This window comes from Sulfitobacter sp. AS59 (genome assembly GCF_038899995.1).
Lineage (GTDB): Bacteria > Pseudomonadota > Alphaproteobacteria > Rhodobacterales > Rhodobacteraceae > Sulfitobacter.
Genome location: NZ_JBBMQK010000001.1, coordinates 341223 through 398893, shown reverse-complemented (window position 1 = coordinate 398893; position 57671 = coordinate 341223). Strand labels below are relative to the sequence as shown.

Below are 57671 nucleotides of genomic sequence, written 5' to 3'. Positions count from 1 at the left end.
CGCCGCAAAACCGGAGACACCCCCGATGGACATCTTTGAAGACGCACCAGAACGCGCTTATGCATGGGCCCAAGCGGGCCGTGGTGCTGCATTGGCCACAGTTGTCGAAACCTGGGGATCGGCCCCGCGCCGGGTGGGCGCGCAGCTGGCGATTTCCGGCGATGGCGAAATGCAGGGGTCTGTTTCAGGCGGCTGCGTCGAAGGGGCCGTGGTGATCGAGGCGCTAGAGGCGATCGAAGAAGGCACATCGCGCCTGTTGGAATACGGTGTCAGTGATGGCGATGCTTTTGCGGTCGGGCTGGCCTGTGGTGGTAAAATTCGCGTGCTGGTGGAACCGATTGGCGATAGGGGCATGCCCTTTGATATTCTGGCCGATCTGGTCAAGGCACGTGCCGCACGCAAACCTGTCGGCTATGCGGTGTCACTGTCGGGCGGCAATGCACGTCTGGTGGGCGAGGGGTACGAGAACCGTTTTCGGATGGACCGGTCGGGCGTCGAGGAAGATGGCGATACCTTTGTTGCGATCCACAATCCGCCTTTGCGTCTGATCATTGTGGGCGCGGTGCATATTGCGCAGGCTTTGGCCCCGATGGCGCAGATTGCTGGGTTTGACGTGGTGGTGATCGACCCGCGCGAGGCTTTCGGATCGCAAGCACGCTTTCCCGAGGCACGGGTGATCAACGACTGGCCCGATGCGGCGCTGGAAGAGGTCGGCGTCGATACCCGCAGTGCTGTCGTGTTGCTGACCCATGACCCGAAACTGGATGATCCGGCGTTGCATATCGCGTTGCGCTCGCCCGCGTTCTACATCGGCGCGCTTGGGTCTAAACGCACCCATGCATCGCGGGTGGATCGGCTGACGGCAGCGGGGTTTAGCGGCGATGATATCGCACGGATCGCGGGCCCTATTGGCCTTGATATCGGGGCGGCTGGCCCACCCGAGATTGCCGTGGCGATCCTCGCGCAGATGGTGCAAAGCCTGAGAAAACCGTGAAGTTCGGGGCCATCGCCACGCAGGATGCAGCAGGCGCGCTTTTGGCGCATTCCGTCGCTTTGCCCAACGGGCGGCTGCGCAAAGGCCTGCGGCTTGAGCAAAACCACATCGACGATCTGCTGGCTGCGGGGGTGGCGCAGGTCACCGTGGCGCAACTGGCAGCTAGGGACGTGGATGAAAACACCGCTGCGGCGCAATTGGCGCAGGCCTTGCTGGCCGATCATCCGCATCTTGAGATGACAAACGCCTTTACCGGCCGTGTTAATTTGCTGGCCAAGGGGCCGGGGGTGGCCGTGCTGGATGTCGCTGCACTTGAGGCTGTGAATTCGGTCCATCCGATGATCACATTGGCCACGGTGCCGCCGTTTCAGCAGATGGCGAATGGCGGCATGGTCGCGACGATCAAGATTATTTCATATGGCGTCGATCAGGATGATCTGGCGCGGGCCTGCACAGCGGGACGTGGGGCAATACGCCTTGCGCCGCCGGTTTTGCCAGACGCGACATTGATCATCACTGAGATCGCGAAAGGGGCAGGGGACAAGGGCCGCGAGGCCATCGCGAACCGCCTTGCCGCGCTGAACATCGCGCTCAAGGATGTGGTCATGGTGCCCCATCAGACGGCGGCCCTAAGTGCGGCGATCAAATCTGCGGACACGGGGCTGGTATTGATCCTGACCGGATCGGCCACCTCGGATATTGATGATGTGGCCCCCTCTGCCTTGCGTGCCGCTGGTGGCACGGTTGAACGTTTCGGCATGCCTGTTGATCCGGGCAACCTGCTGTTTCTGGGCGCGCTGGAAACGCAAAAGGTGATCGGATTGCCGGGGTGCGCACGGTCGCCCGCGCTGAATGGCGCGGATTGGGTCTTGGCGCGGATCGCGTGTGGTATTGCCGTGACCGACCGTGACATTGCCGCCATGGGCGTTGGTGGATTGCTCAAGGAAATTGCGACCCGGCCCCAACCGCGCCGCGGGTAATCACAGCTATTTGCACGAAAATTTCCCATAAAATCATGCATTGCAAAATATTTTTGTTCTCAACTGGCGGGTGGCATGCTTAACTTGCCGTAACGAGATCAAGAACACTTAAGGGAGGATATCTATGACACAGGTCAAAATGACCGTGAACGGCAAGCCCGCGTCTGGCGAGGTTGAGGGCCGTACACTGCTGGCGTCGTTTCTGCGTGAAAACCTGCACCTGACGGGCACACATATAGGTTGTGACACCAGCCAATGTGGTGCCTGCGTTGTGCATGTGGATGGCGAGGCCGTCAAAGCCTGCACCATGCTGGCGGTTGAAGCCGAAGGCGCGGACGTGAAAACCATCGAATCCATGGCCAATGCCGATGGATCGCTGAACGTGATCCAGCAGGCGTTTCAGGATCACCACGGTCTGCAATGCGGTTTTTGCACCCCCGGCATGGTCATGTCTGCTTCGGCGCTGCTGAAAGACAACCCCACACCGACCGAGGACGAAGTGCGCCACTATCTGGACGGCAACATCTGCCGCTGCACCGGTTACCACAATATCGTCAAAGCAATCATGGCCGCATCCGGCCAGGACGTCAGCGCGCTGGCGGCTGAGTAAAAGCGGCGCGTCTGACCCGTGCGGGGAGGCACGGGAATGACGCAATAATCCGCAATAAATAAGGCGTATCCCTGCGGTTCTGGGTGGCGCCACACCAACAGATAAAACCTGCAAACGCGATGGTGCCCATCACATGCGGCACCCCATAGGGAGGAGAATACTATGCCAAAGGATGGCGGAATTGGTGCCAGCAGCAAGCGGCGCGAAGATATTCGGTTTTTGACCGGCGAGGGTAATTATACCGACGATATTAACCTGCATGGTCAGGCCTATGTGTTCTTTCTGCGCTCGGACATCGCGCATGGTACGTTGAACTCAGTTGATACATCGGCCGCCGAGGGCATGCCCGGCGTGGTCAAGATTTTCACTGGTGCGGATTTTGAAGCCGTCGGATCGATCCCTTGCGGTTGGCAGGTGACGGACAAGCATGGCGAAGTCATGCAAGAACCGCGCCACCCCGTTCTGGCCCACGGCAAAGTGCGCCATGTAGGTGAACCGATTGCAGCCGTTGTGGCGGAATCATTGGCCGAAGCCCGCGATGCCGCCGAAGCCATCGTGCTGGACATCACCGATCTGCCCGCCGTCATCGACATGAAGGAAGCCGTGAAAGACGGCGCGCCCAAGGTGCATGACGATCTGACGTCGAACCTGTGCTACGACTGGGGCTTTGTCGAAGAAAACAAAGGTGCGGTCGATCAGGCGTTCAAAGACGCGGCCCATGTCACCACGCTGGAGCTGGTCAACAACCGTTTGGTGGCCAACCCGATGGAGCCTCGGGTTGCAGTTGGCGATTACGCCCGAGGCACGGGCGATCACACGCTCTATACCACTTCGCAAAACCCGCATGTTATCCGGCTGCTGATGGGCGCATTCGTTTTGGGCATTCCTGAACATAAACTGCGCGTTGTGGCCCCGGATGTGGGCGGCGGTTTCGGCACCAAGATTTTCCACTACCAAGAAGAAGCGTTCTGCACCTTTGCAGCCAAGGCCTGTAACCGTCCCGTCAAATGGACATCCAGCCGGTCAGAGGCGTTCATGTCGGACGCCCATGGCCGCGACCACGTCACCAAGATCGAGATGGCGCTGGATGCGGACAATAACTTCACCGCTTTACGTACAGATACTTACGCCAACATGGGCGCGTATCTGTCGACGTTTGCGCCGTCGGTTCCAACATGGCTGCACGGCACCTTGATGGCGGGGAATTATAAAACGCCGCTGATCTATGTGAACGTTAAGGCCGTGTTCACCAACACCGTTCCCGTCGATGCCTATCGCGGCGCGGGCCGCCCCGAGGCGACCTATCAGCTGGAACGTCTTGTTGATAAATGTGCGCATGAGCTGGGCGTTGATCCGATTGCCCTACGGCGTCAGAACTTTATCACCGAATTCCCCTATGCCACCCCTGTGGCGGTGGAATATGACACGGGCGATTACGTAGCGACCATGGACAAGCTGGAAGAGATTTCAGACTTGGCCGGTTTCGCCGCCCGCCGCACCGCGTCAGAGGCCAAAGGCAAGCTGCGTGGCTTCGGTGTGAACTGCTATATCGAGGCCTGCGGCATCGCGCCGTCGAACCTTGTCGGGCAGTTGGGCGCACGTGCGGGCCTGTACGAATCGGCCACCGTGCGGGTGAATGCCACCGGTGGTCTGGTTGTGATGACCGGATCACACAGCCACGGCCAAGGCCATGAGACCGCGTTCCCGCAAGTCATCGCGGAAATGATCGGCATCCCCGAGGATATGATCGAGATCGTGCATGGCGATACCGCCAATACGCCAATGGGTATGGGGACTTACGGGTCCCGTTCCCTTGCCGTGGGCGGGTCTGCCATGGTGCGTGCGACGGAAAAAATCATCGCCAAAGCGAAAAAGATCGCGTCACACCTGCTGGAAGCCTCCGAGGGCGATATCGAGCTGAAGGACGGCGCGTTCAGCGTTGCCGGCACGGATAAATCGGTGGCGTGGGGCGATGTGACACTTGCCGCCTATGTGCCGCATAACTATCCGCTGGAGGACATCGAACCGGGTCTGGAAGAGACGGCATTTTACGATCCGTCAAACTTTACCTACCCGTCGGGTGCCTATGCCTGCGAGGTCGAGCTGGACCCGGAAACCGGCCATGTGACAATCGAACGGTTCGCGGCTGCCGATGACTTTGGCAATATCGTGAACCCGATGATTGTGACAGGTCAGGTGCATGGCGGGTTGGCGCAAGGGATCGGTCAGGCGTTGATGGAGAACTGTAGCTATGACAGCGACGGCCAGTTGCTGAGCGCGTCCTATATGGATTACGCGATGCCACGTGCTAGCGATTTGCCATTCTATACGGTCGATCATTCCTGCCAGACGCCTTGTACGCACAACCCCTTGGGCGTCAAGGGCTGCGGCGAGGCGGGGGCGATCGGATCGCCACCGGCTGTGGTGAATGCGGTGCTTGATGCGATGCGATCAGGTGGCAAGGATGTAGGTCATATCGACATGCCCGTGACGCCCGCGCGGGTGTGGGCGGCGATGAACGGATAAGAGGATAGGACGGGAGTGGGGGCCAGCCCCCACACCCCCGGAGTTTATTTGGCAAAATGAAGACGAGGGTAGGGAAATCCTGCCAAGTTTTTGGAAGGACGGAAGATGTATAATTTTGATGTAGAAAAGCCGACCAGCATCGCGGATGCGGTGGCGGCCCTGGGGCGAGAAGAGGCGCAACCAATGAGCGGCGGGCAGACTTTGATCCCGACCCTCAAGGCGCGTTTGGCGATGCCGTCAGTCTTGGTGTCGCTGCGTGGTATCGCCGAGATGCAGGGCATTTGCACCGATGATCAGGGGCGTCTTTGTATCGGGGGTGGCACGTTGCACGCGGTTGTCGCGAAAGAGGCGGCTGCGCATTATCCCGCGCTTGCTGGCTTGGCCGCGTGTATTGGCGACCCCGCCGTGCGCAACCGGGGCACCATCGGTGGATCGGTTGCCAACAATGACCCCTCTGCCTGCTATCCGGCGGCAGTCTTGGCCAGTGGTGCGACGGTTGTGACGAACGCGCGTGAAATCGCGGCGGATGATTTCTTTGAAGGGATGTTCGCGACGGCGCTTGAAGAGGGCGAGATCATCACCGAGGTGAAATTCCCGATCCCTGAAAAGGCCCATTACGAGAAGTTCATCCAACCGGCCTCGCGGTTCCCACTGGTCGCGGTATATGTCGCCAAGTTCAGCGACGGCGTACGCGTCGCCGTCACGGGTGCCTCGGAAAACGGCGTCTTCCGCTGGGGTGAGGCCGAGGCGGCGCTGTCGTCGAATTTCTCTGCAAGCGCGGTCGACGGGCTGACCGTGGATGGCAGCGGCATGATCAGCGATCTGCATGGATCGGGCGATTACCGCGCGCATCTGGTGGGTGTGATGACCAAGCGGGCGGTTGCCGCGCTGAGCTAAACCACCAGGCACTCTATCTGGCAAAGCCGTCTTTGAGCGATCAAAGGCGGCTTTCCGCTGTCTGATGAGGGGGTTCTGGAACCTAACAAGCCGCCATGTGTTGAATACCGAGCGCTGCCCGAACGGCGTTTGGATTTAATTTCATAAGGACATGAAATGTTTAGAGTTCTAAAATCGACGACTTCTTTGACGATGTGTTTGGCATTGGCGTTACCCTCGGGCGGGTTCGCGCAATCTGCCACTGTTGGCTGTGCCCCAGAAGGGGGCGAGGCAGTATTCCCTTGCGTTTTGGCGGATGGCACTGAGGTGCAGAATGCGGAACAATTGACCGATCAGCTTGAAGGCGCTGTTACTGGCATCTTGGATGGGACCGGTGCTGTCGAGGCCGAGGCTGACGCCAGTGTTGAAGCAGAAGCGGAAACGGAAGCGACCGATGATGCGCAAGCCACGGCCGATGCTGTAGCTGCAGAGGCTGAAGCCGCGGCCCAAGCAGAAGCGCAAGCGGCGGCAGATGCTGCTGCGGCGCAGGAAGACGCCATTGCCGCGCAAATCGCGGCTGATGCAGAAGCCAAAGCTGTGGCTGATCAAGAGGCAGCGGATCAGGTAGCAGCGCGAGAGGCGGTGCAAGAATCCGTTCCCGCATCTGAGCCGGCACCTAGCGCCGAGGCAGAGACTGCCCCCGCAGCACAGGCCGAGGTGACAGCGGAGCCACAAGCGGAAGCCACCACTGAGGTCCAAGCGGAAGCTGAGGAACCTCAAACAGAAGAGCAGATTGCAGCCGAGTTGGCCGAGCAACAGGCTGCCGAGGAAGCCCGCCAAGAACAACGCGCTGCCGAAGCGTCTGCCGCTGCTGAGGCCGCTGCCGCTGCGGATAGTGGTGAAGTAGAAGCGCAAGTAGAGACCGAGGAGGTCACCGCCGAGCAAACCCGCAGTTCAGATGAAGAGTTTGACAGCCAAGTGACGGGCGAGGCGTCTGGTGATGCGTCTGCCAATGCCGCTGTCCAAGCGGCCCCGCAAGAAGACGACGGTATGAGCAAGTTCGAAAAAGCGCTTCTGTTGGGGCTTGGTGCTGTTGCCGTGGGGGCCGTTTTGAAAAACGGGTCGAAGGTTGTCAGCAACTCGGGTGATCGGTTGGTTGTCGAAGACCAATATGGCGATTTGCGCGTGTTGAAGGATGACGATGCGCTGGTCCGTCAGGCCGGTGACGAAGTGCGCCGCGAAACGTTTAACGACGGGTCGGCACGTACAACTGTGACCAAACCAGATGGCAGTCAGGTTGTGACAATTCTGGGCCGCGATGGCACGGTTTTGCGCCGGATCAACATCGACGCGCAGGGCAATGAATATGTGCTGTTCGACGATACACGCGAAGAACGCCGCGTTGTGGTGAACGAACTGCCGCAGATTGAACAGCGCAACACGCTGGCCAGCGAGCAGAACGAAGAGGCGCTGCGTCTTGCCTTGGAAACCCAGCTGCGTGGCGATCAGGCACAACGCTATTCGCTGCGTCAGGTGCGCGATATCCGGCAGGTCCGTGCACTGGCCCCTGAGATCGAGCTGGATGCGGTGCGTTTCGCGACCGGGTCCGCTGCGATCCGGCCAGAGCAGGCGAAATCACTGGCAAAAATCGGGACAGCCATCAGCAACGCCATTCGCAACGATCCGCGCACGGTGATTTTGGTCGAAGGGCACACCGATGCGGTTGGCGATGCGGGCTATAACCTTGCGCTGTCTGACCGTCGTGCTGAAACCGTGGCGCTGGCGCTGACCGAGTATTTTGACGTACCGCCCGCCAACCTGATTACGCAGGGCTATGGGGAAAGCACGCTGAAAATCCGCACGTTGGATGCTGAACCCGCGAACCGCCGTGCGGTGGTCCGCAATATCACCAGCTTGCTGCGTCAGTAACGTCGGCCCCTAACAACGAACCTTAAAACGAAAAACGCCCCCGCGAGGATATCGCGGGGGCGTTTGTATTTAGCTACCGTTAAAACAGCTTACTTGTTCGGCATCGGGCCGATCAGCATGACCATCTGGCGGCCTTCCATCTTAGGAAAGTTCTCGACGCGGCCGACTTCTTTGGTGTCTTCTGCAACACGTTCAAGCAGCTCGCGGCCCAGATTTTGGTGCGCCATTTCACGACCGCGGAACCGCAGCGTGATCTTTACCTTGTCGCCATTGTCCAGAAACTTGAACACGTTACGCATTTTGACTTCGTAGTCATTGGTATCGGTGTTCGGTCTGAACTTGACCTCTTTGATCTCGATGATCTTTTGCTTTTTGCGCGCTTCGGCTTCGCGCTTTTGCGTCTCGTATTTGAATTTACCGAAATCCATGATCTTGCACACGGGCGGGTTGGCATTGGGAGAAATCTCGACCAAGTCCAGTCCTGCTTCTTCGGCCATTTCCATGGCGCGGCCCGGTGTCACGACCCCGACGTTTTCACCGTCGGCACCAATAAGGCGAATTTCGTTAGAGCGGATATTTTCGTTAATGCGCGGGCCGGTATCTCTTTGTGGCGGCGCGTTATGGGGTCTGCGAGCGATGATGAACGTCCTTTGATTGTTCCGAATTCTCGAAGTCAGAAGGTAAACGTGCCACCGCCCTTCTTCAAGACGCAAAATGGGCTATACTTGAGCAAAATGGGCAAATCGGGTTGCAACTGCGTACTCTAACCCTCATTTGAGCCGATAAGCACGTATTTCGCGTGCGCAAGAACGAAGCTAGTTGGTCTAAAGGGACACATATATCATGAAAAATCTAGTCTGGATCGTTGTCGCAGCGGTGATCGCAATTGGGGGATACATGCTGTATTCCGGTCGCTCGGTTCAAGAGATCGCGACAGAGGCAGCCGATGCCGTCAATGCACCCGAAGCATTGGAAAGCGCCACAGCCGCCGTTGGCGATGCCGTGGATGCAACCGAAGGTGCCGTCGCTGACGCAGTTGAAGCAACAACCGAGGCCGCTGATGCAGCCGCAGAAGCAGCAGCTGAAGCCGCATCCGAGGCAGCCACCGCCGCAACTGAGGCCGCAACCGCCGCTACAGAAGCCGCAACTGAGGCCGCGTCTGACGCCGCAGCAGCCGTATCCGAGACAGCATCCGAGGCGACAGACGCAGCCGCCGAGGCCGCTGAAAACGCCGCAGCAGCCGTTGCGGATACAGCATCCGAAGCAGCCGAGGCCGCATCCGATGCGGTAACAGCAGTTGAAACCGCAGCCACAGACGCAACCGCGTCGGTTGACGCCGCAGCAGACACAGCAGCCGAAGCAACCGTCGAGACACCCGCAGCCGATGCCACCGTCGGCGCAGACGCGGCAACAGTCGCAGGGTTCGATCTGGATGAGGTTCAAGCGCTTGTTGATCAGTCTTCCTTGCCAGAGCTGCAAAAGACCATGTTCAAGCGTGGCCTGACCGCAGCACAAGACAACCCCGAAGCGCTGGAATCGATCCTTGGTCGTATCCGCAAAGCTTTGGATATGTGATCTGATCCGACCCGTCGGACAAAAGAAAACCGCGCCTTCGCAAGAGGGCGCGGTTTTTTCATGTCTGCAGGGTAGGGGCGTTTAGCCGACGAACGCCTTTTCGACCACGTAATGCTTAGGGTCCGAATTCGCCCCTTCTTCAAGACCGAAACCTTCGAGGACTTCCTTGATGTCCTTGTTAAAGGCAAGGCTACCGCAAACCATGCCGCGGTCGGTTTCTGCGTTGATCCCATCAATGCCCAGATCGGCAAAGACGGTGCCATCTTCCAGCAGGGTGGTGATGCGGCCCATCTTGGGGCTTTGTTCACGGGTGGTGGTTGGATAATAAACGATCTTGGCCAGATTATCCTTGCCGATCAGCTCGTGCATCATCTCGTCGTTTTGGATGTCTTCGATCAGGCTGCGGCTGTAATCCAGCTCGGCCACGTCGCGCACGGTGTGGGTGACGATGACTTGGTCAAAGTTCTCATAGGTTTCGGGTTCGCGCAGCAGCGAAGCAAAAGGCGCGAAACCGGTGCCGGTGGCAAACAGCCACAAACGTTTGCCGGGCAACAGCGCGTCATGCACAAGCGTGCCAACGGGTTTGGGGCGCAGGATGATCTGATCACCGGGCTGGATATGCTGCAATTTCGAGGTCAAAGGGCCGTCTTGCACCTTGATCGAATAGAACTCCAACTCTTCGTCCCATGACGGCGACGCAATGGAATAGGCGCGCAGCAACGGCTTTTGCTTGCCGGTCTTGGGGTCAGGGTCACCCATCAAACCGATCATCACAAATTCACCCGACCTAAACCGCAGCGACGCAGGGCGTGAGACGCGGAAGGAAAACAACCGGTCCGTCCAGTGTTTTACAGAAGTGACGGTTTGCGCGTCGGGCAAGGTGGGTACGGGTTTGGCGTCGGTTTGGGGCACGATTGTCTGCTCGGTCATTATTTCATCGACAGGCAATTGGCCCGCCGTCCTTTGTATAGGGGCAAGTGGGGGGGAGGGAAAAGGCCGGTCTTAGCCGCGCAGCCGCGACTGATAGTCATGGTCCTGCCAGTTGGCGCGGGCCAGCCATTGATCCTGCGGCTGGCGCGCGGCCAGATCATCGGGGATCTCGACCTCGTCAAAGCCGGAACGGCGGGCCATGGCGTATTGATCGGCCAGAACATGACCATGGGCCCGCAGCCGCCCAGTATAGCCACGAAGGCGCAGATTGCGCGCGATGGTAAAGCCGCGCCCGTCGGCCGAGCTGGGGAAATCGATGCGGATCATCTGGAGGGTTGAGCTGAGCTGGATATCCTCCGGCTGCGCGTCCGAGGGTACATCAAGGGATGCCGCATCATTCGCGCATCCGAGCGCCGTAAAACCGGCTGCCCAGTCATCTGCAACAAAACCCTGATCGGTTACCAATTGTGTCATGTGTCTGCTCCTATCCGCACCATTTTACCATCGACAAAATGGATGCCGCATTCTTCTTTTTCACTGTTCCGCCAACGCCCTGCGCGGGGGTCTTCGCCCGGTTTGACCGGCGATGTGCAGGGCGCGCAACCGATGCTCGGATACCCCTGGGCCACCAGCGGATGCCGGGGCAGGCGGTTTTCATCAATATAATCAGAGACATCCGCGGCCTGCCAATGGGCCAGCGGGTTCACCTTGATCCGCGCAGGCGCATCTGGTGGGGTTTCGACCTCGAAAAAAGGGAGGGATGCGCGGGTACCTGATTGGAATCGTTTGCGCCCCGTGACCCAACCATCAAACCCTTGCAGGGCTGTCTGTAGGGGCAGGGTTTTGCGCAGCGCGCAGCAGGCATCGGTGTCGCGCAGGTGCAAGGTGCCGTCGGGGTCTTTGTCCGAGATATCAGCGGCCCGAATGGTCTGGATGTTGCGCAGGCCAAGGCGTTCGGCCAGCTCGTGCTGATAGACCAGCGTTTCGGCAAACAGCATTTCCGTGTCAATAAAGATCACCGGCAGATCACGTTTGACCATCGCCGCGAGATGCAGCAAGGCCACCGATTCCGCGCCAAAGCTGGACACCAGCGCAAGGTTCGGCACGTGCTTGATCGCCGCGCGCAGTACGTCCGTCGCGCTGTGATGGCGCAGCTGATCGTTCAGCGCGTCCACTTGCGCGGTCAGCTGTGCGATGCGATCCGGCCCTTCGGGGAGGATTTTTTGTCCATTTGGAACGATTGTGTCACGCGGCATTGGCACGGGCTTCTGGATAGAGGGCGGCCTTGAACGGGGCCAACCCAAGGCGGCGGTAGGTTTGCAGGAAGGTTTCCGCAGGTTCGCTGCGCAGATCAAGATAGCCGCGCACCAGACGTTCAATGGCGGGGATGATTTCATCGGCCGAGAAACCGGGGCCGGCGCGTTCGCCGATGGCCGCGTCTTGGGTGCCGTCACCGCCAAGGGTGATTTGGTAGTTTTCTACGCCAGCGCGATCAAGGCCTAGGATGCCAATATGACCCACGTGGTGGTGACCACAGGCGTTGATGCAGCCCGAGATTTTGATCTTGAGCGGGCCAACTTCGTGTTCCAGCTTGAGCTCGTCAAAGCGGGTCGCGATTTCTTGGGCAATCGGGATCGAGCGGGCCGTGGCCAGCGCGCAGTAATCCATGCCGGGGCAGGCAATAATATCGCTGATCAACCCGATGTTCGCCGTGGCAAGGCCGACGTTTTTCAGTGCGGCATGCAGGGCTGGCAGATCGGCGCGGTGGACATGGGGCAGGATCACGTTTTGCTCGTGGCTGATGCGGAGTTCGTCATGACCGTATTGCGCGGCAAGATCAGCCATCACATGCATTTGGTGCGCAGTTGCGTCGCCGGGCGTCGCGCCATGGGCCTTGAGGCTGATCGACACGATCGTATAGCCTGGCGCGTGGTGATCGGCGAGGTTCGTATCGGCCCAGCTGCGGAAGACGGGATCGCTGTCGTAGGCTGCGGTATAGGCGTCCAGCGGCGCGGTTTTGAACGTCGGCTTGGCGAAGTCCGCCTCGATCCGGGACAGCATCTGTTGGTCCACGCCGGTGAACTGCGGGCGGATCAGCGCGTAGCGTGCGTCGACGCGGGCACGAATGTCGTCGATGCCGTTTTCATGGACGGTGATCTTGATGCGGGCCTTGTATTTATTATCGCGGCGGCCCAGCAGGTTATAGACCGACACGATGGCCTCGAGGGTTGGCAGCAGATCATCGCTGGCCACGAAATCATAGAGCACCTTGCCGATCATCGGTGTGCGACCAAGGCCACCGCCGACAATCACCTGAAAGCCAAGTTCGCCATCACGTTCGACGATTTGCAACCCGATGTCGTGGGCTTTGATCACGGCGCGGTCGTGGGGGGCACCGGAAACGGCGACCTTGAACTTGCGTGGCAGGAACTGGAATTCGGGGTGATCGGTGGACCATTGGCGGATCAGCTCGGCCACGGGGCGGGGGTCTGCGACCTCGTCCGCGGCGGCACCGGCGAAATGGTCGGCGGTCACGTTGCGGATCGTGTTACCGGAGGTCTGGATCGCGTGCATGTTCACTTCGGCCAGCGCATCCAGCATGTCTGGCACATCGCGCAGCTGCGGCCAGTTGTATTGGATGTTCTGGCGCGTGGTAAAATGGCCATAGCCCTTGTCCCATTTCTCCGCAATATCGGCCAGCTTGTGCATTTGCGTGCTGTTCAGCGTGCCATAGGGGATGGCGACGCGCAGCATGTAGGCGTGCAGTTGCAGATAGAGACCGTTCATCAGGCGCAGCGGCTTGAATTCATCCTCGGTCAGGGAGCCGTCAATGCGGCGTTCAACCTGCGCGCGGAATTGCGCGTTGCGCTCGGCCAGAAAGGCGTCATCGAATTCGGTATAGCTATACATTACAGGGTCTCCTGTTTGCCATGGGCATAGTTTGACGGGCCTTTGGCGCGAAACGCTTCGCGGAAATGGACGGGCTGTGGCACCGGATTAGGATCGACGTCGGCGAGATACACGCCGACGACCAGATCAACCTGCTGGCTGGCATCGATCAAGCGCAGATCGGCGTCGGCCTCGTCGGTTAGGACTTCGGCTTGGGCCAGATCGCGGGTCCAGCCGGTCGCGGTTTGATAGATCACGTCGCCTTCAAGCAGGGCGTTTGCGGTGACAACTTTGGGGGTGAAGGGTTTGGCCATTATGCCATCTCCTCTTGCAGGATTTCTGTTGAGGCCAGTGCCGCCGCGCGCGGGGCCAGGCCATAGAATGTCATCGCAGGGCCGTTCATTTCGGCATCTGCCAGATCAGTTGGGAGACGGTCCAGCGTGGTTTCCAGAATGCGTTGTTCGGGGCGCGAGGCGTTTTCGATCACGGTCACGGGGGTGGTGCGGTCGGCACCATGCATGATCAGGCGACCTTGGATAAAGCGGGCGGATTTCTTGCCCATATAAATCGCGGCAACCTCGCCGGGGCGCGCAAGGTTGGCCCAGTCGTGATCTGCAAACCCCTTCATATCGTGGCCGGTCAGGAAGCGGACGCTGGCATTGCGCCCGCGTTTGGTCAGGCTTTGCCCGATTGTGGCGACAGCGGCAGAGGCAGAGGTGATGCCCGGCACGATATGCCAGCCGATGTTATGGGCATCGACGGCATCGATTTCTTCGTCCAGACGGCCGAACACGGTCGCGTCACCGGATTTCAGACGCACGACTTGGGCACCGCTTTGGGCGTGTTCGACCAGCAGATCGTTGATCGTCTCTTGGGCGGTGGAGGGGCCAAAGCCTTCCTTGCCAACATCGATCATCAGCGCCTCGCGGCGGGCAAGCTCTAGGATCTCGGGGCTGATCAGGCGGTCATAGATCACCACGTCCGCCTCGTCCAAGGCGCGGCGGGCTTTCAGCGTCAGCAGTTCGGGATCACCGGGGCCACCGCCGACAAAGGCGACGTGACCCGGGCGGGCGGCACGGGTCAGGTGATCGGCCAGCAGGGTATCAAGCGTCTCGCCGACTGCCGCTTCGCCGTTCGCCACAGCACGGGGGCCAGCATTAAAGTAATAGTCGCGCCAGAAATCACGGCGCGGGCGGCCAAAAGGCAGGGCGTCTGCCACTTTGCGAAAGCCTTTGCCGATGCGCGCGAGGGTGCCCAGTGTGGTGGGCAGGCGTTCCTCAAGATCAGCCTTGATCGCGCGGGCCAGTACGGGTGCCGCCCCTTCGGTGCCGATGGCGATGGTCACGGGATCGCGGTCAACAATGGCGGGCGTGATAAAGGCGCTGTCGTGCAGGTTGTCGACGATGTTCACCAACGCGCCCTCGGCGCGCGCGATGGCGGCAGTGCGGGCGTCCTCGATGGCGTCTTCGTCAGCGGCATAGAACAGTTTCGCGCATAGAACATCGCCAAGTTGCAGCGCGCGGGTATGCAGGGTCAGCCGGCCCGCATCTGCCCATTGGACCAATTCAGGTACGGGCTCAGGCGCGTAAACGCTGATCTTGGCTTGGGATTTCATCAACAGGCGCAGCTTGGCCAATGCGGCATCGCCGCCGCCCGACAACACAATGCGTTGCCCTTTGGTGGAAAGGAAAATCGGGAAATGATCCATGTTGCTGTCCTTGCGCTTGCCTTGGGGTATATATAGGAAATAATTCCGATACTGCGCTAGATGTCTGGACATATAAGAACATGTGTTCTAATTCGCCGGGTAGTTGGAACAGAAGACCACAAACCAAAGGATACGCAGAATGGACGTTCGTATAGACGAGGTAGATCGGAAGATTTTGTCGCAGCTTCAGCGGGATGCGAGCCAATCTTTGGACGATATTGCCCGCGAAGTCGGGTCTTCCAAGACGCCTGTGTGGAACCGGATTCGCAAATTACGCGAGGCGGGCGTGATCGGACAGCACACCGTTGTGCTGGATGCCGAGGCGTTGGGGTTTGAGGCGTGCTTCTTTGTTCTGATACGCACGTCAGAGCACGAGGCCGACTGGCAGGCGGCTTTCCTTAAGGCGCTGCAAGACCGCCCCGAAGTGCAGGAAGCGCATCGTTTGGCGGGCGATATCGACTATATCCTCAAGGTTCGGGTCAAAAACGCGCGCGCCTATGATGCGTTCTATCAAGCGCTGATCTCGGAGGTGCGGGTGCATAATGTCACGGCACTTTTGTCGATGGAGCAGATTAAATCGACGACAATGCTACCGCTTTAGACCGCCTAAACCTCGACCATCAGACGTTCAAGTTTGTGGAAGTGATAGGTGTTTGCATAATGCGGTGGCTCAGCCAGCCGTAGCCCAGGCGCCTGGTCAAAGAGCGCGCGCAGGCCGATCTGCATCTCAAGCCGGGCCAGCGGGGCACCGACGCAGAAATGCAAGCCACCGCCAAAGGCCGCATGTGGTTTCACGGGCCGCGTTGGGTCAAAGCGATCCGGATCGGCATAAACGGCAGGGTCACGCCCCGCAGCCCCAAGCACCAGCGCGATTTTCTTGCCCTTGGCCAGCGTGATGCTGTCCAGATCGATATCCTCATAAGCAAAGCGTTCGAACACATGCAGCGGTGGATCGTAGCGCAGGATTTCCTCGGTCGTGGCAGCGATGGTATCGGGCTGAAATGCGTCCAAAGGTGTTTCATTCGCCAACGCGCAGGCCACACCGTTGCCAAGCGCATGCACCGTCGCCTCGTGCCCGGCGTTCAGCAGCAAAATGCAGGTGCCGATCAGGGCATCGGTGCTGAGCCGTTCGCCGTCTTGTTCGGCTGCAATCAACTGCGTGATCAGATCATCGCGCGGGTCCGTGCGGCGCTGATCAACATAGCCGCGCAAAAACGCGGTGAAATCAGCGGCGGCGGCGTTGGCTGCATCCTCAACCGCGCGGGTGCGGCCGGTTTGATAGATCGCGACCATGGCGTTGGACCAGCGCAAAAGATCGGGCCACATTTCCTCGGGAACGCCCAGCAGTCGCGCGATGATACGCACGGGCAATTGGGTGCAAAAGGCGGGGATCAGATCAAACGGGCCTTGGGGCAATGCGGCCAGCAATTCAGCGGAAATCGTCTCGATCTCGGGCGCGAGGCCGGCAATCCGGCGCGAGGTAAACGCCCGCAACACAAGGCCGCGCAGGCGCGTGTGGGTGGGCGGTTCAAGCTCAAGCATCGAATGCTGGTCGATCGCATGGAAATCCGCGAGATGCGCCGGGACAGGCTGTTGCTGATCTGCGGGAATTTCGCGGCCCAAACGCCTGTCGCGCAGCAACGCCTGCACGGTCGCGGCGTCAAAGGCGGCCAACATTCCGTAATCGTCCCAATACTGCACTGGCGCATCGGCGCGCGCGCGGGCATAGGCGGCATAGGGATTTTGCACGAAATCAGGGTCTTGCGGGGATTGGAGAAAGGTTTTCATACGCCGCAGGAATACCGCGCCCTCTGGTCTTTGCAAGCCGGTCTGTGCCAAATTGTGAAAATGAATGCTGCACTTGGTCGTCGCATCGCGACGTGGTTGATATTTTTGATGGTTGTCGCCGCCCTGTCAGCAGGGGTCTGGCGCTATGCCTATTGGCAGGGGCTGGACCAGCTTAGCGCACGCGGCAAGGCGGATTTATCCGTGGCCAGCGACCGTTTGGTGGCGCAGGTACAGCGCTATCGTGATCTGGCGGTGTTTCTGTCCGATCATCCGCAGATCAGTGACGTGTTGCAGGGCAGGGCACCGGGCACCGCGCGGGATTTCTTGCAAGATGTGGCGGATAAATCGGCGGCCTTGGACGTGCGCGTGGTGGATTCTGCGGGGCGTGTTCTGGCCTCGCCGCAAAGCGCGCCGGGTGAGGTGTTGATTGACCTGCCATTCGTGCGCCGTGCGCTTCGCGGGGCGCTTGGCTGGGGCCACGGGCCAAGCCTGCCGCTGACCGACCGTGCCTATTTTCACGCGGCCCCGGTGTTCGATGGCGCGGGGCTGGTCAAGGGGGCCGTGGTGGTCACGACCGACCTGAACGGCATCGATTACGGCTGGCGCGGCAGCAATCCGGCGGCGTTCTTCACTGACGATGCGGGGGTTGTGCAAATTTCCAACCGGTCGGAAATGCTGTTCTGGCAGCGGCCCGAAGGCACCTCTGGCCTGATCCCGCCCGACGGTGCGGCACTGGCGTTTGAGGCCGGATGGGTCAACGGGCACGAGATTTGGAAGATGGGCTGGGGCCCGTATCTGCCGGACGAGGCGCTGCATCTGACAACGCCGCTGCCCATCGTTGGGTTCATTGGCGAGGTGCTGCTCGACGTGGCACCCGCACGCCGTTTGGCCCTGTCGCAGGCGGCGGCGGTGGCGGCCTTGTGTCTGGCCTTTGGCGCGTTGCTGTTTCTGGCAACCGAACGCCGCCGCGCCTTGTCACAGGCCAACGCCCGATTGGAACGTCGCGTTGCCAAACGCACTGCAGCACTGAACGCCAGCAACACCGAGTTACGCCGCGAAGCCGCCGAACGGGAAGAGGCCCAAGCCGCCTTGCGCCGTGCGCAGGCCGATCTGGTGCAGGCGGGCAAACTGTCGGCGTTGGGGCAGATGTCGGCGGGCATCAGTCACGAGCTGAACCAACCGCTGATGGCCATCCGGTCCTTTGCGGAAAACGCAGGGCAGTTCATGGCCCGCGACAAGCCCGAGCGGGTGACCGAAAACCTGTCGCGGATTTCGCAGATGGCCGACCGTATGGCGCGGATCATCCAAAACCTGCGCGCCTTTGCACGACAAGAAAGCGTGCCTCAGACCCAAGTTGACGTGACGCGCGTCGTCTCAAGCGCGATCGAGCTGACGCAAAGCTATCTGGCCAAGGCCGGTGTGACGCTGGAATATACGCCGCCGGACGCGCCCGTATGGGTGCGCGGCGGCGAGGTCCGGTTAAGTCAGGTGTTCGTGAACCTGATCACCAATGCCGCAGATGCCATGGCCGACGCCCAGACCCGCAAACTGACCATCCAGATAGATTGGTCCGACGCGGTGTTGGTGCAGTTTATGGACACCGGGCCGGGGATCGAGATGCCCGACAAAGTCTTTGATCCGTTCTATACCACCAAATCCGTGGGGGGCAGCGACAGCAGCGGCATGGGGCTGGGCCTGTCGATCAGCTATGGCATTGTGCAAAGTTTGGGCGGGCAAATCCGTGGCAAGAACCTTGACGGCGGCGGGGCGATGTTCTCTGTCCGGCTGGAACGCGCACAGATGACCGAGGCCGCCGCATGAGCAGAACCGTTTTGCTGGTAGATGATGATGCCCATGTGCGCGAGGCCTTGGCCCAAACGCTGGAGCTGGCCGATGTCGATGTGATCGCGGCGGGGTCGTTCGTGGCATCAAAAGATCAGATTACAGCCGGTTTTGACGGCATCATCCTGTCTGATATGCGGATGCCGGGGCGCGACGGGTTTCACCTGCTGCAATACGCCCATGATCAAGACCCCGATCTGCCGGTGATCTTGCTGACGGGCGAGGGCGACATCCCCATGGCCGTCCGCGCGATGGAGGCAGGGGCCTTTGACTTCCTTGAAAAACCCTGTGCGCCTGCGGCCTTGTTGGCTGTGGTTGAACGGGCGTTGAAAACCCGTGCGCTGGTGCTGGAAAACCGCCGGTTGTTGCAGATGGTCGAAAGCGGTGATCCGGCGGCACGGTTGATTTTCGGCAGTTCTGCCCTGTCCGAAGCGTTGCGCAGTAAGGTCCGCCGCGCCGCGACCACCGATGCCGAGGTGCTGGTCACCGGCCCGTATGGATCGGGGATTTCTAAGGTTGCAGAGGTGATTCATCTGTCCTCCCCGCGCTCAAAAGCGCCGTTTGTGAAACGCGCGGGCGAGGGGTTGTCGCCATCCGATCTAAGCGACGCGTTGGCCACGGCGGGCGGGGGCAGTCTGTTTCTGGACGAGGTCACCCATCTGCCTGCGCAAACCCAGCTGACCTTGATCGAGGCTTTGGAAAACACCGCCGAGGTCCGTCTGATCGCAGGCAGCACACATGATCTGTCTGCGATGGTCGGCGAGGGGCGTTTTCACGCAGACCTATATTACCGGCTTGAGGTGATGCCGGTACGCATCCCGTCATTGGCCGAACGGCCCGAGGATATTCCGATCTTGTTTCGGCGCTATGTTGATCAGGCGGCGGAACAATCGGGCCTTGCTGTGCCACCAATCTCGCCTCAGGTGATTGCCGGGTTGATGGCGCGTGATTGGCCGGGAAATGCGCGCGCCTTGATGTCAGCCGCAATGCGGTTTGTGATGGGCGTGGCAGATGATGTAGCACCGGATGCGGATCTGGGGCTTGCCGAACAAATAGCGCAGGTGGAACAGTCATTGCTGCGCGCAGCGCTCAAGCGGGCAGGCGGGCAGGCCAGTGCCGCTGCATCAGCGCTGAAACTGCCGCGCAAGACGTTTTACGACAAGCTGACCCGCTACGGGATTCGGGCCGAAGACTACCGCAGTTGAACCTGTGCGGTTTTCCGCACAACGACGCATCCGCGCGTGCGGGTTTTCGCACAGGGCATTGCGGGTGGTGTTTTCGTAGGTTCCATATAGACCCGTAGGTAGCTGAATTTATTATAATTTTGCCAGAAATTCGACCTCCCTTGTAACAGGCTTGTGAGGTGGTGAATTTAACGATCTAATTTCGCCACCGCAGTCGGACCCCCGATTGCCGAGACATTAAAATCAGTTCTCTGGGAGGAGACACCACATGAAATTCCTGACAACAGCCGCAGTCGCGCTGACCCTTTCCGTGAGCGCAGGTGCCGTATCTGCCGCATGTGATGACGGTGAAATTCTGATCAAATTCAGCCACGTTACAAACACCGACAAGCACCCAAAAGGCATCGCCGCGACCCTGCTTGCCGAGCGTGTGAACGCCGAGATGAACGGCAAAGCCTGCATGGAAGTGTTCCCGAACTCGACCCTGTACAACGATGACCAAGTTCTGGAAGCAATGCTGCAAGGCGACGTTCAAATGGCGGCCCCGTCGCTGTCGAAATTCGAACAGTTCACCAAGCAATTCCGCATCTTCGATCTGCCGTTCATGTTCAAAAACATCAACGCCGTTGACGAATTCCAAAGCTCGGAAACAGGTCAAGCGATGAAAGCATCGATGGAACGTCGCGGCCTGTCCGGTCTGCAGTTCTGGCACAATGGCATGAAACAAATGTCGGCCAACAAGCCGCTGAACTTGCCTTCTGACGCAGACGGTCTGAAATTCCGCGTTCAGGCGTCTGACGTGATCAAGGCCCAAATGGAAGCCATCGGCGTTTCCCCACAGCCAATGGCGTTCTCTGAGGTGTACGGCGCGCTGCAAACCGGCGTTGTGGACGGCCAAGAAAACACATGGTCCAACATCTATGGCCAAAAGTTTTTCGAAGTGCAGGACGGTATCACCGAAACCAACCACGGTGTTCTGGACTATATGGTCGTGACATCCACAGACTGGTGGAACAGCCTGCCAGACGACGTGCGTACGCAGCTTGCGACCATCCTCGAAGAGGTCACAACCACACGTAACGCCGCCGTTGGCGAAGTGGATGCCGAAGCACGCCAAGCGATCCTGGACGCGGGTTCGAACATCATCGAGCTGGACGCAGACACGCGCCAGATCTGGGTTGATGCGATGATGCCCGTCTGGGCCGAGTTCACAGCAGATGTGGGCCAGGAAAACATCGACGCAGCGCAAGCGATCAACGCCAAGCACTAAGTCAAACTGATAAATGCCCCGCCCGTCCTGGGCGGGGCATTTTTTGCATCTGGCAACCGGGGGCATCCCGCGTCGTATGTGCCAGCTTTCTGCATTCAAGCGGAGTTTTCTTATGTCATCAGGATACCAACCCACATCGGCCTTGGGCCGGATCGTGCACGAGTTCGAGGAAACGGCGATTGCCGTGATTTTGGGCCTGATGACGATCATCACCTTTATCAACGTCGTCTTGCGTTATGGCTTTAACACAGGCCTGATCTGGGGCCTTGAGGCGGTGACGTTTCTGTTCGCATGGCTGGTCCTGTTCGGGATGAGCTATGCGGTCAAAGTCACGGCACATCTGGGCGTCGACGCGGTGATCAACCTGTTTTCACCCCCCGTACGCCGCATGATCGCGCTGGTCGCCTCGGCGATTTGCATCTTTTACGCGATGCTGCTGCTGAAAGGCGCTTGGGATTACTGGGCACCTTTCGCGGGGCTGGATGCCACATCGGGCCGTTGGTTCCCCACCGGGTTTGAAAACAGCCGCGATCAGGCGTGGTATTCGACCGTGGATATCCCCATGCCGGAATGGCTGCGCTTTATCGAGGCGTCGATGAACCAAGGCGAGGCCTATGAAAAGCTGCCGCGCTTTATTCCTTATGTGATGCTGCCCATCGGTATGGCATTGCTTTTGTTCCGCTTTATCCAAGCAGCGGTACGGATTTTCACAGGTGTTTCGACCAGCCTGATCGTCAGCCACGAGGCCGAAGACGACATCGAGGCCGTCAAACATATGAACGCGGGAGACTGAGCGGATGGAAGTCCTTATACTATTTCTGATGATTGTCGGGCTGATGCTGCTGGGCTTGCCCATCGCGGTCAGCCTTGGCTTTTCGTCCATCGTATTCCTGCTGGTCTTGTCGGATTCGTCGCTGGCGTCGATTGCGCAGACATTTTTTCAGGCGATGGCCGGGCATTATACCCTGCTGGCGATCCCGTTCTTTGTCTTGGCGTCCTCGTTCATGTCGACGGGCGGTGTGGCGAAACGGATCATCCGTTTCTCAATCGCGCTGGTCGGGCATTTTCCGGGCGGTCTGGCGATTGCGGGTGTCTTTGCCTGTATGATGTTCGCAGCCCTTTCGGGATCGTCGCCAGCCACCGTGGTTGCCATCGGGTCCATCGTGATCGCGGGGATGCGCGAAACCGGCTATACCAAGGAATTCGCCGCAGGCGTCATCGCCAACGCGGGCACCTTGGGCATCCTGATCCCGCCGTCCATCGTGATGGTGGTCTATGCATCGGCCACAGATGTGTCCGTGGGCCGGATGTTCTTGGCAGGTGTGATCCCGGGCCTGCTTGCGGGTTTCATGCTGATGCTGACGATCTATATCATGGCGCGGGTTAAAAACCTGCCGCGGGGCGAATGGCGTGGCTGGGCCGAGGTCTTTGCCTCTGGCCGTGAAGCAGGCTGGGGCCTGATGCTGATCGTGATCATTCTGGGCGGCATCTATGGCGGTATCTTTACCCCGACCGAGGCCGCCGCTGTGGCCGCTGTCTATGCCTTCTTTATCGCCTGTTTCGTCTATCGCGATATGGGGCCGCTGCATGTGAAGGGCGAAGGGCGCAATCTGTCGCTGCTGCGCAAGCCTGCGGCATTGGTATCGGTGTTCTTTCACCGCGACGTGCGCGATACCTTGTTCGAGGCGGGCAAGCTGACGGTGACGCTGATGTTCATCATCGCCAACGCCCTGATCCTGAAACATGTGCTGACCGACGAACAAATCCCGCAGCAAATCTCGGCCGCGATGCTGAGTGCTGGCTTTGGGCCGATCATGTTCCTGATCATCGTCAATGTGATCTTGTTGATCGGTGGCCAGTTTATGGAGCCGTCGGGCCTGTTGATCATCGTTGCACCGCTGGTGTTCCCCATCGCGATGGAACTGGGCATCGACCCGATCCATCTGGGTATCATCATGGTGGTGAACATGGAGATCGGGATGATTACGCCGCCCGTGGGTCTGAACCTGTTCGTGACCTCGGGCGTGGCGAACATGCCAATGATGAAAGTGGTTAAGGCTGCATTGCCCTTCACCGCCGTGTTGTTCGTATTCCTGATCATGGTCACCTATATCCCGATCATATCGACCTGGTTGCCGACCCTGATGATGGGGCCAGAGGTTCTGGTGCGGTAACGATCTAGGACGATGAAAAGCAAAGGGCGGCATGTCAGATTGACGTGCCGCCCTTTTGCGTTTGTGGTGCAGTGAGTTTATTTTGCAAAATGAAAATCAGGCCGAAAATCAGGCTTGTGACAAGGCCTTGATGATGGGGGCGAAATCAGCGGCCTTGAGGCTGGCGCCGCCGACAAGGGCACCGTCGACATTTTCAGCGGTAAAGATTTCGGCGGCGTTGCTGGGTTTTACCGACCCGCCATACAGCAAGCGGATTGCGTTGGCGGTTTCTTGGCCGAACCGTTCGATCAGCCGGGCGCGGATGAAATCGTGGACTTCGATGATTTGATCAAGGCTTGGGACTTTGCCCGTGCCAATGGCCCAAATGGGTTCATAGGCGATGACGGTGTTTTCGCCGGTTGCGTTATCGGGCACGGAGCCTGCCAATTGATTCGCAATGATATCGAGGGTTTTATCTGCTTCGCGGTCGTCGCCGCTTTCGCCGATGCAGATGATTGCCGTCAGTCCCGCCCGCCAAGCCGCGCGGGTTTTGGCGGCCACGGTGGCGTCTGTTTCGGCGTACGCGTCGCGGCGTTCGGAATGGCCGACGATGACATAGCTCGCCCCAGTGTCCGCAATCATCGGCGCGGAGGTATCGCCGGTGTAGGCCCCTGCGTCTTCGCTGTGGCAATCTTGGGCACCGATGGCGATGGGGGTGCCGCGCATTTTTTCACAGGCGGGAAACAGCAGCGTGGCAGGGGGGCAGATCAGGGTTTCGGCATCGCCGGGGCTGACGTGTTTGGCCAGCTCAGCCAGCTCTGACAGGGCGTTGCCCGTGCCGTTCATCTTCCAGTTTCCAGCGGCAAGTTTGCGGCGCATAGCGGTATCCCTTGTGTTCTTTTGCACTGGGATAGCAGGGGGGGCGAAACGGGGCAACGACTAGGGGCGGGCGACAGCGCGATATTGCGCGTCGACTGCGCGGGGGGTTAGCCGAATTTAATCGATTCACCGCAGCCGCAGGCCTCGGTCACGTTGGGGTTGCGGAACTTGAAGCCGGATTCCAACAGCGAGGTTTCGTAATCAATTTCAGTGCCAAACAGGAACATTTGCGCCATTGGGGCGATCAACACCCGCGCGCCGTCTTGTTCGACGACCTCGTCATTGGCGTCGGGTTCGTTGACGTATTCCATGGTGTATTCCATGCCCGCGCAGCCACCCTTTTTGATGCCGATACGCAGCCCTGCATGGCCTGCCGACGTCATCAGCTTGCTGATTTGCGTCGCGGCTTTGGGGGTGATTGTGACAGCTTGCTTGCCGGGGATTGCGAACATCATTGATACTCCTGTTACAGCAAAGATAAGGGGTTCGCGGCGCATTCTCAAGCGGTAGCGTGTAAAATGAACAAAGCCGCCCGGAAATACCGGACGGCCCTGATGTTTTAGCGAAAGGCAGAGGGGTTCAGAGACCCATGCAGTTGGCGTAGTAGGTCACGGTCGCGGGCCAGTCAGAGAAGACACCCTCGACACCGGCATCCTGCGCCAGCACATCAAGTGCCACCAGATAATCGCTGTCATCGCTGATGATGTCGCCCACAGACTGGAAGTACCAGCCGCCACCCGACGCCAGCGGGCCAGAGCGTTCAAGCGTCCATGCGATCAGCTTGAGATCGGCCGCTTTGGCGGCTTTTGCATAGGCGGATGCGGCCAGTTTGCCGTCTTCGTTGGTCAGCAGCATGTTCAAGGATGGCGCGAGATATTGCACGCCTTGCGCTTTCAGCTGGGCAAAATCCTCTACCCAAGTGGACTGGTCCTGTTCGTCAAACCCGTCAGACCATTGCACCAGATACACGGCTTGTTTGCCGAACTCGGGCTCTGCCTTGATCCAGTACAACACGTCGTCCAGATTGAACGATTGCGGCCAAACGTCAGAGGCAGGGATGCCGGCGGCCTTGTATTCGTCGATCATCTTTTGCGCATAGTCTTCTTGGCTAAAGCCGTTGTGCGGCATTTCGACCGAAGGGGACTTGAGCTCGGGCGTGAATTTCGCACCTAAGGATTTGAACAATGCGATGGAGTCCGCATGGGTCATCAGATGGGCACCGTCCACATACAGCTGGGTGCGGAAGGGGGCCACGCCACCTTGATATTCTTGGGCCGTGGTGGCGGTTTTATCGGCGCTGTCCATTTTCGGGGTCAATGTCTGGAATTCGGCCAGTGTCAGGTCCGATGTGCGGCATTCGGCGCTTGCCGCGCTGTCGCCCGCAGCAGCCGTAAAGCCTGCGGTGCATTTGTCAGCCAGATCGGACACGAGGATATTGGTCGTGGTGTGCAGATCGTTTTGGGCGTGACGGCAGACCAGTTCGTGATCGGCGGTAAAGGTCACGTCGCATTCCAAGATGCCCGCGCCCATCCGCGCCGCAGCAACGTTTGATTCAACTGTATGCTCCGGGAACATCAGCGGCGCACCACGGTGACCGATCGAGAACACAGTCTGCTGCGGTGTTTGGCCCATACAGGACGCCAGCTTGTCCTTCAGCGCCCCCGCAGGCAGTTTATCGACCAGATAGGCCGGGCGTGGCCCGTATTCGACGGGGGTTTGCTTGGCATGGGTGCCAGCCAAAAGGGCGGACGGCAGCAGGGCCAAAGCGGTTAGGGCAGTTGTGATACGCATGATCTCTCCAGATAAAAAAACATCTGGCGCGTATGTCGCTGCCAGATGTTACATTTCTACGATGGTTTCATGATGGTCTCGTGAATTGCGACTGCCAGATTACATGAACCCCAACTCAAGACGGGCTTCGTCCGACATCATATCCATGCCCCAGGGTGGCTCCCAGACCAGCTCGACATCGACAGTCTTGACGCCAGGCAGGGGTTCGACCGCGTCGGCGACCCAGCCGGGCATTTCGCCAGCCACGGGGCAGCCGGGTGCGGTCAGCGACATTTTGATGTTCACTTCGCTCTCGGGGTTGATGTCGATCGTATAGATCAGCCCAAGTTCGTAAATATTGACGGGAATTTCAGGGTCATAGACTGTGCGGCATGCCTCAACGATCTGCTCATATAGCGGATGGTCGGTGGTCGAGGGTGCAATCAGCGGTGTACCTTCTAGGGGTTGGGTGCTGTCGGTCATCGGGTGCCTCACTTCTTTTTCTGACCCTTTATATAGGGATCGCCGCGCCCAGCGTCTAGTGGGGCATAGCTGTGTTTACCCCTAGGGTTCAGCCCTTGCGTTTGCGCACAGGTTGCGGCTTTACCCGCGCTTCAACCATATCATAAAGCATGCCGACGATATCCTTGCCGGTTGCCTTTTCGATCCCCTCAAAACCGGGGGAGGAATTGACCTCTAGCACCTTGGGCCCGCTTTCGGAGCGCAGCAGGTCAACGCCTGCTTTGCCCAAGCCAAAGGCACGCGCCGCGCGCAGGGCGGTCTCACGCTCCTGCTTGGTGATCCGTACCACCTTGGCCGACCCGCCACGGTGCAGGTTCGACCTGAAATCGCCATCCGCGCCGGTGCGTTTCATGGCGGCGACAACCTTGCCATCAATCACCAGACAACGGATGTCTTCGCCTGCGGCTTCCTTGACGAAATCCTGCACGAGAAAATTCGCCTTAAGCCCGCGAAAGGCGTCGATCACCGATTCTGCGGCCTTTTTGGTTTCGGCCAGAACAACCCCCTTGCCTTGGGTCGATTCCAGCAGCTTTACGATCAAGGGCGCAGTGCCCACAAGCGCCATCAGGTTCGAGGTGTCCTTGGGGGATGCGGCGAATGCGGTGGTCGGCATACCGATCTTCTTGGATGCCAGAACCTGATGCGCATGCAGCTTGTCGCGGCTCGCCAGAATGCCGGCCGATCCGTTTACACAATAGGTGCCGATTGTTTCAAACTGCCGGATCACCGCACAGCCATAGGGCGTGACCGAGGCCCCGATGCGCGGGATCACAGCGTCATAGCGGGGCAGGCGTTTGCCGTCGTAATGCACTTCGGGGGCCATGGCATTGATCGCCATATAGCAGCGCGTGGTGTCAATGACCTCAACCGTGTGTCCGCGCGTCTCGCCGACATCAACCAACCGCTGGGTGGAATAATTGTCAGGCTCTCGGCTGAGCACCGCAATCCGCAGCGCCCGTTTCGGGGCGGTGTGGCGCACGGCGGCAGAGTGATACACATCATAGCTCAGCTCGGGTTGCAGGCGCTTTTCCGTGGCGGAAATCGTAATGTGGTCGGTCAGGGCCTGACGCCCCAGCAACATCCGGCTGGCCATGCCTGCGCGGTTGGTCAGGGTGATGTCGATGGGCCAGCTTTGACCGGCAACGGCCAAGGTGGTCGCAATCACATAGCGCAATTCGGATTCGCCGTTTGATGATGTGACCTCGCGGCGGTCAATGATTGGGGCGGAACAGGTGATGACGATATCGTCGTTGCCGGCAACCGGATGCACGTTGAACCGCACCTTCGGCTTGGCATCCGACCCAAAGACTTCGATATCATGGGCATGCAAGGATGATGTCTTTGCACCCGTGTCGATCTTGGCCTTGATCGCGGGCAAGCCCAAGTCTGGCAGGGCGATCCATTCTTCCCAACCGAAATTCAATTCTTCCATACCACAGGGCTCCAAGACCGATGCATTGATGCCGCCGACTAACAGGTCGCATGGCACCCCTCAAGGCGTCACGCGTGCTTCCAAATGGTTAATCACCCCGGGGTTCGGGGCAGAGCCCCGAGACGGTCGCAGCGATACCCTAACTTTCGTTAATATCGCGTGTCACAATCCGCGCACCGCTGGATTGTCTGCGAAATACCGCGCGCAGAATGATCCAGCACAGCAGCGACAACCCTGCAAAAACCGCGACCAGCAATGACGTGCTCGCCCCCGGCAGCAGCAACACCACCGGCACCATGCCCAAGGCCCCAAGCGCGAAGCCCAGGAATATGTTGCCCGGCAGCAGAATTTCGATCAGGCCCAAGATCAGGGCAATCGACACCCAGACCCACCACAGCGTCAGATAATCCATCAACATCAGCCGCGTCCTTTCAGCAGTTTAAACGCATCGCCAAAGGCCTCGATGGCTTGGGCGGGGACAACGATTGTCTGGTTGCCCGCACCGGCCCCAAGTGCGTTCAGCGCCTCGACCTGTTTCAGGGCGATCTGGTATTGCGCCGCCTCCAGCCCGTTTTCGCCAATGGCGGTGGCGACGACCTGTGTGGCATAGGCTTCGGCGTCGGCCAGCACACGGCGGGCTTTTGCGGTCTGCTCGGATGCATAAAGCTCCGCATCGGCGGCCAGCTCAACGGCGCGCTTTTTCCCTTCGGCCTCGGTCACTTGGGCGCGGCGGGCGCGTTCGGCATTCAGCTGCTGCATCATCGCCGCGCGGGTGGCGGCGTCTAGGTTTACGTCCAGAATTTCGGCGCGGGTCACCTCGATCCCCCAATTGTCCACCGCGTCTTCGACCAGCAGCTTGATTGTCGTGATCAAGGCGGTGCGGTTCGATTGCACCTCGTCCAGATCCATCTTGCCGATTTCGGCGCGGACAATGCCTGCCACGGTGGTGGCGATGGCAGAATCAATGTCACGAATGCGGTAAACCGTCTTTTCAGGCTCGATAATCCGGTAGAACACCGATGTATCCACTTGCACCAACACGTTGTCGCGGGTGATCGCGTCTTGGCTGGCGGTCGGCAATTGCCGTTCCAGGATCGAGATTTTATGCGCGATCTTGTCTATAAACGGCACGATCATATTGATGCCGGGCCCCATAACAGACCGCAGACGGCCAAACCGTTCGACCACATGCTGTTCGGATTGCGGGACGATCTTGACCCCTTTGACAACCAGAATGATCAGCAACAGGGCCAGCAGGATAAGTGGCAGGTTGCTTTGTAAAATTTCCAGCAAGATGGCTTCGATGGGCATTGGCGGCTCTCCTCAAGATGCGCTTGGGCGCAGTTTCGGCCATCTGGCGGCAAAAGCAAAGCGCCATCGTGATTGCACGTGATTGCGCGACCTCTTATAGGCGCTGTCATGGAAAAATTCTCATTTGATCTTCAGGCGCGCGACGGGTCTGCCCGCACCGGCGTCATTTCGACCCCTCGGGGTGACATTCGCACACCTGCGTTTATGCCCGTTGGCACCGCCGCCACCGTCAAGGCGATGATGCCCGAAAGCGTTGCCGCCACGGGTGCCGATATTTTGCTGGGTAATACCTATCATCTGATGCTGCGCCCCACAGCCGAACGGATCGACCGGTTGGGTGGCCTGCACAAGTTCATGAATTGGGATAAACCGATCCTGACCGATTCCGGCGGCTTTCAAGTGATGAGCCTTGCCGACCTGCGCAAGCTGACGGAAAAAGGCGTGACCTTCAAAAGCCATATCGACGGGTCCAAGCATGAACTGACGCCCGAGCGGTCGATGGAGATCCAAAAGCTGCTCGGCTCTGACATCGTTATGTGTTTTGACGAATGCCCCGCATTGCCGGCCGACCGTGATCGCATCGCGGAATCCATGCGCCTGTCGATGCGGTGGGCCGCGCGCAGCCGTGATGCTTTTGGCGACCGTCCCGGCCACGCGCTGTTCGGCATCCAGCAAGGCGGGCTTGAGCAGGATTTCCGCGAGGAAAGCGCCAAGGCGCTGATTGACGTGGGCTTTGACGGTTATGCCGTCGGCGGTTTGGCCGTGGGCGAGGGGCAAGAGGCGATGTTCGGCTGTCTTGATTTCGCCACCGACATGCTGCCCGTGGACCGCCCGCGCTATCTGATGGGGGTGGGCAAGCCCGACGACATCGTCGGCGCTGTGGCCCGTGGTATCGACATGATGGATTGCGTTTTACCGTCGCGCTCGGGCCGCACGGGGCAAGTGTTCACGCGTCACGGCGTTGTGAATATCAAAAACGCCCGCCACGCTGATGATCCGCGCCCGTTGGACGAAGAATGCACATGCCCGGCCTGTTCAAACTACAGCCGCGCCTATCTGCACCACGTCTTTCGCAGTCAGGAAATGATTAGCGGCATGCTGTTGACCTGGCACAACCTGCATTACTTCCAAGAAATCATGGCCGGTATGCGCGGTGCGATTGCCGCAGGTACGTTTGACGCATGGCAGGCGGGTTTCCATGCGCAAAGGGCGCAAGGGGATATAGAGCCGCTGTAGCTTTTCAAGCGGCGGCGTGAAAAATAAACTTGTGAACCCATCCTTGTCGTCGCGCGTCTTTTGGTTAGGTGATGAAGACAATAAATTTTAAGGACGGGACGTACCCCATGACACAACAATTATTTACGCCACTGACCGTTGGCGCAATCGAGGCTAAGAACCGTATCGTAATGGCCCCGCTGACCCGCAGCCGCGCCGACAATGACACCGGTGAAGTCAACGATCTGCACGTCGAATACTATGCGCAGCGCGCCGGTGCCGGCATCATCATTACCGAAGCCGCGCAAATCAGCGCCGAGGGCAAAGGTTATATCAAAACCCCCGGTATCTATACCGAAGGGCAGGTTGCTGCGTGGAAGAAGGTCACGGATGCCGTACACAAGGCGGGCGGTAAGATCGTTATCCAGCTTTGGCATGTGGGCCGGATCAGCCATGTCGATATCCAGCCAAACGGCCAAAAACCTGTCGCACCTTCCGCGATTGCCGCAAACATGAAGACGTTCACCGGTGACGGTATGGTCCCCACATCCGAGCCACGCGCGCTTGAGCTGGACGAGATGCCGCGCATCGTCGAAGATTATGTGCATGCGACCAAGATGGCCAAGAAAGCCGGCTTTGACGGGGTCGAGGTGCATGGTGCCAACGGCTATCTGCTGGACCAGTTTATGAAAACCTCCAGCAATAAACGTGATGACGCCTATGGCGGCTCCGTTGAAAACCGCGCGCGTCTGCTGCTTGAGGTGCTGGAAGGCGTCACAAAAGCATGGGACGGCGACCATGTTGGCCTGCGCCTGTCGCCGTTTTCACCCGCCAATGACATCGCCGATGAAAACCCGCAAGAGACGTTTGAATATGTGATCCGCGAACTGAACAAATTCGGCCTTGCCTATCTGCACATGGTCGAAGGATCGACCGGACAGTCGCGCGATCTGAAGGAAGGCGAGGATCTGGCCAAGCTGCGCAAGCTGTTTGACGGGGTGTATATGGCCAACAACCTTTACGACCGCGATATGGCGATCAAAGAGGTTGCCGATGGTGCTGCTGATCTGGTCGCCTTTGGCCGGCCCTATATCGCGAACCCGGACCTTGCAAAACGTCTGGAACGCGATGCGCCGCTCAACGAGGGTGACACCAGCACGTTCTATGCCGGTGGCAAGGAAGGCTTTACCGACTATCCATTTTTGGAAGAAATCGCTGCTGAATAAGTCGTAATTTTCCGGCCAGCCGCGTTAGGGTGGGCCGGAACCACCCGTTACAAACCCTTTTTGACCGGAAATTAATCGATCCGTGCTTGTCTGTCCGCTGATAGCGGTTCATTCTGGCAAAAACCCCAAATCAGTTGGCCAAGCCTAGCAAGGCGGTAGCACGACGGGGATTGAAACAGGCGGGTAGGGTCCCCAAATACCCTATCTAGAACAGGAGATGACCGATCGGCTGCCTAGAATAGGGGCCAGTGTCATCTTGCAGTATAAGGAAAAGAGCATGTTAGAGCCTCTGAACGCATCCTACCCCGTGTTGCCCCTGCGCGACATCGTGGTGTTCCCCCATATGATTGTCCCGCTTTTTGTGGGTCGTGAAAAATCCGTGCGCGCCCTGGAAGAAGTGATGGCCGACGACAAGCAGATTCTGCTGTCCAGCCAGATCGACCCCGGCATGGATGACCCCGACGCAGACGGTATTTTCCAGACAGGTGTGCTGGCAAATGTCTTGCAACTGCTGAAACTGCCCGATGGCACCGTTAAGGTGCTTGTCGAAGGGCAGTCGCGTGTGCGCATCACCGAATACCTTGAAAATGATAGCTTTTTCGAAGCCACGGCAGAGTATTTGAGCGAAATTCCCGGTGATGAAACCACCACACGGGCGCTGATCAAGACGGTTGCCGAAGAATTCGAGCGTTATTCCAAAGTCAAAAAGAACGTGCCCGAAGAGGCGCTGACAGCTGTGCTGGAAGCGACCGAGCCTGCGCGCCTTGCTGATTTGGTGGCGGGCCACTTGGGCATTGAGGTCGAGCAAAAACAAGATTTGCTTGAAACGCTGTCCGTGTCCGAGCGTCTTGAAAAGGTTTACGGGCTGATGCAGGGCGAAATGTCTGTCTTGCAGGTCGAGAAAAAGATCAAGACCCGCGTTAAGACCCAGATGGAGAAAACGCAGCGCGAATATTACCTGAATGAGCAAATGAAGGCCATTCAGACCGAGCTGGGCGATGGCGAGGACGGCAAAAGCGAATTGGCCGAACTTGAAGCGCGCATCGCGGAAACCAAGCTGAGCAAAGAGGCCAAAGAGAAGGTCGACGGTGAGCTGAAAAAGCTCAAGAACATGTCGCCCATGTCTGCCGAAGCCACTGTTGTGCGCAACTATCTTGACTGGATCTTGTCGATCCCGTGGAACGTCAAATCGCGTACCAAAAAGGATTTGGTCAAAGCGCAACAAGTGCTGGACGATGATCACTATGGCCTTGAAAAGGTTAAAGAACGCATCGTGGAATACCTTGCCGTACAGCAACGGTCGTCCAAGCTGAAAGGCCCGATCATGTGCCTTGTCGGCCCTCCTGGTGTGGGTAAAACGTCGCTTGGTAAATCCGTGGCCAAGGCCACAGGGCGCGAATTTATTCGCATCAGCCTTGGCGGTGTGCGTGACGAATCCGAAATCCGCGGTCACCGTCGGACGTATATCGGCTCCATGCCCGGTAAGATCATTCAGGCGCTGAAAAAGGCCAAGACCAATAACCCGCTGATCTTGCTCGATGAAATCGACAAGATGGGGCAGGACTTCCGCGGCGATCCCGCGTCAGCAATGCTCGAGGTGCTTGATCCGGAACAAAACTCCACATTTGTGGATCATTATTTGGAGGTCGAATATGACCTCTCGAACGTGATGTTCCTGACCACATCGAACAGCTATAACATGCCGGGTCCGCTTCTTGACCGGATGGAGATTATCCCGCTGTCGGGCTATACCGAGGATGAAAAGCGCGAGATTGCCAAACAGCATCTTGTCGCCAAGCAGATCAAGAACCACGGTCTCAAGGCAAAGGAATTTGCCATTGAAGACAGTGCCTTGACCAGCATGATCCGGTATTACACCCGCGAGGCTGGTGTGCGGAACCTTGAGCGAGAGATCGCGAAAGTGACCCGCAAGTCTCTGACCAAGATCGTCAAGAAAGAGGCCGAAAGCATCACAGTGAATGCTGACAACATCGAGGATTTCCTTGGCGTTAAAAAGTATCGCTATGGTCTGGCCGAGCTTGAAGATCAGATCGGTGTCGTGACCGGGTTGGCCTATACATCGGTCGGGGGTGAATTGCTCCAGATCGAGGCATTGCGCCTACCGGGTAAGGGTCGGATGAAGACCACAGGCAAGCTGGGCGATGTGATGAAGGAATCCATCGACGCGGCCAGCAGCTATGTGCGGTCGATCAGCCCGTCTATCGGGGTGAAACCGACAAAGTTCGACACGGTCGACATCCACGTGCACGTGCCCGATGGTGCCACACCCAAAGACGGCCCCTCGGCTGGTTTGGCCATGGTGACGTCGATCGTCTCGGTGCTGACGCAAATCCCCGTCCGGCGTGACATCGCCATGACTGGCGAAGTGTCGCTGCGCGGGAATGCGATGCCTATTGGCGGGCTTAAGGAAAAGCTGCTTGCCGCCCTGCGCGGTGGGATTACCACGGTTTTGATCCCCGAAGAGAACGAAAAGGATCTGCCGGATATCCCCGACAACGTGAAGGAAGGGTTGAAAATCATCCCGGTCAAGCACGTGTCCGAAGTGTTGCAGCACGCCCTTGTGCGTCAGCCTGAGGCTATCGAATGGGATCAGGAGGCAGAAGATGCAGCAGCCGCTGCCCTGGCCAAAAAATCCCCAAGCGGGGACAGTGCCACCGCGCACTGATCGTACTGAAATACAAAACAAAGCCGCCCTGGAAACGGGGCGGCTTTTTCATTTGGTGGCACGCTATTGCATCGTCACGCCAACGTGCGCACACAGTTGTAACGCTGGCTTTGGGCCGGCCATCACGCTACGGTGACGCTGTGTATCCGTAAAAAGGCAGAGTTGATGAGCAAAGCCGCAAAAACCGTTAAGCCGGACTTAAGCCGCATAAAATTGCGTGGGGCCCCAAAAGGGCAGGCCATGCAATCGGTCAAAGCCCCCGCTGTCTCCAGCGATACACCGAACCCCAACGCGCCGCGCCCGGTGATTGTTGGCCCGGTCATGCGTAAGAAAGAACTGATTGATCTGGTGGTTGAACGCTCGGGCATCAAAAAGAAGGACGCCAAGCCGGTCGTTGACGCCATGCTTGGCGTGTTGGGCGAGGCGTTGAACGACAGCCGCGAGCTGAACCTTTTGCCGATGGGCAAGTTCAAGGTGATGAACGAGAAAGACCTTGGAAACGGTAAAATGATGCGCGTGAAAGTGCGTCAGGTCGATGCAAAACCCGCGCCGCGCACGGGCCTTGGGATCGATGCGGACAGTTCTGACGACTGATCAAAACGGCGCATTCTAGCAGCCTGTATTGGTCACGCAGCCGCGAAACATTATCCAAACATCTCAGTTCGTTATGCGGTTTTGAGAGGGAGAATGGTGGGTCGTGAGAGGCTCGAACTCCCGACATCTTCGGTGTAAACGAAGCGCTCTACCAACTGAGCTAACGACCCGTGAGCGTTCTACTATCCAAGCCCCACGGGTGTTTCAACCCCATTAATGCGCTGACTTCAAATTTTCTGCAAAAGTTTTGAAATCAACCGCCGCGCAGAGGGGACGGGCAGCGATTTACCCAAGCAGGCGTCGAATGCCGCACGCGAAATACCTCAATCATTTTAAGGGGCTGCAACAGCCTGCGGAATATTTCAGGCAGTTTCCGCTTGTCATTCAGGCCGGAAAACCCGACCGTTAAACCCAACGGTGTGAAACGGGATCGCGCGGCAAATGGTTGATATCTGGGAGGGGTTGAACGCGGCATTCTGGCTGATCGTGCATTTCGATGCCGAGCTTTGGGAAATCAGCCTTAGATCACTGCGCGTGACCCTGACCGCCTTGCTGATTGCGTCGGTGATCGCCATCCCCTTGGGCACCTATCTGGCCGTGCAGCGGTTTCGCTATCGGCGTTTTGCCATCTCGCTGATCAACGCGCTGATGGGGCTTCCGCCGGTCGTCGTAGGGTTGGTCGTCTATATCTTGCTGTCGCGGTCCGGGCCGTTTGGCGTTTTAAATCTGCTGTTTACGCCCACCGCGATGATCATTGCGCAGGTGATCATTATCACGCCTGTGATCGCGTCGATTGCACATCAATCCATGCGCGAATTATGGGCCGAATATCATGACCTGCTGATATCGCTGAACACCTCGAAATGGCAGCGCATCGTGACCTTGGTTCGCGACGGACGGCGCAATTTGCTGACCGCGGCCTTGGCCGGTTTTGGCCGGGCCATAGGCGAAGTGGGGGCGATTATGATTGTGGGCGGTAATATTGATCATGTGACCCGCGTGCTGACTACGGCCATCGCGCTTGAGACCGGAAAGGGCGATTTTGCGCTGGCTTTGGGGCTGGGCTTTGTCCTTATCGGCTTGGCGATTGTGGTGAATTTGGCGATCCACACCCTGTCGCGCACAGAGCGGGAGGGGCAATGGTGAGCCGTCTATTTCCCCTGACTTTACAAGATGTTACCGTCCGCAGGCAGGGTAAGCGGATCATCGGGCCGGTTGATCTGGTGCTTGATCCGCAGGGACCCACAATTGTGATCGGGCCAAACGGATCGGGCAAAACCACATTGCTGCGCGTCCTGCACGGGATCGAGCGGATCAATGGAGGATCTGTGACTTGGACGACCGAGGATACATCAAAACAGGCGTTTGTCTTTCAATCCCCCATCGTTATGCGCCGGTCGGTCGCTGAAAATCTGGCCTATCCCTTGCGGTTGGTCAAAACCCCTGCGGCGCAGATCAGGGAAACGGTGGGCTATTGGCTGGACCGGATCGGGCTGGCTAACGTGCAAAACAGCCCCGCCACCCGTCTGTCAGGGGGCGAGCGGCAGAAACTGGCCATTGCCCGCGCCTTGGTCCGCAAGCCGGATGTGCTGTTTCTGGACGAACCCTGTGCAAATCTGGACGGCCACGCCACACGAGAGATCGAAGCCCTGCTGCAAGAGATCGCAGCGGGTGGCACGCATCTGGTGATGGCAACCCACGACATGGGGCAGGCGCGGCGGCTGGCCCATGATCTGGTGTTTATGCTGGATGGGAGAATTTACGAAACGGGGCCGGCAACGACCAAATTTGCAGCCCCACAAACCGAAGCGCTTGCCGCATTTTTAAGAGGAGACATTGTAACATGAAACGATTTTTGACCGTAGCAACGATGCTGTTGTGGGCACAAACTGCCAGCGCCGAAGAGATGCGCATGGCTGTGACCACATCGTTTGATAATTCCGGGCTTGCTGATGTGCTGCTGCCGGCGATCAAGGCCGATCTTGATCTGGATGTACGGCTGTTGGTGGTGGGCACCGGGCAGGCGCTGCGCTTGGGCGAGGCGGGCGATGTCGATGCCGTATTGGTCCATTCCAAAGCGGCAGAAGAGAAATTCGTGGCCGAGGGTCACGGCACGCACCGCCGCGAGATCATGTATAATGATTTCGTCTTTGTCGGCCCCAACGCAGACCCCGCAGAGATTGCTGATGCGGCCAGCGCGGCAGACGCCGTTCAGCGGATCGAGGGTGTCAAAGCTCCGTTCGTCAGCCGTGGCGACGACAGCGGCACCCATAAGGCCGAGAAAAAGATCTGGGCCAGTGCCGGTCTAGACAGTGCTACGTTCGGCGATTGGTATCGTCCGGTCGGGGCAGGGATGGGGGCCGCGCTGAACACCGCAGCTGGCATGAATGCCTATATCGTGGCGGACCGTGCAAGCTGGCTGAACTTTGGCAACAAGGGCGATCTGGCGCTGCTCTATTCCGGCGATCCGGCCTTGTTCAATCAATATGCGCTGCTACCGGTGAACCCTGATAAAAACGCCAACATTCGCAATGACTTGGCGATGAAGCTTGAAGGCTGGCTGACCAGTGCGCGGGCGGCCGAGCTGATCAATGGCTACAAGATCAATGGCGAAGCCTTGTTTGTGTTTAACGCAACGCCCTAGGGGTCGTGATGATGATGCCCATGATCATGATTATGGTCGTGGTCATGCGGCTCATCCTCGTCCAGTGATCCATGGACGGCGAATTGCATAATGTCCGCATCCTGCGCCTCGATCACGCGGTAGGTTTCCCTGACCCCTGCGGGGGTCAATTCGCGCGACACTGTGATCAAGGTGTTCGGTGCGTGATCCTCGCATAGCTCGGCCATCTGGGCGATCTCCTCTTTGGCGACGGTCATCGCGGCCTCAAGGTTTGGTGCGCCGTAGATGTCGACGAAATGCTGGGCCAGCAGGTTGGCGAACACGTCATGTTCATGGGGTTCAATTTGTGTCACCGCGACAAAGCTGACGCGGCCAAAGGTCTCGATCCCCATCCAGCCATTGGCAAAGGCCTGCCGCGCCTTGCCGACCAGATCACCCTCGCTCCAGTTTGAAAACTCGAACCCGCCGGAAATACACCATTCACCGGTGCGGGCGGGGTTGTGGAAAACGCGGGTGTCGCTTTCGTCAAAATGGATGGCGCGGGCTAGTTTCATGCGGGCCTCGTGAGGGTTGCGGTCAGCGGTATCAAAACGGTTTCTTGGTCGATCTTCAACAGCAGCCCCAGGTTTTCATCAAGCCCGACATAGCTGCCGGTCTGTCCTGCGACGGTGATTTGCCCCTCAAGGCCATGGGCTAGGCCGGACCATTCCGCGTGCAGTTTGGCCATGCCGCCGTCGGCCCAGCTGTTGATGCCAACAAGGGTGTGGCGCACCCATGCCTCAAGCAGGTGATGGGGGGCCACGTCGGCGCAGCCTTCGGCATAAAGCGCGGTTTGATCGGGGGTTAGACCGGTGTCATCGCTGTCGGGCCACAGCGATAGGGTCAGAGCGACGACCAGCCAATCGGGCTCAACCTCAGGCTCGGTGCCCGATGCGGCCATGGCCAACTGGCCGACGCGCCCGCCGTTCAGATAAACGCCGCCGTCCCAACCCAGATGCACGCCAACCTCGGGCGGGGCCAAAGCGCCAAGCGCGTTCTGAAAGCCAACGCCACACACCGGCAGCATCGCCGCAGCATCGGCAAGCGGCACATCGGGGGCAAAAACGATGGCCGCCCGCAAGCTGCTCGCCCCCAGATCGTAAAACACCAATCCCGCATCACACCCCTTATCCGCCGCGTCACAGGCCAGTGCAAAGGGGTCTTGCCCCTTGGCACCCTGGCCGGAAAACAGCGGTGGAAACTCAGGCGTTGTCATGCATGCCCTTGGGATATCAGGTCTCTTGCCACCTTGCGGAACACCAAGGCTTGGGTGCTTTCGGGCTTGGACACCACAATCGGCGCCCCGCCATCAGCGGCCAAACGAATGTCGATATGCAGGGGGATTTCAGCCAGCAAAGGCACGTTCAGCTTTTCGGCTTCTGCAGCGACGCCGCCATGGCCAAACAGATGTTCCTCGTGACCGCAGGCCGAACAAATATGCGTGGACATGTTTTCGATCATGCCGATCAGGGGCGTGCCCAACTGGTTGAACATGTCGATCCCCTTGCGGGCATCCAGCAGGGCGATGTCCTGCGGGGTGGAGACGATGATCGCGCCGTTAAGTTCGGCCTTTTGCGCAAGGGTCATTTGCACATCGCCGGTGCCGGGGGGCAGATCAACGATCAGCACATCCAGCGCGCCCCATTGCACCTGCGACAGCATCTGCTGCAACGCGCCCATCAGCATCGGACCACGCCAGACAACGGCCTGATCCTCGTTCGTCATGAGGCCCAGCGACATCATGGTCACGCCGTAGTTGCGCATCGGCAGAATCGTTTTGCCGTCGGGCGACGCGGGCCGCCCCGATACGCCCAGCATCCGTGGTTGCGAGGGCCCGTAGACATCCGCATCCAGCAGCCCGACGCGGCGGCCTTCGGCGGCGAGCGCGCAGGCCAGATTGGCGGCAACGGTTGATTTCCCCACGCCGCCCTTGCCGGATGCCACGGCTATAATCCGGTCGATACCCGGTACTTTCTGCGGGCCCGCGGGGGCCGAACTGCGCGATCCCTTAAGGTCGGGCGGCGGTTTGGGCGCGCTATGGGCCGTCAACACGATAGAGACTGACGTGACGCCGTCCAGCGCCTTGATCTGCGCCTCGCCGGTGTCCTTGAGCGCGGTATAGGCCGCCGCGTGATCGCCGCTGACCTCCATCACGAAACGCACCACGCCATCGTCGACGGTCAGCGCCTTGACGATACCCGCCTCGACAATCGATGTGCCGCTAATCGGGTCTTTCAGGTCTGCCAGAATGGCAAGAACGGATTCTCTGGTGACGGTCACCTTAGGATTGCCCCTCGATTTTGCCGGTAACGACATGTTCCATGTCCAGCCCGTCGATGGTCAACACCATCTTGGCGTCAAAGCTTTTGCCCGTGGTGTCACCGGCGTTGCGCAGCGCTTCTTCGATGGCTTGTTGGGATGTCACGCCAACCTGTTTCAGGAACTTGCGCATCGACATGTTGAAATCTTCGCTCATTTTCGGGTCTCCGATATCTGGGGCCGCTGTGCGGTCAACCTTGTGGGTTGGTGCGGTTGCGGCAATGGGAAAGGGGTATTTGTTTTTGTAACTGGCGGATCGGGGCGCTGGCTTGCAAAATCAGTGATCCTTGCGCTTTGACAGATAATCATCGGTGGTGCGCGGACGGGGGCGTTCGGCACCTGCAAACGGGTTGTTCTGGGAATGATACTGCGCGTTGATGCGGCAGCCGTCACACATCTGGATCATCCGCGCCGTGTCGGAATTGGCAAACATCGAATGCTTTCCGGCCAGTTTTTCGACGATCTTTTCAACGGTGGATTTAACCCCGAACAGCGTCCCACATTCCACACAGGCAAAGGGTTCTTCTTCGTTCAAGATCACCTGTTGCAGGGCGGTTTCGGTCAGGTTGAACTGCGGCTCGAGCGTGATCGCGTTTTCAGGGCAGATATTGGCACAGAGCCCGCATTGCAGGCAGGCGTCTTCCTGAAAGCGCAGCTGCGGCAGGTCGGAATTATCGCCAAGCGCACCCGACGGGCACAATGACACGCAGGACAGACACAGGGTGCAGGCATCGGTATCGACCAAAACCGCGCCATAAGGGGCATCAATAGGTAGCGTCAGAACCTGTTCATCGGGGTTCAGCGCCTTGGCCGACAAACGCGCGACCTGCCGACGGCTGCCAATGGGCAGGATCGGGTCGGCCGTGGGGGCCATCGGCGCGCGGCTAAACAGATGGTCCGACAGCGCGTCGGGGTCTGCGAAATCCAGCAATGCAGACTGACCAGGCGCTATCGCATCGGCCAGCGCCAGCTGCGGATCAAGGGCGTCGCGTTCGGTTTTATGGCCCAGCAATATATCAACATGGCTGAACCCGCTGGCAAGGGCGGCCAGCATCTCGGCATGGCCAAAGCCTGACAGCGCGCTGACCTCCATCGGGATCACATGGGCGGGCAGGCCGCGACCAAAACGGGCGGCAAGCTGGATCATTTCAGCGCCGTGATCATCATGCACCAAAAGTGCTGCATCCTCGCCACCGGACATGCGATAGTTGCGCGCGAGCGTGCTGATCCGGCGGAACATGTGATCCGGCCCCGGCACGTCATAGGTGATGGCACCGGAGGGGCAAACGGCAGCGCACGCCCCGCAACCGGCACAGATCATCGGATCAATGCTGACGGTTTCGCCCGCAGACAGGATAGCACCCGTGGGACAGACGTTCAGGCAGTTTGAGCAGGCGGGTTGTTCCGCGCGCGAATGGGCGCAAAGCGTCGGTTCCATGCTGATATACAGCGGCTTTTCAAAGGTGCCGACCATCTGGCTCGCCGCCAAGATGGCATCGGCCACGGCGGGCTGGCTGCCCAGGTCCGCGCGCAGATAACCGTCGCGTTTTTCGGGCGCGGGGAACAGCGGCTGGCCCCCGGACAGATCAAGGATCACGTCGCATTGCGACACCGCACCGTCTTGCGGGTCGGTCAGGGCAGGGGTGCCACGGCCCCCAGCAAGGCTTTGTTGGAAATGATCAATGCGAATGTCGAACTGACCCAAGGTGCCGCTTGCACCGCGCAGGGTGCCGATCACGATGTCATAGGCGGGGGTGGGCAGAAATGCACTGCCCGGTGCCAGCAATACCGTCACGGCCAGCGCATCAGACAGTTTTTCAGCCGCCGCAACGGCCGCCTCTTCGTCCCCAAGGATCAAACAGGTGCCTTCGCTGATGATGTCGATTGATTTGGGTGGCGGGGGGGCCAGCATTGCGTCGGCAATCAGCGCGGCCATTTTGGGTGTGGTATCATCGCCATCGGCGGTCCAGCCCGCGCGGTCGCGAATATCGACGCATAGGGGTTCATCGGCGTTCAGCTCTTCGGCCAATGCGGCGAAACGGGGGGCTTCTTGGGCGCAGGCAATGACCACATCACCGGCCGAGATCGCCTTGGCGGCGGTTTCGATCTGCGTGGTGCACAGGCTTGTGTGGCATCCCGAACAGCTCATTCCGGTTGCTTCGCCCAAGGTTTTGAAATCGACCTGCTGTGAGCCGAGGCAATCACAAACCAACAACGTTTTCGTCATGATATCCCCCTGTGCCGATTGTGGATCGTGCTTCAGGTAGTCAGGAAATGGGCGCACAGTAAACCGCAAATCTGGTTTCTGTGCGGGTCGGGGCCTAATGCAGGTGCAGCATCACCCGGGCTGAATAATATTTATGTGCAATCACTTAACCGCATTAACCAGTAATCATTGGTGTCTGTGGATGCCGCATCGCGGCATAACAACCGCGTGAAGGGAAATATCAAAAAAACCTTTGTCGTTTTCCAAGTTTTGCGTCAGCATACGGGCAGCCACACGAGGGGATTTAATTGCCGCGTAGCCACCCAAATTCAGTGACCATCCCTGTTGGTGTCGTTGTCAGACGCACACCGGGGGCTACACGCTGGGCTAAATATGCCTGGACGGTCACGGATATTTTGCCCGGTGCAGCGCAAGCCGATTGGAAGGTCCTAAGGACCGAGGGCGACGTTACCGAATACCACGCGGCCACCCTGCCACTTACCCTATATGTTCCGGATGCCGAGGCCTATGCACATGAATTGCAGGCCCGCGTCCCGTCGATCTATACGGTGCTACGCCCCAATGCAGAAAGCGGCGGCGTGCCGTGGTCCGTCGCCCTTGTGACGGCATCGCCCTACGAGGCACAGGATTACTGCGATTCAGCCGAAGAACTGGTTGAAAAGCTGCCAATGCCCCATGGATTGCGTGCGTTGGTTATCGAATTTGTCGAAAAACACTACGAGGAAGAAGCGTTTGTGAAGCGCCGTCGCAAGAATGCGCGGGTGGATCAGACGGATGATGGCGTGGGCGATTCCCGGATCCGCCAAACCACCGATGTGTACCGCGCCCCGCGCCGCCGCGAGGTGATCAATTGACCGCAGCACTTTCATCATGGTCCCGCAGACGTGCCGCCGTCGCCGCAGAAGAGGCCGCGCTGAAACGCGAAGCCGATGACGCCGTTGTTGCAGAGCAGCAGGCGGAGCTGGCGGAAAAGACCGACGCCGAAATTCTAGAGGAATTGGGCCTGCCCGATCCTGATGCGCTGGTACTGGGCGATAACGTTAAGGCGTTCATGGTTAAGACCGTCCCGCAACATCTGCGCAAACGGGCGTTGCGATCCCTGTGGCGCAGCAATCCTGTATTGGCCTGCGTCGATGGCTTGAACGATTATGACGACGATTACCTAACCGGCAGCACAGGGCAGGGGCCGATCAAGACCGGCTATCAGGTCGGCAAAGGTATGCTGGCACATCTGCTAGAGATGGAACGCCAAGCGGCGGCACCCGCTGAGACCGCGTTGGTGGTGGATGATGACGACGCCGAAGACGACGAAGAGGAAGATGTGCTGCTGGTGGAGGACGAGGTGATCGCCGCCACGGAGGCAGCACCGGTTGATAGCACCCACGTCGAAGAGCCCGAAGAAATCGAACAAACCGCGCCGACCCGTCGCCGCATGCAATTTCATATCGAAGGGCAAAACGCATGAACGTGGCCGCAACATTGCCCGAAGTGATCCAAGAGGACCGCCTGCGCGCGGATCTGTACAACTATCTTGGGGTGATGCTGTCCGGGCCGCCTGATCAGATGTTGCTGGATCAAACCGCAAACCTGGAGGGCGACGAGACCCCATTGGGCCAAGCGATCCAAGGGCTGGCGCGCGTGGCCAAGGTATCGCGGCCGAAATCGGTGCGCACGGAATTCAATGCCTTGTTCATCGGCTTGGGGCGCGGTGAATTACTGCCCTATGCCAGCTATTACCTGACCGGATTTTTGAACGAAAAGCCGTTGGCAAATTTGCGCAAGACCATGGCCAGCCTTGGTATGACCCGCGCCCAAGACGTGTTCGAGCCCGAAGACAACATCGCATCCTTGATGGAGATGATGGCGGGCATGATCGTCGGGCGGTTTGGCCGCGTGGCCACAATCAGCGAACAACAGCAATTCTTTAACGCTCATATCGGCAGTTGGGCGGCGCATTATTTTGCCGATCTGCAAGCTGCCAAATCATCAGTTTTATACGCGTCTGTGGGGGCCGTTGGCGCGGCCTTTATGGATATCGAACGCGAAGCATTCCGCATGATCAAAGCTGAACGGTAATGCGTAACTCTCTGGTGGGGACGCCCGCTGGATAACTCGAAGGGAAGGTACCAAATGACGGACAAGACAAAAGGCGCAAGCCGCCGCGACTTTCTGAAATTTGCAGGCACAGCGGCACCCGTGGCCGCCGCCGCGATTGCAGCGGGTGGGGCAACGGGGGCCGAAGCGCAACCGGCAGACCTGTCATCCGAGACCATGCAGGATACCGCGCACACCCGCGCCTATCTGGAAAGCACACGTTTCTAGTTTCTAATAGCCAACTCAACACCGGCAAACGGCCTGACATGCCACCACGGTGAGCGACGTAGAATTCTCCGGCGGATGCTGGAAAAAGGGAGAAATACCATGCTGAGGAAGAAGACCAACGGGTATACACGCAGATCAGGCCGCGCGCCGATTGTGGTGAACAACGGCAATAGCACCATCGACCGACGCGGGTTTCTGCGCGGATCGGGCCTTGCTATTGGCGGGCTGACGGCCATTGCCGCGACAGGCGGTTCGGTCACCAAAGCGACTGCCCAAACCGCCGCGACCCGCGCGGTTGAAACGGTTAAATCAGTATGCACCCACTGTTCCGTCGGCTGTACCGTGATCGCCGAGGTCGATAATGGCGTCTGGACGGGGCAGGAACCCGGCTGGGACAGCCCGTTCAACCTCGGTGCGCATTGCGCCAAAGGGGCATCGGTTCGCGAACATGCCCATGGCGAACGTCGCTTGAAATATCCGATGAAAAAAGAAGGCGGTCAGTGGGTTCGCCTTAGCTGGGAACAGGCGATCAACGAGATCGGCGACGGCATGATGAAAATCCGCGAGGAAAGCGGGCCGGATTCTGTCTACTGGCTGGGTTCTGCCAAGCATAACAACGAACAAGCCTACCTTTTCCGCAAGTTCGCGGCCTATTGGGGCACCAACAACGTCGACCATCAGGCACGTATCTGCCACTCGACCACGGTTGCGGGTGTGGCAAACACATGGGGCTACGGCGCCATGACCAACAGCTATAACGACATCCACAACAGCAAGGCGATCTTTATCATCGGGGGCAACCCGGCCGAGGCACACCCCGTGTCGCTGCTGCACCTGCTGAAAGCCAAAGAACAAAACAACGCGCCGCTGATCGTATGCGACCCGCGCTTTACCCGCACGGCGGCCCACGCAGACGAATATGTACGCTTCCGGCCCGGATCGGACGTGGCCCTGGTCTGGGGTATCTTGTGGCATATCTTTGAAAACGGATGGGAAGACAAAGAATTCATCCGCACCCGTGTCTGGGGCATGGAAGAGATCAGGACCGAAGTGGCCAAATGGACGCCAGACGAAGTCGAGCGTGTCACCGGTACCCCCGGCACCCAGCTTGAGCGTGTGGCGCGGACCTTGGCCAACAACCGTCCCGGCACCGTGATTTGGTGTATGGGTGGCACCCAGCACACCAATGGTAACAACAACACGCGCGCTTACTGCATCTTGCAGCTGGCCCTTGGCAACATGGGCACCGCAGGCGGCGGCACCAATATTTTCCGCGGCCACGACAACGTGCAGGGCGCGACGGACCTTGGCGTTCTGGCAGATACGCTGCCGGGGTATTACGGCCTTTCCGCAGGGGCTTGGGCACACTGGGCACGGGTCTGGGAAGAAGACCTTGATTACCTCAAGGGCCGGTTCAGCAGCGAAACTGTTGGCGATACGCCGATGATGAACCTGACCGGTATTCCAGTAAGCCGTTGGATTGACGGCGTTTTGGAAGATGCCGAAGACCTTGACCAACCCGACAGCACTCGGGCGATGGTTTTGTGGGGCCATGCGCCAAACTCGCAAACCCGCCAAAAGGAAATGAAGACGGCGATGGAAAAGCTCGACATGCTTGTCGTGGTCGATCCCTATCCGACAGTGTCCGCCGTGCTGCAGGACCGCAGCGACGGGGTCTATCTGTTGCCCGCGTGTACGCAGTTTGAAACGCGCGGCTCTGTGACGGCGTCCAACCGGTCGCTGCAATGGCGCGACAAGGTGGTTGATCCGCTGTTTGAATCGCTGCCCGATCACACGATCATTGCGATGTTTGCCGAGAAATTCGGTTTCCACGACAAAATCTTCCGCAACATTGCCATTGAAGAAGGTGGCGAGCCAAACGTCGAGGACATCACCCGCGAGTTTAACCGCGGCATGTGGACCATCGGCTATACGGGCCAAAGCCCCGAGCGGATGAAAATGCACATGGCCAATCAACACACGTTCGACCGCACGACCTTGCGGGCGAATGGCGGGCCGGCCGATGGCGATTTCTACGGGATGCCATGGCCGTCTTGGGGCACCGCCGAGATGAACCACCCCGGCACCGCGAACCTATATGATATGTCGCTGCCGGTGGCTGAGGGGGGGCTGACCTTCCGCGCCCGTTTCGGTGTGGAACGCAACGGCGAGAACCTGCTGGCCGAGGGCGTATTCTCGGCCGGGTCCGAGATCGAGGACGGTTATCCCGAGTTCACCATGCAAATGCTGCGTGATCTGGGTTGGGATAGCGACCTGACCGACGAAGAACGCGCATCGATCAACTTTGTCGCTGGTTTCCCTGACGGTGATCCAAATATGGGCAACGCGTCCGATGATGGTGGTGCCGCCAACGAAGAAGTCGGTGAAACCTCGCAAACCGGTGAAATTCCATCGGATTACGTTCAAAAGACCGGCGGCGTGAACTGGAAGACCGACCTGTCGGGCGGTATTCAGCGGGTTGCGATTGCCCACGGGTGTGCGCCCTTTGGGAATGCCAAAGCCCGTGCCGTGGTCTGGACCTTCCCTGATCCGGTGCCGATCCACCGCGAGCCGTTGTATTCCAACCGCCGCGATCTGGTGGCCGATTACCCAACCTACGAGGATAAGAAATTCTGGCGGGTGCCCACGATGTACGCCTCGATCCAGGAGAAGGACTTCTCGGAGGATTATCCGATTATCCTGACCTCTGGCCGCTTGGTTGAATACGAGGGTGGGGGCGACGAGACACGTTCAAACCCGTGGCTGGCCGAGCTTCAGCAAGACATGTTCGTCGAGATTAACACACGCGATGCCAACAATCTGGGCGTCCGTGACGGGCAACAAGTCTGGGTCGAAGGCCCCGAAGGCGGTAAGGTCAAAGTGATGGCCATGGTGACTGAGCGGGTCGGCGAAGGCGTGGCGTTCATGCCATTCCACTTCGGTGGGCATCTGGAAGGCGTTGATCTAAGGGATAAATATCCCGAAGGGGCCGATCCGTATGTCTTGGGCGAAAGCGCCAACACCGCGCAAACCTATGGCTATGACAGTGTAACCCAGATGCAAGAGACCAAGGCTACTCTTTGCAAAATCTGGACAGCGTAAGGGAGAGATAAGATGGCTAGAGCAAAATTCCTCTGCGACGCTGAACGCTGCATCGAATGCAACGCCTGCGTCACCGCCTGTAAAAACGAACACGAAGTGCCGTGGGGTATTAACCGCCGCAAGGTTGTCACGATCAACGATGGCAAACCGGGCGAACGGTCGATCTCGGTCGCTTGTATGCACTGCTCGGACGCGCCTTGTATGGCCGTTTGTCCCACCGACTGTTTCTATCAAACAGACGACGGTGTGGTGTTGCACTCGAAAGACCTGTGCATCGGTTGCGGTTATTGCTTTTACGCGTGCCCCTTTGGCGCGCCGCAATACCCCCAAGCGGGCAATTTCGGATCGCGCGGGAAAATGGACAAATGTACCTTCTGTGCCGGTGGCCCCGAAGAAAACAACTCCACCGCCGAATTCCAGAAATACGGGCGCAACCGCATCGCCGAAGGCAAACTGCCGATCTGCGCCGAGATGTGTTCAACCAAGGCGCTGCTTGCCGGTGACGGCGATGTCGTCTCGGGCATCTACCGCGAACGGGTTGTGGCACGGGGCTTTGGCTCTGGCGCATGGGGCTGGGGCACGGCGTACGAACAAAAGGGCGGCTAACTGCCCGTTATGATATGACAATCATAGGGGCGGCCTGTTACGGGACCGCCCCTATTTGGTCAGCCAAAAGGGATATAACGATGCAGCGTTTGATTGCCGCCTTCTTGATTTGTCTGCCTGTGTTGATGGGGGTCGCCGTGCCTTCGGAGGGCTATGCGCAAACCAATGTACCGCCTCAGACCAGCACGGTGGATAGCAACCCCGCCGTATCCAAGCTGGATGATATCTTGCGGCGGCAAGAGGGGCTGAAAACAGCGGACGATGTGATCCGCGCGAACGAGCTTGGCGATCCGGATGCAGCGATGTCCACCACTGACCAGCTGGGCACCCTTGGCGGGGCGTCTGACGCCGATCTGTGGCGCGCCTTCCGCTTTGGCAAGGCTGACATTACCACACAAGCGCGTGTGCCTGCGGCCACGACCCTGATCCAGGACGGCGGCATGTGGTGGCTCGATTTTCGTCGTGGCCCCCTGCAAACCATCGCGATTTACCTGCTGGGCGGCACCTTGCTGGCGCTGGCATTGTTCTATCTGATCCGGGGCCGTATCCGTATTGAGGGCGAAAAAACCGGGCGGACGCTGCTCCGGTTTCAAGCCTTTGAACGCTTTGGCCACTGGATGCTGGCGTCGTCCTTTGTGCTGCTGGGGGTGACAGGCCTGATCTCGTTGTTTGGCCGCACCGTGCTGATCCCCGCCTTCGGTCACGAGGCGTTTTCATCCGTCGCGATTGTCTGCAAATGGGTGCATAACAACGTGTCCTGGGCCTTTATGATCGCGCTGATATTCGTGTTCATCATTTGGGTCGTCCACAATATCCCCGACCGCACAGACCTGCGCTGGCTGGCAAAGGGCGGTGGGCTGATCGGGGGCGGACACCCGCCTGCGAAAAAGTTCAACGCGGGCCAAAAGCTGATCTTCTGGGCGGTGATCCTGCTGGGCGGGTCGATCTCCCTCTCCGGTCTATCCTTGCTTTTCCCGTTTGAATTCAATCTCTTTGGTCATACGTTTTCGTGGCTGAACGGCTTGGGCGCGCCGGGATGGTTCGGGTTTGCCGATCTGCCATACCCGCTGGCCCCGCAGGAAGAGATGCAATACGCCCAACTGTGGCACGCCCTGATCAGCCTGATCCTGACCGCGATTATTTTCGCGCATATCTATCTGGGGTCCATCGGCATGGAAGGCGCGTTTGATGCCATGGGCAAGGGCGAAGTCGAAGAACAATGGGCCCGCGAACATCACAGCATCTGGGCCGAAGAGGTCGCCGGACCAAAACCCGCAGCACGCAAGGAGCCATAACATGAAAGCGTTTCTAATCGCCGTCGTCGCCATGGTTGTCATCGCTGCGGGGGCCTATCAGATTTTAGAGGTCATCAACGTGTCCACGGCCAAAGCGGGCACGTCCTCAGAGAACGTGCGACGCTCTGAGTAGGGGAATTTGCGGCTTAAGGAGGTACATGCCGACTGCGGGCACTCTGACCAGCAAAGCGATCTGATTTCAGAGATATCGGTTCGACTCATCTGCTAGGCCCAGAAAGCTGATTTTAACGTCCCTGAGGAGTGCTCAATATGACGCGATCAGACCTATACAATCTTCGGGAAGATGAAGAGTTCGTATATGTACCAGAAGAATTTTTCAATCTTCTACCGAAGGAGTATCGCGAGGCCGCTGAGGCACGCAAGCAGCAAGGTAAGAAGGTCCTACGGATCGCCGATAACGACATCAAAGGTCTAATTAGGCTTGCGAAAGCAATACCAACAACATCAAGTCTTAGTTATATCTACCACCGTCTAAGAACGGCCGAAATTGAAGTGACGGCAGAGGCACTAATGGAGCAGGAAGTTCTCACAACTGCATTTATTGTGACCTATGCGCGTCTATTCGCAAGCGGAAATGGAGCGGTTAAGCTGTCAAAGACAGATATTCCGGAGCATTTAAGACCCGTTCACCAAGACATTATGGACCTTCGCCACCAAAGATATGCTCACAATGGTACTCATAAAACGATAAATAGTGGTATTGAGTTACATTTTGATGATGATGGGTTCAAGGTAAGCATGCAGATGAGACTTGGGTTCTTTTTCGGTGGTCGAAACGAGTGGGAGGAACTCATAACGTTCATTGATGCGCATATGCATGAAAGCCTTATGAAAATACTCCGTCGCTTAGAGAGAAAAACGGGCTACGAATGGACGTTTCCCGAAGGTCCGAGGCCTGATTGGGTTGGCAACTACGGTTAGAAGTTGGAACCGACATCTAATTTAGAGATCATCAACCCGCGTGCCCATTCCTTCATAAATGAGCACCGTAAATGCGATCTTTCAAGCCTGTGACAAAATCGTTGTAAACTAGATTTCGGCTTGGAGCGGGTAACGAGAATCGAACTCGTAACTAAAGCTTGGGAAGCTGCCGTGATACCTTTTCACCATACCCGCGCGCCGTGGACCTGATTTAGGTCGTGGCGCGCAGAGCGTCAAGTCAGGACTTGCGGGCGGTGAAAAGTTATCTCCGCGGGGATGGCGTGGCCGTCAAATTGCGCGATGGCATCGGTCATGACGGCCAGAATACGGGGCCCTTGTGCGCTGGTTAACCGCGCCGACGGCGCCGCCCGCCGCCCGGACCATCGCCGCCACCACCTGTGTTAAAGGTCGCCGTGGGCAGGGTGACGATGCTGTTCAGGATCGGGAAGGGTTCAACGGCATTCGGGATGGCCGAGGCATTGACGAAATGCTCTTGAAAGCGGGGCTCGATCGCGGTTTCAACCTTGTGGATGTTGCGCACGGTTTCTTCGATCTCGGCACGGCTGGCGCTGTTCAGCAGGGCGATCCGCGCGCCGGTGCCTGCGGCGTTCCCGGCCGATGTGACCTTGTCCAGCGGCGCGTCGGGGATCATCCCCAACACCATCGCATGTTTGGTACTGATATGCGCACCAAAGGCCCCGGCCAGCACGATGCGATCCACCTTGTCGACGCCGAATTTATCCATCAGCAGGCGCGCGCCTGAATACAGCGCGGCCTTGGCCATCTGGATTTCACGGATATCGCGGTTGGTCACGGTGATCTTGGGGCCACCATGGGCGGTGCCGTCATAGACCAGATAGGAATTGGTGCGCCCGTCGGCAAAAACCATGGGCGATCCGGTTTGCTCGGCTGTGCCGATCAGGCCGGGGGCGTCGACGATGCCATGTATGCGCATCTCGGCGACCATCTCGATAATGCCGGACCCGCAGATACCGGTCACACCGCTTGCGCCGATCTCGGCCTCGAACGCGGGATCATCGGACCACAGATCGCTGCCGATCACCTTAAACCGCGCGATTTTGGTCACGGGGTCAATCTCCACCCGCTCAATGGCACCGGGGGCGGCACGTTGCCCGCTGCTGATCTGAGCACCCTCGAATGCGGGGCCGGTGGGCGAGGAACACGCCAGCACTTTCTCGCGGTTACCCAGCAGGATTTCAGCGTTCGTGCCCACATCGACAACCAACACCAGATCGTCGGATTTATCCGGTGCCTCTGACAGCGCGACGGCGGCGGCATCGGCCCCCACATGGCCCGCAATACAGGGCAGGAAGTAAATCCGCGCCGAGGGGTGAATGGTCAGGTCCAGCTCGACCGCGCGCATGCGCAGCGCGTTGGATGTGGCCAAGGCGAAGGGGGCCTGTCCCAGCTCGAACGGATCAATGCCCAAAAACAGGTGGTGCATGACGGGGTTGCAGACGAAAACAGCATCCACGATCAGGCCCTTATCCACGCCGCCCTCGGCGCAAATCTCATCGAACAGGGTGTTCATGCCGGCGCGCACCGCGCGGGTCATCTCATCCGCGCCGCCTTCGTTCATCATGGAGTAGCTGACCCGGCTCATCAAATCTTCGCCAAAGCGGATTTGCGGGTTCATCACGCCTGATGATGCAACGACCTCTCCGGTCTGCAAGTTGCACAGATGCGCCGCAATGGTGGTGGAGCCCAAATCGACGGCAAGCCCGTAAACCGTACCCTCATAGAATCCCGGCCACAGATGCATGATACGCGGCGGGTTTTCATCATCACCCAGATGCACGGCCACGGTCACTTTCCAATCGCCCTTGCGCAAAATCTTTTGCATCACCTGCAATATCTGCAGATCCGCCTTTACGTTCTCCAGCTCCCATTGGTCCTTTAGCGCGGCGCAAAGCCGCTCCAGATCGCCTGACGGGTCATGCATGTCGGGTTCCTGCACCTCGACGTAAAACAGCTTGGTTGACGGGTTCAGCACGATGTCACGCGCCTCGGCCCGTTTGCGTACCACTTGCTTGTGCACCTGGCTTTCGGCGGGCACGTCAATGACGACATCGCCCATTACCTGCGCCTGACAGCCAAGGCGACGCCCGTCGATCAGGCCGCGCTTGTCCTTATAGCGTTGCTCGACGCTGTTCCATTCACTCAGCGCATCATCCTGCACGGTCACACCATGCTTGGAAAACTTGCCAAAACCCGGCGTCACCTGACATTTCGAACAAATGCCGCGCCCGCCACAGACCGAATCCAGATCAACGCCCAATTGACGCGCCGCCGTCAGAATGGGGGTGCCTTTGGGAAAATGCCCGCGCTTGCCCGAAGGCGTGAATACCACCAGTGGATCGTTGCTCATCAAATCAGTCCTCAAAACCTTTGCCGCAACATAGCGAAGGCTGCGCCGGGCGAAAGCCAAGATACGTCATATCATGCCGCTTCCACGTCCATCTTCTCTGGCTTTTAAATATCCTTGGGGGTCGACCCAAAGGGTCGCCACTTATTCGTGGCGCGCCTTTGGCGCGACGGGCAGCGCCCCAAGGCATCAACCTCAAGCACCACGCGCGTTAAAGATGAAGCCCAGAAAGTTCAACAACAGCTGCGCGGCCAGAATGGATGTCGATCCCGTGGGGTCATAATCCGGCGCGACCTCGACCAAATCGATCCCCACAATCTCGTGGCGTTTGGCGGCGGCCTGTAGCAGCTCCAACACCTCGTAATACAAGAAACCACCATGGGACGGCGTGCCGGTGCCCGGCGCAATCGACGGGCAAAACGCATCAATATCGATCGTCACATATAGCCGCGCGCCTTCGGGTACATGGGCCAACACGCCCATGGTCCCCATCTTGCGCGCTTGGCGGACCGATATGATATCAGACCCCATCGCGCGGGCATCATCATAGCCTTCGCGCGCGGTCGAGCTGACATTGCGGATGCCGACCTGCGTCAAGCCGGTGACATAATCCTGTTCTGCCGCGCGGCGCATGGGGTTGCCATGGCCATGACGCACGCCGTGGCGTTCGTCGACGAAATCCAGATGCGCGTCGATCTGCAAAATATGAATGTCGCCCTGACCGTCAAACGCGCGGATGCAAGGAATGTTGATCGAATGATCGCCACCAATCACGACGGGCAGGGCTCCGGCATCTAAAATCGCCCGCACGCCGGTCTCAATATTGGCGTGGCTTTGTTCGGTGTCGGTATGCACGATGTCGGCGTCGCCAATATCGACGATGTTCACATCGCCGGGCAGGTACACCGCGTCGTCTTCATGATCATAGGCCCCCGCGTGGCCAAAGCTGAACAGGGTCGATGCCTCGCGCACGCCGCGCGGGCCAAACCGCGCCCCTGCACGCCATTGCGTGCCTGCATCATACGGTGCCCCCAGAATGGCGACATCAGCATCCAATGCCGCCCAATCAGGCTGATAGGGCCGTTTGCCAAAGGTCGAAATGCCCACAAAGGGCAGATCCAGCCTGCCGCCCTCATATCCGTGATTGGCCATCGTAATGCTCCCCTTAATACCCGCTCAGCACAGCTTTGACCGAGCTTTGCGTTTTTGCAATGGCGCTGCGTGGCAAATGGCCCTTTCCAATTGGTGCAATCCATGAAATAGGAAACCGCCAAATGAACCCATGCAAGCCGAGGTGCAAAATGGAGATTCGTGAGGCTCTGACCTTTGATGATGTACTACTGGTGCCAGCGGCATCAAGCGTGTTGCCTTCGACGGCTGACACACGCACCCATGTGACCAAATCGATCGCTTTGAACATCCCGCTGCTCAGCTCGGCGATGGACACGGTGACCGAAGGGCGCATGGCGATTGCCATGGCCCAAGCGGGCGGCATGGGGGTGGTTCACCGCAACCTGACCATCGCCGAACAGGCCGAAGAGGTCCGCCGCGTCAAACGCTTTGAAAGCGGGATCGTCTATAACCCGATCACCCTGCGCGCCAATCAAACCCTCGCCGATGCCAAGGCATTGCAGCAACGCTATAACGTCACAGGTTTTCCGGTGGTGGATGAAATGGGCCGGGTCGTGGGCATTGTGACCAACCGCGATATGCGCTTTGCCCGGGCGGATGATACGCCGGTGCATCTGATGATGACCGTGGATAATCTAGCCATTTTGCACGAACCCGCCGACCGGGAAGAAGCGATCAGCCTGATGAAGGCCCGCCGGATCGAAAAGCTGCTGGTCACGGATGATCAGGGCAAGCTGACCGGTCTGCTGACCCTCAAAGACACCGAACAGGCGGTTCTGAACCCCACAGCCTGCAAGGATGAGTTGGGCCGCCTGCGCGTGGCCGCAGCGACCACCACAGGCGATGCCGGGTTTGAACGGTCTCAAGCGCTTGTCGATGCAGGCGTGGATATGATCGTTATCGACACGGCGCATGGGCATTCCGAAGGGGTGGCCATCGCGGTCGAGCGCGCCAAAAAGCTCAGCAACGAAGTACAAGTTGTGGCAGGCAACGTGGCGACTGGCGAAGCGACACGTGCCTTGATCGGTGCGGGTGCGGATGCGGTTAAGGTGGGCATTGGTCCGGGGTCGATCTGTACCACGCGGATGGTGGCAGGGGTTGGCGTTCCACAACTGACAGCCATCATGGATTGCGCAAAAGCGGCGGGCGATATTCCGGTGATCGCCGATGGCGGCATCAAATTCTCGGGTGATTTTGCCAAGGCCATCGCGGCGGGCGCGTCTTGCGCCATGGTCGGATCGATGATCGCAGGCACCGACGAATCCCCCGGCGATGTCATTCTTTATCAAGGGCGTAGCTTCAAAAGCTATCGTGGTATGGGGTCGCTTGGCGCAATGGCCAGCGGCTCTGCTGACCGGTATTTCCAGAAAGATGCGGCCAGCGACAAACTGGTCCCCGAAGGGATCGAGGGTCAAGTGGCCTATAAAGGCTCCGCAGCGGCCGTGGTCCATCAAATGGTCGGCGGCTTGCGCGCGGCAATGGGCTATACCGGATGCGCAACGGTCGACGAAATGCGCAAGAACTGCTCGTTCGTTAAGATTACCGGCGCAGGTCTGAAAGAAAGCCATGTGCACGACGTACAGATTACGCGAGAGTCTCCGAACTACCGCGTCGGGTAAAGCCATATTTTGTTGATGTTCTAAAGGGCCGTGGCGCGAAATCGCCCGGCCCTTTCTTGCGCGCGACAGGCCCCATTTAGCCTAACCCGCTGGCGCTCCAAGGCGTTCTCGATAGCGGATAGGGGGGACGCCCATGGTTTTGCGGAATTCACGGCGGAAGGTTTCGGCAGAGCCAAACCCGCAGCTTTCCCAAACATCGGACAGTGGAATTGCACCATTCTCAAGCAACTCTGCTGCGCGGGTGACACGTTCCAGCTTGAGCCAGTTTAGCGGAGTCGTGCCAGCCTCTTCATGAAAGCGCCGCGCCAATGTGCGCCCGCTGGTGGCGGCGACGCTGGCCATGCGTTCAATCGGCCATTCTTCGTCAATCGATGCCCTGATGCGATCTTGCAGTGCCGACAGACCTGACCCAACGCGGGCCTTTGGTTCCGGTCGGGGCACAAATTGTCGCTGACCGCCGTCCCGTTGTGCAGGCAAAACCAGCCGCCGTGCGACAGAGGCGGCCACCTGTGCGCCAAAGTCCTGCCGGATAATGTGCAGCCCCAGATCCAGCCCCGCCGCCGACCCGGCAGAGGTAAACACACGTTCACCCTCAACAAACAACACGTCCGGATCGACGCTGATGTTGGGGTATCTCTCGGCCAGCTTTTCCGTATAGCGCCAATGGGTTGTTGCCGTTTTCCCGTCCAGCAAGCCCGCCGCTGCCAGAACAAAGACCCCCGAACAGATCGACGCCACACGTGCCCCACGGGCGTAGGCATCGCGCAAGGCTGAACACAGCTCCTCTGGCACGGGGGTATCTGCGCCGCGCCATCCGGGCACGATAATCAGGCTGGCGTCTTGCAAAAGGCTTAGATCGTCTTGGGCGTCTATTGTGATGCCGCCGACCGCGCGGATGGGGCCGGGTTCTGCTTTGACGGTCGCAAACCTGTACCAATTGTCAAATTCGGGGCGGGGCAGGGCGAAGAGTTCAACCGCGATGCCGAATCCAAAGGTGCACAACCCGTCATAGGCAATGGCGCAGACCAAGGGGTGTTTTTCGGGAAAAGTGGCAAATTTTGTCATGTTGGCGGAATCCGACCGTATATTGTCAATAATGCCAGTATCGGGATTTATCAGCAACTGGCAAGTCTTGTTCATCACTTTGACATGGAGACTGACAATGACCATCCAAACAGACCTTCTGGCCGCAATCGAAACCTATTTCGACGCGATCCACGACTGCGACACCGATAAATTGAACGCGGTATTCCACCCTCAATCCAGCTTGTTTGACGCTGATAACGGTACGGTTTTTGTTGAACCGATCGACAGTTTCAGCCGCGATGTTGCCGGGCGTGTATCGCCCGCAAGTAAGGGGCAATCGCGCGAGGCAGAGGTTCTGTTGATCGACTTTTTGTCGCCCCTCAGTGCGACCGTCAAAATCCGGATACGCGCCCATCAAAGTGTCTTTGTCGATCACCTTGGCTTTGTTCTTGGGGCGGACGGATGGCAAATCGTATCCAAGATTTGGCACCTCGAAAGCACGGTTGAGCCCAAGGGCGTGACGCAAGACGCCGCTGCCTGATCGCGCCCTGCAACACACTGAATATAAACATAAAGGAATATGAGAAGAGCAAAATGAACACAGTCGGATGGTTCGATATCTACGTTGATGATCCTTTTGCCTCACCACGGCAAGTCTGCTTCACCACTGTAAGCCCAGAAACCAATGCGGATGCGGTAAGCGGTAAAAGACCTTGACGACGAATGCTGGCGGTCGGTACAGCCCTATGTGTACGCAGACCTGCAAAGTCAGCTGATGCGCACCGCAAGTATGATCGGTAAAATTGGATTGCATCGACCACATGGCATCACCGTGACGGTCGTGCCGATCCTGCGGCAGCGTCCGAAGTTACAAAACAGCATTGCCTGATAAGGTACTGCTTTGAAAGGCAATTAAACGTGGCACTTACATGACCCCCGGCGCACGCGTCGCAGCAGCGATTGAAATTTTGAACACCATGTTTGACGGTCTTCCGGTCGAACAAGCGCTGACCCGTTGGGGCCGCGGCAATCGCTTTGCCGGGTCCAAGGATCGCGCGGCAATTCGCGATCACGTGTTTGATGTGCTGCGTCAGCGTCGGACCGCTGCCCATCTGGGCGGGGGGCAGACAGGGCGTGCCCTCATG

At 58.6% G+C, this 57671-nt stretch carries 55 protein-coding genes and 2 tRNA genes (1 of these 57 only partly in view); 32 read left to right on the top strand and 25 right to left on the bottom strand.

All coding sequences use genetic code 11. The annotated features are described in order from the left end of the window. The first annotated feature begins 25 nt into the window (after positions 1-25). The 6 genes from WNY39_RS01985 (at position 26) to WNY39_RS01960 (ending at position 7915) form a co-directional block, all read left to right on the top strand. A complete protein-coding gene (locus tag WNY39_RS01985) occupies positions 26-994 on the top strand; it encodes an XdhC family protein (RefSeq protein ID WP_342843615.1) in 969 nt (322 codons plus the stop codon). Then, complete coding sequence (locus tag WNY39_RS01980) at positions 991-1974, top strand: molybdopterin-binding protein (RefSeq protein WP_342843613.1); 984 nt, start codon at positions 991-993, stop codon at positions 1972-1974. Before WNY39_RS01985 ends, WNY39_RS01980 begins: the two co-directional genes overlap by 4 nt. 124 nt (positions 1975-2098) lie before the next feature. Continuing rightward, positions 2099-2584, top strand: coding sequence for a (2Fe-2S)-binding protein (locus tag WNY39_RS01975; protein WP_341234571.1), 486 nt, complete (start codon positions 2099-2101; stop codon positions 2582-2584). A gap of 162 nt (positions 2585-2746) precedes the next feature. Then, on the top strand, positions 2747-5110 hold the full coding sequence (locus tag WNY39_RS01970) for a xanthine dehydrogenase family protein molybdopterin-binding subunit (protein WP_342843611.1): 2364 nt from the start codon (positions 2747-2749) through the stop codon (positions 5108-5110). A 105-nt stretch (positions 5111-5215) separates the two neighbouring features. Further along, positions 5216-6007 (top strand): xanthine dehydrogenase family protein subunit M, encoded by a 792-nt coding sequence (locus WNY39_RS01965; RefSeq protein ID WP_342843609.1) that lies wholly within the window; start codon positions 5216-5218, stop codon positions 6005-6007. 156 nt (positions 6008-6163) lie between these two features. Next, positions 6164-7915 carry an OmpA family protein gene (locus tag WNY39_RS01960; RefSeq protein ID WP_342843608.1) on the top strand — a complete coding sequence of 584 codons (1752 nt, stop codon included), beginning with the start codon at positions 6164-6166 and terminating at the stop codon, positions 7913-7915. Between the two features lie 89 nt (positions 7916-8004). Here WNY39_RS01960 and infC read toward each other — a convergent pair whose 3' ends face one another. Continuing rightward, entirely contained in the window at positions 8005-8553 is a 549-nt protein-coding gene (infC, locus tag WNY39_RS01955; RefSeq protein WP_342844339.1) for a translation initiation factor IF-3, read from the bottom strand. A gap of 205 nt (positions 8554-8758) precedes the next feature. Between infC and WNY39_RS01950 the strand changes: the two genes are divergently transcribed. Next, the gene (locus tag WNY39_RS01950) at positions 8759-9490 is read left to right on the top strand and encodes a hypothetical protein (RefSeq protein WP_342843606.1); all 732 of its coding nucleotides are present in this window, start codon (positions 8759-8761) and stop codon (positions 9488-9490) included. Between the two features lie 81 nt (positions 9491-9571). Here the strand turns inward: WNY39_RS01950 and WNY39_RS01945 are convergent, their stop codons facing one another. The 6 genes from WNY39_RS01945 to cysG form a co-directional block, all read right to left on the bottom strand. After that, entirely contained in the window at positions 9572-10420 is an 849-nt protein-coding gene (locus tag WNY39_RS01945; RefSeq protein ID WP_342843605.1) for a ferredoxin--NADP reductase, read from the bottom strand. Positions 10421-10492: 72 nt separating this feature from the next. Beyond that, a complete protein-coding gene (locus WNY39_RS01940; RefSeq protein WP_093914817.1) occupies positions 10493-10894 on the bottom strand; it encodes a DUF934 domain-containing protein in 402 nt (133 codons plus the stop codon). Then, positions 10891-11676 (bottom strand): phosphoadenylyl-sulfate reductase, encoded by a 786-nt coding sequence (locus WNY39_RS01935; protein ID WP_342843603.1) that lies wholly within the window; start codon positions 11674-11676, stop codon positions 10891-10893. Before WNY39_RS01935 ends, WNY39_RS01940 begins: the two co-directional genes overlap by 4 nt. After that, positions 11666-13330: a nitrite/sulfite reductase gene (locus WNY39_RS01930; protein ID WP_342843601.1), complete on the bottom strand. Its 1665-nt coding sequence runs from the start codon at positions 13328-13330 to the stop codon at positions 11666-11668. Before WNY39_RS01930 ends, WNY39_RS01935 begins: the two co-directional genes overlap by 11 nt. After that, the gene (locus WNY39_RS01925; protein WP_342843600.1) at positions 13330-13623 is read right to left on the bottom strand and encodes a DUF2849 domain-containing protein; all 294 of its coding nucleotides are present in this window, start codon (positions 13621-13623) and stop codon (positions 13330-13332) included. The genes WNY39_RS01930 and WNY39_RS01925 overlap by 1 nt, the downstream gene beginning before the upstream one ends. Next, complete coding sequence (gene cysG / locus WNY39_RS01920; protein ID WP_342843598.1) at positions 13623-15017, bottom strand: siroheme synthase CysG; 1395 nt, start codon at positions 15015-15017, stop codon at positions 13623-13625. The genes WNY39_RS01925 and cysG overlap by 1 nt, the downstream gene beginning before the upstream one ends. Positions 15018-15156: 139 nt before the next feature. Here cysG and WNY39_RS01915 point away from each other — a divergent pair, with 139 nt between their 5' ends. Next, on the top strand, positions 15157-15618 hold the full coding sequence (locus WNY39_RS01915; protein WP_341234561.1) for an Lrp/AsnC family transcriptional regulator: 462 nt from the start codon (positions 15157-15159) through the stop codon (positions 15616-15618). Between the two features lie 5 nt (positions 15619-15623). Here the strand turns inward: WNY39_RS01915 and WNY39_RS01910 are convergent, their stop codons facing one another. Further along, positions 15624-16805, bottom strand: a complete 1182-nt coding sequence (locus WNY39_RS01910) for a cytochrome P450 (protein WP_342843595.1) — start codon at positions 16803-16805, stop codon at positions 15624-15626. Positions 16806-16865: 60 nt separating this feature from the next. Here WNY39_RS01910 and WNY39_RS01905 point away from each other — a divergent pair, with 60 nt between their 5' ends. From WNY39_RS01905 to WNY39_RS01885, 5 genes are all read left to right on the top strand, one after another. After that, positions 16866-18626, top strand: a complete 1761-nt coding sequence (locus WNY39_RS01905) for an ATP-binding protein (protein ID WP_342843594.1) — start codon at positions 16866-16868, stop codon at positions 18624-18626. Continuing rightward, positions 18623-19852, top strand: a complete 1230-nt coding sequence (locus tag WNY39_RS01900; protein WP_342843593.1) for a sigma-54 dependent transcriptional regulator — start codon at positions 18623-18625, stop codon at positions 19850-19852. Before WNY39_RS01905 ends, WNY39_RS01900 begins: the two co-directional genes overlap by 4 nt. Before the next feature lie 247 nt (positions 19853-20099). Next, entirely contained in the window at positions 20100-21101 is a 1002-nt protein-coding gene (locus WNY39_RS01895) for a DctP family TRAP transporter solute-binding subunit (RefSeq protein WP_342843591.1), read from the top strand. Between the two features lie 112 nt (positions 21102-21213). Continuing rightward, positions 21214-21894 carry a TRAP transporter small permease gene (locus WNY39_RS01890; RefSeq protein ID WP_341234556.1) on the top strand — a complete coding sequence of 227 codons (681 nt, stop codon included), beginning with the start codon at positions 21214-21216 and terminating at the stop codon, positions 21892-21894. 4 nt (positions 21895-21898) lie between these two features. Further along, positions 21899-23275 (top strand): TRAP transporter large permease, encoded by a 1377-nt coding sequence (locus WNY39_RS01885; protein WP_093914826.1) that lies wholly within the window; start codon positions 21899-21901, stop codon positions 23273-23275. A 108-nt stretch (positions 23276-23383) separates the two neighbouring features. Here WNY39_RS01885 and tpiA read toward each other — a convergent pair whose 3' ends face one another. From tpiA to WNY39_RS01850, 7 genes are all read right to left on the bottom strand, one after another. Continuing rightward, on the bottom strand, positions 23384-24133 hold the full coding sequence (gene tpiA, locus WNY39_RS01880; protein ID WP_342843588.1) for a triose-phosphate isomerase: 750 nt from the start codon (positions 24131-24133) through the stop codon (positions 23384-23386). A gap of 107 nt (positions 24134-24240) precedes the next feature. Then, positions 24241-24585 (bottom strand): iron-sulfur cluster assembly accessory protein, encoded by a 345-nt coding sequence (locus tag WNY39_RS01875; protein ID WP_342844337.1) that lies wholly within the window; start codon positions 24583-24585, stop codon positions 24241-24243. Positions 24586-24712: 127 nt separating this feature from the next. Next, entirely contained in the window at positions 24713-25924 is a 1212-nt protein-coding gene (locus WNY39_RS01870; RefSeq protein WP_342843586.1) for a glycerophosphodiester phosphodiesterase family protein, read from the bottom strand. Positions 25925-26023: 99 nt separating this feature from the next. After that, complete coding sequence (locus tag WNY39_RS01865; RefSeq protein WP_341234553.1) at positions 26024-26386, bottom strand: SUF system Fe-S cluster assembly protein; 363 nt, start codon at positions 26384-26386, stop codon at positions 26024-26026. Between the two features lie 88 nt (positions 26387-26474). After that, positions 26475-27857, bottom strand: a complete 1383-nt coding sequence (gene rimK / locus WNY39_RS01860) for a 30S ribosomal protein S6--L-glutamate ligase (RefSeq protein ID WP_342843582.1) — start codon at positions 27855-27857, stop codon at positions 26475-26477. Positions 27858-27996: 139 nt separating this feature from the next. After that, positions 27997-28275 carry a hypothetical protein gene (locus tag WNY39_RS01855; protein ID WP_342843581.1) on the bottom strand — a complete coding sequence of 93 codons (279 nt, stop codon included), beginning with the start codon at positions 28273-28275 and terminating at the stop codon, positions 27997-27999. Continuing rightward, positions 28275-29168: an SPFH domain-containing protein gene (locus WNY39_RS01850; protein WP_341234550.1), complete on the bottom strand. Its 894-nt coding sequence runs from the start codon at positions 29166-29168 to the stop codon at positions 28275-28277. Before WNY39_RS01850 ends, WNY39_RS01855 begins: the two co-directional genes overlap by 1 nt. A gap of 108 nt (positions 29169-29276) precedes the next feature. Here WNY39_RS01850 and tgt point away from each other — a divergent pair, with 108 nt between their 5' ends. From tgt to WNY39_RS01830, 4 genes are all read left to right on the top strand, one after another. After that, positions 29277-30404 (top strand): tRNA guanosine(34) transglycosylase Tgt, encoded by a 1128-nt coding sequence (tgt, locus tag WNY39_RS01845; protein ID WP_342843578.1) that lies wholly within the window; start codon positions 29277-29279, stop codon positions 30402-30404. A 107-nt stretch (positions 30405-30511) separates the two neighbouring features. Continuing rightward, positions 30512-31609: an alkene reductase gene (locus tag WNY39_RS01840; protein ID WP_342843577.1), complete on the top strand. Its 1098-nt coding sequence runs from the start codon at positions 30512-30514 to the stop codon at positions 31607-31609. Positions 31610-31886: 277 nt separating this feature from the next. Continuing rightward, the gene (lon, locus tag WNY39_RS01835) at positions 31887-34295 is read left to right on the top strand and encodes an endopeptidase La (RefSeq protein ID WP_342843576.1); all 2409 of its coding nucleotides are present in this window, start codon (positions 31887-31889) and stop codon (positions 34293-34295) included. A gap of 165 nt (positions 34296-34460) precedes the next feature. Continuing rightward, positions 34461-34889 carry an HU family DNA-binding protein gene (locus tag WNY39_RS01830; protein ID WP_342843575.1) on the top strand — a complete coding sequence of 143 codons (429 nt, stop codon included), beginning with the start codon at positions 34461-34463 and terminating at the stop codon, positions 34887-34889. 94 nt (positions 34890-34983) lie between these two features. On the opposite strand, the gene WNY39_RS01825 is transcribed toward WNY39_RS01830, so the two are convergent. Beyond that, positions 34984-35059 (bottom strand) — tRNA-Val (locus tag WNY39_RS01825). Between the two features lie 271 nt (positions 35060-35330). Here WNY39_RS01825 and WNY39_RS01820 point away from each other — a divergent pair. The 3 genes from WNY39_RS01820 to WNY39_RS01810 are packed head-to-tail and all read left to right on the top strand — an operon-like array spanning position 35331 to position 37533. Next, complete coding sequence (locus WNY39_RS01820; protein ID WP_342843574.1) at positions 35331-36035, top strand: ABC transporter permease; 705 nt, start codon at positions 35331-35333, stop codon at positions 36033-36035. Then, positions 36029-36736 carry an ATP-binding cassette domain-containing protein gene (locus tag WNY39_RS01815; RefSeq protein ID WP_342843572.1) on the top strand — a complete coding sequence of 236 codons (708 nt, stop codon included), beginning with the start codon at positions 36029-36031 and terminating at the stop codon, positions 36734-36736. The genes WNY39_RS01820 and WNY39_RS01815 overlap by 7 nt, the downstream gene beginning before the upstream one ends. After that, positions 36733-37533 carry a substrate-binding domain-containing protein gene (locus WNY39_RS01810; RefSeq protein WP_342843571.1) on the top strand — a complete coding sequence of 267 codons (801 nt, stop codon included), beginning with the start codon at positions 36733-36735 and terminating at the stop codon, positions 37531-37533. Before WNY39_RS01815 ends, WNY39_RS01810 begins: the two co-directional genes overlap by 4 nt. On the opposite strand, the gene WNY39_RS01805 is transcribed toward WNY39_RS01810, so the two are convergent. The 5 genes from WNY39_RS01805 to WNY39_RS01785 all read right to left on the bottom strand — a co-directional run bounded on the left by WNY39_RS01805 (position 37530) and on the right by WNY39_RS01785 (position 42097). Next, a complete protein-coding gene (locus WNY39_RS01805; RefSeq protein ID WP_342843569.1) occupies positions 37530-38066 on the bottom strand; it encodes a DUF6505 family protein in 537 nt (178 codons plus the stop codon). The two genes, WNY39_RS01810 and WNY39_RS01805, sit on opposite strands and share 4 nt — an antisense overlap. Next, positions 38063-38767, bottom strand: a complete 705-nt coding sequence (locus WNY39_RS01800; protein WP_342843567.1) for a biotin/lipoate--protein ligase family protein — start codon at positions 38765-38767, stop codon at positions 38063-38065. The genes WNY39_RS01805 and WNY39_RS01800 overlap by 4 nt, the downstream gene beginning before the upstream one ends. After that, complete coding sequence (locus tag WNY39_RS01795; RefSeq protein ID WP_342843565.1) at positions 38764-39831, bottom strand: Mrp/NBP35 family ATP-binding protein; 1068 nt, start codon at positions 39829-39831, stop codon at positions 38764-38766. Before WNY39_RS01795 ends, WNY39_RS01800 begins: the two co-directional genes overlap by 4 nt. A 1-nt stretch (position 39832) precedes the next feature. Continuing rightward, positions 39833-40027 carry a DUF6494 family protein gene (locus WNY39_RS01790; RefSeq protein WP_093914840.1) on the bottom strand — a complete coding sequence of 65 codons (195 nt, stop codon included), beginning with the start codon at positions 40025-40027 and terminating at the stop codon, positions 39833-39835. Between the two features lie 120 nt (positions 40028-40147). Next, complete coding sequence (locus WNY39_RS01785) at positions 40148-42097, bottom strand: 4Fe-4S binding protein (protein WP_342843563.1); 1950 nt, start codon at positions 42095-42097, stop codon at positions 40148-40150. A gap of 287 nt (positions 42098-42384) precedes the next feature. Here WNY39_RS01785 and WNY39_RS01780 point away from each other — a divergent pair, with 287 nt between their 5' ends. The 9 genes from WNY39_RS01780 (at position 42385) to WNY39_RS01740 (ending at position 50364) form a co-directional block, all read left to right on the top strand. Next, the gene (locus WNY39_RS01780; RefSeq protein ID WP_342843561.1) at positions 42385-42951 is read left to right on the top strand and encodes a DUF3305 domain-containing protein; all 567 of its coding nucleotides are present in this window, start codon (positions 42385-42387) and stop codon (positions 42949-42951) included. Next, complete coding sequence (locus WNY39_RS01775) at positions 42948-43562, top strand: DUF3306 domain-containing protein (RefSeq protein ID WP_342843559.1); 615 nt, start codon at positions 42948-42950, stop codon at positions 43560-43562. Before WNY39_RS01780 ends, WNY39_RS01775 begins: the two co-directional genes overlap by 4 nt. After that, a complete protein-coding gene (locus WNY39_RS01770) occupies positions 43559-44173 on the top strand; it encodes a molecular chaperone TorD family protein (RefSeq protein WP_342843557.1) in 615 nt (204 codons plus the stop codon). Before WNY39_RS01775 ends, WNY39_RS01770 begins: the two co-directional genes overlap by 4 nt. A gap of 54 nt (positions 44174-44227) precedes the next feature. Continuing rightward, entirely contained in the window at positions 44228-44419 is a 192-nt protein-coding gene (locus WNY39_RS01765) for a twin-arginine translocation pathway signal protein (protein WP_341234535.1), read from the top strand. A 99-nt stretch (positions 44420-44518) separates the two neighbouring features. Continuing rightward, on the top strand, positions 44519-47521 hold the full coding sequence (locus tag WNY39_RS01760) for a formate dehydrogenase subunit alpha (protein ID WP_342843555.1): 3003 nt from the start codon (positions 44519-44521) through the stop codon (positions 47519-47521). Between the two features lie 12 nt (positions 47522-47533). Then, a complete protein-coding gene (gene fdh3B, locus WNY39_RS01755) occupies positions 47534-48127 on the top strand; it encodes a formate dehydrogenase FDH3 subunit beta (RefSeq protein ID WP_093914846.1) in 594 nt (197 codons plus the stop codon). 80 nt (positions 48128-48207) lie between these two features. Then, positions 48208-49422 (top strand): formate dehydrogenase subunit gamma, encoded by a 1215-nt coding sequence (locus WNY39_RS01750; protein WP_342843553.1) that lies wholly within the window; start codon positions 48208-48210, stop codon positions 49420-49422. A 1-nt stretch (position 49423) separates the two neighbouring features. Further along, positions 49424-49555: a hypothetical protein gene (locus tag WNY39_RS01745; RefSeq protein WP_342843551.1), complete on the top strand. Its 132-nt coding sequence runs from the start codon at positions 49424-49426 to the stop codon at positions 49553-49555. 137 nt (positions 49556-49692) lie between these two features. Continuing rightward, positions 49693-50364 carry a hypothetical protein gene (locus tag WNY39_RS01740; RefSeq protein ID WP_341234531.1) on the top strand — a complete coding sequence of 224 codons (672 nt, stop codon included), beginning with the start codon at positions 49693-49695 and terminating at the stop codon, positions 50362-50364. Between the two features lie 121 nt (positions 50365-50485). Here WNY39_RS01740 and WNY39_RS01735 read toward each other — a convergent pair. The 3 genes from WNY39_RS01735 to speB all read right to left on the bottom strand — a co-directional run bounded on the left by WNY39_RS01735 (position 50486) and on the right by speB (position 53902). Then, positions 50486-50559 (bottom strand) — tRNA-Gly (locus WNY39_RS01735). 151 nt (positions 50560-50710) lie between these two features. Then, positions 50711-52753: an ASKHA domain-containing protein gene (locus WNY39_RS01730; RefSeq protein ID WP_342843548.1), complete on the bottom strand. Its 2043-nt coding sequence runs from the start codon at positions 52751-52753 to the stop codon at positions 50711-50713. Positions 52754-52945: 192 nt separating this feature from the next. After that, positions 52946-53902, bottom strand: a complete 957-nt coding sequence (speB, locus tag WNY39_RS01725; protein WP_342843546.1) for an agmatinase — start codon at positions 53900-53902, stop codon at positions 52946-52948. A 149-nt stretch (positions 53903-54051) separates the two neighbouring features. Here speB and guaB point away from each other — a divergent pair, with 149 nt between their 5' ends. After that, positions 54052-55500: an IMP dehydrogenase gene (guaB, locus tag WNY39_RS01720; RefSeq protein WP_341234528.1), complete on the top strand. Its 1449-nt coding sequence runs from the start codon at positions 54052-54054 to the stop codon at positions 55498-55500. An 81-nt stretch (positions 55501-55581) separates the two neighbouring features. On the opposite strand, the gene ftrA is transcribed toward guaB, so the two are convergent. Beyond that, positions 55582-56565 (bottom strand): transcriptional regulator FtrA, encoded by a 984-nt coding sequence (ftrA, locus tag WNY39_RS01715; protein WP_342843543.1) that lies wholly within the window; start codon positions 56563-56565, stop codon positions 55582-55584. Between the two features lie 97 nt (positions 56566-56662). Here ftrA and WNY39_RS01710 point away from each other — a divergent pair, with 97 nt between their 5' ends. Beyond that, positions 56663-57067: a nuclear transport factor 2 family protein gene (locus WNY39_RS01710; protein ID WP_342843541.1), complete on the top strand. Its 405-nt coding sequence runs from the start codon at positions 56663-56665 to the stop codon at positions 57065-57067. Between the two features lie 388 nt (positions 57068-57455). Beyond that, on the top strand, positions 57456-57671 hold the beginning of the coding sequence (locus WNY39_RS01705; protein ID WP_342843539.1) for an RsmB/NOP family class I SAM-dependent RNA methyltransferase. The gene runs 942 nt beyond the window's last position; 216 of the gene's 1158 nt are visible here — the first part of the coding sequence; it begins with the start codon at positions 57456-57458; its stop codon lies beyond the right edge, outside the window.

Coding starts and splice junctions, on each gene's coding strand:
- WNY39_RS01985 (WP_342843615.1), top strand. CDS start 26: ATGGACATCTTTGAAGACGCACCAGAACGCGCTTATGCATGGGCCCAA.
- WNY39_RS01975 (WP_341234571.1), top strand. CDS start 2,099: ATGACACAGGTCAAAATGACCGTGAACGGCAAGCCCGCGTCTGGCGAG.
- WNY39_RS01970 (WP_342843611.1), top strand. CDS start 2,747: ATGCCAAAGGATGGCGGAATTGGTGCCAGCAGCAAGCGGCGCGAAGAT.
- WNY39_RS01965 (WP_342843609.1), top strand. CDS start 5,216: ATGTATAATTTTGATGTAGAAAAGCCGACCAGCATCGCGGATGCGGTG.
- WNY39_RS01960 (WP_342843608.1), top strand. CDS start 6,164: ATGTTTAGAGTTCTAAAATCGACGACTTCTTTGACGATGTGTTTGGCA.
- WNY39_RS01950 (WP_342843606.1), top strand. CDS start 8,759: ATGAAAAATCTAGTCTGGATCGTTGTCGCAGCGGTGATCGCAATTGGG.
- WNY39_RS01945 (WP_342843605.1), bottom strand. CDS start 10,420: ATGACCGAGCAGACAATCGTGCCCCAAACCGACGCCAAACCCGTACCC.
- WNY39_RS01940 (WP_093914817.1), bottom strand. CDS start 10,894: ATGACACAATTGGTAACCGATCAGGGTTTTGTTGCAGATGACTGGGCA.
- WNY39_RS01935 (WP_342843603.1), bottom strand. CDS start 11,676: ATGCCGCGTGACACAATCGTTCCAAATGGACAAAAAATCCTCCCCGAA.
- WNY39_RS01930 (WP_342843601.1), bottom strand. CDS start 13,330: ATGTATAGCTATACCGAATTCGATGACGCCTTTCTGGCCGAGCGCAAC.
- WNY39_RS01925 (WP_342843600.1), bottom strand. CDS start 13,623: ATGGCCAAACCCTTCACCCCCAAAGTTGTCACCGCAAACGCCCTGCTT.
- cysG (WP_342843598.1), bottom strand. CDS start 15,017: ATGGATCATTTCCCGATTTTCCTTTCCACCAAAGGGCAACGCATTGTG.
- WNY39_RS01915 (WP_341234561.1), top strand. CDS start 15,157: ATGGACGTTCGTATAGACGAGGTAGATCGGAAGATTTTGTCGCAGCTT.
- WNY39_RS01910 (WP_342843595.1), bottom strand. CDS start 16,805: ATGAAAACCTTTCTCCAATCCCCGCAAGACCCTGATTTCGTGCAAAAT.
- WNY39_RS01905 (WP_342843594.1), top strand. CDS start 16,866: ATGAATGCTGCACTTGGTCGTCGCATCGCGACGTGGTTGATATTTTTG.
- WNY39_RS01900 (WP_342843593.1), top strand. CDS start 18,623: ATGAGCAGAACCGTTTTGCTGGTAGATGATGATGCCCATGTGCGCGAG.
- WNY39_RS01895 (WP_342843591.1), top strand. CDS start 20,100: ATGAAATTCCTGACAACAGCCGCAGTCGCGCTGACCCTTTCCGTGAGC.
- WNY39_RS01890 (WP_341234556.1), top strand. CDS start 21,214: ATGTCATCAGGATACCAACCCACATCGGCCTTGGGCCGGATCGTGCAC.
- WNY39_RS01885 (WP_093914826.1), top strand. CDS start 21,899: ATGGAAGTCCTTATACTATTTCTGATGATTGTCGGGCTGATGCTGCTG.
- tpiA (WP_342843588.1), bottom strand. CDS start 24,133: ATGCGCCGCAAACTTGCCGCTGGAAACTGGAAGATGAACGGCACGGGC.
- WNY39_RS01875 (WP_342844337.1), bottom strand. CDS start 24,585: ATGTTCGCAATCCCCGGCAAGCAAGCTGTCACAATCACCCCCAAAGCC.
- WNY39_RS01870 (WP_342843586.1), bottom strand. CDS start 25,924: ATGCGTATCACAACTGCCCTAACCGCTTTGGCCCTGCTGCCGTCCGCC.
- WNY39_RS01865 (WP_341234553.1), bottom strand. CDS start 26,386: ATGACCGACAGCACCCAACCCCTAGAAGGTACACCGCTGATTGCACCC.
- rimK (WP_342843582.1), bottom strand. CDS start 27,857: ATGGAAGAATTGAATTTCGGTTGGGAAGAATGGATCGCCCTGCCAGAC.
- WNY39_RS01855 (WP_342843581.1), bottom strand. CDS start 28,275: ATGTTGATGGATTATCTGACGCTGTGGTGGGTCTGGGTGTCGATTGCC.
- WNY39_RS01850 (WP_341234550.1), bottom strand. CDS start 29,168: ATGCCCATCGAAGCCATCTTGCTGGAAATTTTACAAAGCAACCTGCCA.
- tgt (WP_342843578.1), top strand. CDS start 29,277: ATGGAAAAATTCTCATTTGATCTTCAGGCGCGCGACGGGTCTGCCCGC.
- WNY39_RS01840 (WP_342843577.1), top strand. CDS start 30,512: ATGACACAACAATTATTTACGCCACTGACCGTTGGCGCAATCGAGGCT.
- lon (WP_342843576.1), top strand. CDS start 31,887: ATGTTAGAGCCTCTGAACGCATCCTACCCCGTGTTGCCCCTGCGCGAC.
- WNY39_RS01830 (WP_342843575.1), top strand. CDS start 34,461: ATGAGCAAAGCCGCAAAAACCGTTAAGCCGGACTTAAGCCGCATAAAA.
- WNY39_RS01820 (WP_342843574.1), top strand. CDS start 35,331: ATGGTTGATATCTGGGAGGGGTTGAACGCGGCATTCTGGCTGATCGTG.
- WNY39_RS01815 (WP_342843572.1), top strand. CDS start 36,029: ATGGTGAGCCGTCTATTTCCCCTGACTTTACAAGATGTTACCGTCCGC.
- WNY39_RS01810 (WP_342843571.1), top strand. CDS start 36,733: ATGAAACGATTTTTGACCGTAGCAACGATGCTGTTGTGGGCACAAACT.
- WNY39_RS01805 (WP_342843569.1), bottom strand. CDS start 38,066: ATGAAACTAGCCCGCGCCATCCATTTTGACGAAAGCGACACCCGCGTT.
- WNY39_RS01800 (WP_342843567.1), bottom strand. CDS start 38,767: ATGACAACGCCTGAGTTTCCACCGCTGTTTTCCGGCCAGGGTGCCAAG.
- WNY39_RS01790 (WP_093914840.1), bottom strand. CDS start 40,027: ATGAGCGAAGATTTCAACATGTCGATGCGCAAGTTCCTGAAACAGGTT.
- WNY39_RS01785 (WP_342843563.1), bottom strand. CDS start 42,097: ATGACGAAAACGTTGTTGGTTTGTGATTGCCTCGGCTCACAGCAGGTC.
- WNY39_RS01770 (WP_342843557.1), top strand. CDS start 43,559: ATGAACGTGGCCGCAACATTGCCCGAAGTGATCCAAGAGGACCGCCTG.
- WNY39_RS01765 (WP_341234535.1), top strand. CDS start 44,228: ATGACGGACAAGACAAAAGGCGCAAGCCGCCGCGACTTTCTGAAATTT.
- WNY39_RS01760 (WP_342843555.1), top strand. CDS start 44,519: ATGCTGAGGAAGAAGACCAACGGGTATACACGCAGATCAGGCCGCGCG.
- fdh3B (WP_093914846.1), top strand. CDS start 47,534: ATGGCTAGAGCAAAATTCCTCTGCGACGCTGAACGCTGCATCGAATGC.
- WNY39_RS01750 (WP_342843553.1), top strand. CDS start 48,208: ATGCAGCGTTTGATTGCCGCCTTCTTGATTTGTCTGCCTGTGTTGATG.
- WNY39_RS01745 (WP_342843551.1), top strand. CDS start 49,424: ATGAAAGCGTTTCTAATCGCCGTCGTCGCCATGGTTGTCATCGCTGCG.
- WNY39_RS01740 (WP_341234531.1), top strand. CDS start 49,693: ATGACGCGATCAGACCTATACAATCTTCGGGAAGATGAAGAGTTCGTA.
- WNY39_RS01730 (WP_342843548.1), bottom strand. CDS start 52,753: ATGAGCAACGATCCACTGGTGGTATTCACGCCTTCGGGCAAGCGCGGG.
- speB (WP_342843546.1), bottom strand. CDS start 53,902: ATGGCCAATCACGGATATGAGGGCGGCAGGCTGGATCTGCCCTTTGTG.
- guaB (WP_341234528.1), top strand. CDS start 54,052: ATGGAGATTCGTGAGGCTCTGACCTTTGATGATGTACTACTGGTGCCA.
- ftrA (WP_342843543.1), bottom strand. CDS start 56,565: ATGACAAAATTTGCCACTTTTCCCGAAAAACACCCCTTGGTCTGCGCC.
- WNY39_RS01710 (WP_342843541.1), top strand. CDS start 56,663: ATGACCATCCAAACAGACCTTCTGGCCGCAATCGAAACCTATTTCGAC.